The sequence below is a fragment of the Pseudomonas sp. MWU318 genome, from assembly GCF_016756945.1.
GTDB lineage: Bacteria > Pseudomonadota > Gammaproteobacteria > Pseudomonadales > Pseudomonadaceae > Aquipseudomonas > Aquipseudomonas putida_A.
In genome coordinates this window covers 807,401-864,261 of record NZ_JAESJL010000001.1, presented here as the reverse complement: position 1 = coordinate 864,261, position 56,861 = coordinate 807,401, and the positions used below count along the sequence as shown (strand labels likewise).

Genomic DNA, 56,861 nt, shown 5'->3' with positions numbered 1-56,861 from the left:
GCGCCTCGTTCAGTCGCAGCCACTTCTGGTACTGCAGCGGGCTCATACCGGTGAGCTGGCGGAAGTGGTGGTGAAAGGTCGGTGCGCTCATCTGCACCCGCGCCGCCAGCTCATCGATGCGCAGCGCCGCGCTGTAGTTGACCTTGAGCCAGTCGATGGCTTTGGCGATGCGATAACCCTGGCTATCGACGGCCGTGATCTGCCGCAGCCGCGCGCCTTGATCGGTATGGAGCAGCCGATAGTGGATTTCTCGCAGCACCAGTGGCGCCAACACCGGGATCGCCTCAGGCTCGTCGAGCAATGCCAGCAGGCGCTCAAACGCGCCTTCCAGAGCGGAAGACATGTTGCCGATGCCAGCGCCGGTGTTCATCGACGGCTGCCGCTTCGCAGGCAAGCCACCTTTGCTGAGGATCTCGGCGAGCATGCCGACATCCAGTCTCAGCACCAGCCCGACACAGGGCTGTTCGGGGCTGGCGAGCATCACTTCAGAGTTGGCGGGCAGATCCAGCGAGGTGACCAGAAACCGCGAAGGGTCGTAGCTGTAGCCCTCACCGCCGACCCACAAGCGCTTTTCCCCACGGCCCACCAGAATCAGGCTCGGCTCGATCATGCACACGGCCGGTGGCGCCGGCTGATCGCGACGAAACAGCGACAGGCCGGTTATCGACGTGGCGAAGTCACCCGGCACGCTCACGCGCGAGTCAATGTTCAACGCCAGAGGTGATTGGTGGCGCAGCGGGGTAGGGATCATGTCGGGCAACTCCTGTTGAACGAACTCTAATCCGCTGCACAGGCGATTCCTATACACCACCCTGCATCCTCAGAGGATCAGGCAAGCATTCAAGAGGAATGCACTAGGGCAGAGGTGAATCGACCGGGAGAATGTGTCAAACCATTACAGGAGAGCCGCGATTCGACAACGCGATCCTGACGCCTCTCGCAATACAGGTAGTTCCCATGACTTCCCTTTCTACAGAAAAACGCGGCTGGAGTGCGGTGTTGGCCATGTCGTTGGCCGCCTTCGCTTTGGTCGCTTCAGAATTCATGCCGGTCAGCCTGCTGACGCCGATTGCCGCCGAACTGCACATCACCGAGGGCCAGGCCGGGCAGGGGATTTCCGTGTCCGGTGCATTCGCCCTGATGACCAGCCTGGTGATTGCAGCGGTCGCTGCTCGCGTCGAGCGCAAGAAGCTGTTGCTGGGTCTGACCTTGCTGATGATCGTCTCGGGGACGGTGGTCGCATTCGCGCCGGGCTATCCGTCGTTCATGTTCGGGCGGGCCCTGATCGGCATCGCCATTGGCGGTTTCTGGTCGTTGTCGGCGGCAACCGCGATGCGTCTGGTGCCGCCTGATCAAGTATCCCGGGCACTGGCGATCGTCAACGGCGGAAACGCGCTGGCGACGGTAATCGCCGCTCCGGCGGGGAGTTTCCTCGGCGCGTTGATAGGCTGGCGCGGCGCGTTCTTCTGTGTGGTTCCGGTTGCCGCGCTGGCGGCCGTGTGGCTGCTGATCAGTCTGCCGTCCTTCAAGCTTGAGCGTCAGGCCGGTAGCGGCAACGCCCTGCGGCTGATGAAGCAATGGCCGGTCGCCTTGGGAATGGTCGCCGTCAGCGTATTTTTCATGGGGCAGTTCATGCTGTTCACCTACCTGCGGCCCTTTCTGGAGGGGGTCACCGGGGTCAGCGTTGCAACCCTGTCCTTGATGCTGCTGGGGCTGGGGCTTGCCGGTTTTATCGGGACCTTTGTGATCGAAAGATTCCTCGGCACCGGCCTGTACCGCACGCTGACAGTTATCCCGCTGATAATGGCGGTCATTGCACTGGCGCTGGTCAACTTCGGCGCATCGCCGCTGCTGACTGCGGTGCTGCTCGGATTGTGGGGGCTGGTCGCCACGGCGGCCCCCGTGGGCTGGTGGACCTGGCTGGCGCAGACGCTGCCGGAGGATGCCGAGGCCGGCGGAGGCTTGCTCGTGGCCATCGTGCAACTGGCAATCGCCGGAGGGGCCATCGTCGGTGGCCTGGCGTTTGATCTGAGCGGTTATAAAGCCACCTTCGAACTCAGCGCGGCGGTGTTGGTGATTGCGTCGGTGCTCGCCTGGTGCGCCGGTCGCAGTGCGACTGAAGTTCATCTGGTCGAGTCGAACGCGGCCGGCTGACGAGTTCAGCCGGCCGCCGGGGGCACGTTGTCATTTGAGCGTAACGACGACCTTGCCCTTGGCGCGCCCCTGCTCGACGTACTTCAACGCCTCTGCCGTCCAGGCAAACGAGAAGCTGCGGTCAATCACCGGTCGGATGATTGCCTCCTCGACCAGCGTGGCGATTTTTTGCAGTTGTGCACCATTGGCCCGCATGAAGACGAACGTGTAGTTGACCGCCTGCTTGCGCGCCTTGCGCCGGATACCGAAGCTCAACAGGCGCATGACCTGTTGCAATGGCCAGGACAAGCCTTGTTCTTGGGCGAACTGTGCAGTGGGCGGGCCCGAGATGGAAATGAGCTGGCCGCCGGGCTTCAGGACCTTGAGTGATTTTTGCAAAACGTCCGGGCCAAGGCTGTTCAACACCACGTCGTAGTCGTGCAGGGCGCTTTCGAAGTCTTGCTGTTTGTAGTCGATGACCAGATCGGCCCCCAGTGCCTTGACCCATTCGACATTCGCGGTGCTGGTGGTCGTGGCGACGAAGGCGCCGAGGTGTCTGGCCAACTGGATGGCAATGCTGCCAACCCCACCGGATCCCGCGTGAATCAGTACTTTCTGACCCTTTTTCAGTTGTGCGGTTTCGATCAGTACTTGCCACGCCGTCAACGCGACCAAGGGCAGGGATGCGGCTTGCGCCATGCTGGTATTGACGGGTTTTCGGGCGACCGCGTTTTCGTCCACGGCGATCCATTCGGCGAACGTTCCGATCCGCGTTTCCGGCGGGCGAGCGTAGACCTCGTCTCCCGGTTTGAACCGCGTCACCTGTGAGCCAACCTCAACCACGACACCCGCCAGATCATTGCCCAGTATCAGCGGTAATGCACAGGGCAGAATCAGCTTGAACTCGCCACTGCTGATCTTCGAATCCAGCACATTGACGCTGCTGGCGTGTACCTCGATCAAGACATCACGGGCACCCACCACAGGGGCAGGCGCTTCGCCAATGCGCCCGGTGTTCTTTCCATAGCGATCAATCAGAAATGCTTTCATCGTAGTGCGGCTCTTGGCGGTTGTAAGGAGGGTAGCTGGCGCGTTGCGGTGTTGCTGCGCCGTGTCGTCAGGCGTCGAGGAATGCCTGCGCCTTGGCGACAAAATCAACGTAGTGCTGGAAAATCCCGCCGTGCCCGGCATCCTCATAAATCACCAGTTGTGCGTTGGGAATACGCTTGGCCAGCGCCATCGAGTTGACGCTGGGCACCATGATGTCGCTGTCGCCGTTAACGATAAGCGTGGGTATGCGCAAGCGTCCGAGGTCTTGCGGCGGCTGTTGGCCCCACGCGGTGATCGCTTTCAACTGGCGCAGAAAAGCGCTCGGTGTCGGGCCTTTGTCGCGATTGTTTTTGCGTGCTTTCAGGCGTTGCAGATACTGCGCGGCAGATCGACGGCCATTGGCTGACGAGGTGAAGAACAGGTAGACCTTGGGATCGCGCAAGGTCAGCAAGCCTTTGAGGATCAATGGCCACGTCACCGAACCGACCTTGTCGATACCGCTGCCGCCGGCCGGACCGGTACCGGTCAGAATCAAGCGACGCACCCGATCAGGCGCCTTCAGGGCAATGTCCTGGGCAACGAAGCCGCCGAGCGAGAATCCCAGTACATCAACGGTTTCCAAGCCCAGCGCCCGGATCAACTGAATGGCATCGTCTGCCATTTCACCGACAGTCAGTGGCGCGGTTCCACCAGAGCCGCCAATACCGCGATAGTCAGTAGTGATTACGCGTCGGGTTTGTGCCAGTCCATCAATGATCGCGGGATCGAAGTTGTCCAGCACGGCGCCCCAATGGTTGAACAGCACCAGCGGCACGCCGATCGCGGGGCCGATGTCGCGGTAAGCGAAGCGCACGCCGTTGACCACGATCGACTGGTTCGCCGCGTTGCTGAATGGCGTCGACGCGCCAGTGTGGTTATTTGCCAGGATTTGATTCATTTCTGCTCCGGATCGCGGGCCGGATTCGATGCAGTGACTTGCGCCTGCATCGAATCCGCCGCGCGTGCTCGCTACCAGACAATCACTGTGGGTCCAGGTAGCGCTGGGCAACCGCAGACTGACGGATTTGCCCGATCAGGCCCTGACGCGCGCCTTGCAGATCATCCCAGCGTTGCGCTTCGTGCAGCGGCGGGATGGTCACCGGTTCGCGACGATCGAAACCGACCAGAGCGGCATCCACCAGATCGCCCACTTCCATGATGTCGCTCAAGGTGTTGATGTCGATGCCGGAGCGATCCCAGATTTCCGTACGGGTGGCGGCGGGGAGTACGGCTTGCACGTAGACGCCCTGAGGTGACAGTTCCAGGCTCAGTCCCTGGGACAGGAACAGGACGAAGGCCTTGGTCGCACCATAGACGGTCATGCCGAACTCCGGCGCCAGGCCCACCACCGAGCCGATGTTGATGATCGCGCCGTCACCGGCCTTGACCAGACGTGGAGCGATGGCGCTGGCCAGGCGCACCAGCGCGGTGGTGTTGAGGGCGACCAGTTGCGCAACGCTGTCGGTGCTTTGGTCGATGAAGTTACCGGAGAGGGCGGCGCCGGCATTATTGACGAGGATGCCGATACGGGCGTCGTCGCGCAGGCGGCTTTCAACGGTGCTCAGATCAGCGAGTTGTGTCAGGTCCGCCGGGATCACATCGACGGTGACCTCGTGTTCGCTGCGCAAGCGGGCTGCAAGTGCGTCCAGGCGTGCCTGGTCGCGGGCGACCAGTACCAGATCGTGGCCGCGTTGCGCGAAGCGCTCGGCGTAGACCGCGCCAATGCCGGTGGAGGCGCCAGTGATCAGAACAGTAGGGCGAGTGCTCATGGGGGATCTCTCTTTCAGGATGTGAGAAACAGAACGGGCTCAGTTGGCGCTGACGCTTGATTCAGCCAGCGTCGGGTAGTCGATGTAGCCTGCCGCACCGCCGCCATAGAGGGTGGCAGGATCGAACGCGGACAACGGCGCGCCCTGCTTGAGGCGCTCCACCAGATCCGGATTGCCAATGAACGGGCGACCGAAGGCGATCAGGTCGGCCTGGTCTTCGGCGAGCTTCGAGGTCGCCAGGTCCAGGTCATAGCCGTTATTGGCGATGTAGGTATTTTTGAAACGCTGGCGCAGCGCGCCGAAATCGAAGGGCGCCACGTCGCGCGGGCCACCGGTTGCGCCTTCGACCACGTGCAGATAAACCACCCCAAGGACATCGAGTTGCTCGGCGACGTAATCGAATTGCGCCTGCGGATCGCTGCTGGAGACGCCGTTGGCCGGCGACACCGGAGACAGGCGCACACCGGTGCGATTGGCGCCGATTTCATCAACGACGGCCGCCGTCACTTCAAGCAACAGACGCGCCCGGTTTGCAATCGAGCCGCCATACGCATCGGTTCGCAGATTGGCGCTGTCCCTGAGGAATTGATCGAGCAAATAGCCGTTCGCGCCGTGAATTTCCACACCATCAAACCCGGCGGCAATCGCGTTTGCCGCAGCCTGGCGAAAATCCGAGACGATCCCTGGCAGTTCGCTGGTCTCCAGCGCGCGCGGCGCCGAGACATCTTCAAAGCGATTGTTGACGAAGACTTTGGTGGCGGCGCGTAGCGCAGAAGGGGCCACGGGGGCGGCGCCGTTTTCTTGCAGGTCAACGTGCGACACGCGGCCGACATGCCACAGTTGCAGGAAGATTTTTCCGCCCTTGGCATGGACTGCATCGGTCACCTGGCGCCAGCCGTCGATCTGTTCTGGCGTGTAGATTCCCGGGGTGTCCTGATAGCCCTGACCTTGTCGGGAAATCTGCGTGGCTTCACTGATCAGCAAGCCTGCGCTGGCCCGTTGGCTGTAATAAGTGGCTGCGAACTCGCTGGGTACAAAGCCTGCGCCTGCACGGTTGCGAGTCAGCGGTGCGAGGACGACGCGGTTCGACAGCGTCAGGTCGCCAAGTGTGTAAGGGGTGAACAGAGTCTGGTTGCTCATCTGGTATTTCTTCCGTGCCCGTTGGAAAAGTCGCTGTGCCTGCAATTAGGATGATGATCGAAATCTAAACTGTCAACGGTTTTGATTATGACCAGCATCTATGTATGATTGGCGCAAGCATTCCCAATGAATACGAGGTACTGCACGTGCGAGTGACCAAGGCCCAGGCGCAGGCCAATCGAGAACACATCGTCGAGACCGCTTCCGAACTGTTCCGTGAGCGGGGCTTTGACGGCGTCGGTGTGGCGGATCTCATGGCGGCTGCCGGTTTCACCCATGGTGGTTTTTACAAGCATTTCGGCTCCAAGGCCGATCTGATGGCTGAAGCCGCGTCCTGCAGTCTTGCCAAGTCGCTGGCAGGTGCCGAAGCGCTCGACGTACCTGGCTTCATCGATGTGTATGTGACGAGAGAACATCGCGACGGACGTGGTAGCGGTTGCACCATGGCCGCGTTGTGTGGCGATGCAGCGCGTCAATCGGATGAGGTGAAAACGACGTTTGCCGAGGGGATCGAGCGCACCCTGCAGACCCTCGGAGACAAATATCCAACCGGGCCGGACGCCGTGGTGGGCGAGGGGAGAAAGAAAATGATCGACCTGCTGTCGCGGGCTGTCGGCGCGATTGTGCTGTCGCGTGCCTGTCCGGATGATTCCGCCCTGGCCGACGAGATCCTTGAGGTGTGCCGCGCGGAGATGCTGGCTTCGTTGCCGGTTGACGAGGAGACGGTCTGAAGGGACGCTGGATCGTCGTTTCGCTCAACAGCCGGTTGCGCTACATACCAGCGCTTATGAGCAGATGGACCTGAAGCGCAGTCTCAGCGGCAACGCAAAAGTCAGGAGTACCGTTTCAGACGCTCACTCCAGTTGCCACCGTGCGTGCGTTGGCATTCCTCCTCGGAGTCGAAACGCACGTTGCGCTCTGAAGGGAGCAGGTCGATATCGGCCTCCCTCAGCGCAGTGGCCGTCAGCTCAAGCAGGCGTGCCTTGGCATCAGTCAGAGCGAGGTTTTTGTCGGCTTCGGTGTCGAACACCCAAATGACATTCAGGGTCGCCGCCAATGCGTTCAGGTCAGCGGTGTGAGTCAGCCAGGTGAAGCCTTTGATCTCACCTTTTGCGGTTTCACATGCGTCGGTGAGCGTGGCAATCAAGCGCCGCTCGATCCGCGCCAGTTCACGTTTTCCAGGGGGCATTGCAGATCCTTTGACGACAGTGGTGGTGTGGTCTCAATGTAATTGCTGAGGTTCACAAATCCTCATGTCCAACCCGAATTCCCTGTGGGAGCGAGCTTGCTCGCGAAAGCGGTAGGTCTGTTATGTCAGTGTTGACTGACTTGGCGCCTTCGCGAGCAAGCTCGCTCCCACAAAGGTTGCTGTGAACCGGGATGCCCCTGTCCAGCACAAATCTTTGTGGGAATGTGGCGTCAGTCCAGATCGCTGGCCTGATGTCGCTCCGCAACCTGACTGGCCTCGTCACCCCAGGTGCGATTGACGCGCTGGCCACGCTTGACTGCCGGGCGCTCGGCGATTTCTTCTGCCCAGCGTTGTACGTGGGTGTACTCCTGCGCTGCGAGGAATTCGGCCGCCGAATACACGTTATTGCGCACCAGTTGCCCGTACCACGGCCAGACCGCGATGTCGGCAATGGTGTAGCTGTCGCCGGCCAGGTAGCGGCTTTCCTTGAGGCGTCGGTCGAGCACATCGAGCTGACGCTTGGCTTCCATGGTAAAGCGGTTGATCGGGTATTCGAGCTTCTCCGGCGCATACGCGTAGAAGTGCCCGAAGCCGCCGCCCAGATAAGGCGCGGCGCCCATCTGCCAGAACAGCCAGTTCAGGGTTTCCGTGCGGCCGGCGGGATCTTTCGGCAGGAAGGCGCCGAATTTCTCTGCCAGATACAGCAGGATCGAACCGGATTCGAATACCCGAATCGGCGGCTGTACGCTGTGGTCGAGCAGCGCCGGAATCTTCGAGTTCGGATTGATCTCGACAAAACCGCTGGAGAACTGATCGCCCTCGTTGATCCGGATCAGCCACGCGTCGTACTCGGCCTCGGTGTGCCCCAGTGCGAGCAATTCTTCCAGCAGGATGGTCACCTTGACGCCATTGGGCGTCGCCAGTGAATACAACTGCAGCGGGTGTTTGCCCACGGGCAGGGTCTTTTCATGCGTCGGTCCGGCAATCGGGCGGTTGATGCTGGCGAACTGGCCGCCGGACGGCGCTTCGTGTTTCCAGACTTTGGGCGGTACGTAGGGCGCTTTACTCATGAAATGGGCCTCATGGTGAACTTGCCGAGAATGAGCTGACGGGTATCAGACCAGACAGCATAAACGCTCTAGCTCAAGACTGCGCAACCCCCGGAATCATCAAACATGCCGCCAGCCCCATCAGCGCGATCCCGATGGCCTTGTCGAGGAGCCGCTGTTTTTCCAGCAGGCGCCGGCGTAGCCGTTCCGTGGAGAAAAACAGCGCGACCAGGCTGAACCACAGCCAATGAATGACTGACATGAACAGGCCATAGGCGAAGTTCATGGTCAGCGAACTGCTTGGCTCCACCACCTGACTGTACGCCGCTACCACGAACAACATGGTTTTCGGATTCAGTGCATTGGTCAGAAATCCCGAGCAGAACACCTTCCAGGCACGGGGTGCCGAAGCGCTCGCATCGGCAAATGTCAGTACAGATTTATTGGTGAAGGATTTGATGCCCAGATAGACCAGGTAGCCGGCACCCAGCAGTTTCATCATCCAGAACAACATGGGTGACTGAGTGATGATCAGCGCCACCCCGAACACCGTGTAGAACACATGAACCTGCACGCCACAGGCGATGCCCAGCGCAGCCAGCAAACCACTGCGCCGCCCGTAGGCATAACTGTTGCGAGTGACCATGGCAAAGTCCGGGCCGGGGCTGATCACGGCAAGGATGGTGATCGCGATCACCAAAAACAACTCGTTCATTCCTGCTCTCCATGACGATATTTGCGCTACTTTAATTCACAGATGTCGAGCCTCGATCTGTACCAACGACCAACAGTGGTTGATGGGAATCTGCTCTAGCGGCCTCGAGCGGCAACATGATGGAGAAGTGTCTTCGGCAAAAAAAACGATTTATAGTCGCGAAAATCTGTGAGAAATCATCGCCTATATGAACCTTCCTCCATTGGCTGCCTTTCGCTTCTTCAACACCGCCGCCCAGACCCAGAGTTTCGTCAAGGCTGCCGAGCTGCTGCACGTCACCCACGGCGCGGTCAGCCGCCAGGTGCGCTTGCTGGAGGAGGCGATCGGCGTGGAATTGTTCGAGCGGCGCAATCGGGCGATCTTTCTCAACCACGCCGGGCGCTTGCTGTTCAATGTCACCGCGCCGATGTTCGAGCAGTTGGAAAGCGCTGTTTATCGTCTGCAACGCGAAGTCCACGATGACGTACTGGTTGTGTCCTGCGAGCCAACCATCGCCATGAAGTGGTTGATCCCGCGTTTGCCTGACTTCCACAGCGCGCATCCACAGTTGCAGGTGCAATTGCTGACGGCCGGCGGGCCCATCGACTTCGCTCGTTCAGGGGTGGATCTGGCGATCCGGCGCGACGATTTTCATTGGGACGAGACCGTGCACGGCGTGACCATTTGCGAGGAGTGGATCGGCCCGGTCTGCGTGCCGTCCAGTCGTCCTGACGGCGATCATTTGCGCGGCGCCTGCCTGCTGCACAGCAAGACCCGCCCGCAGGCGTGGGACAACTGGGTGCGACTGGTTGGCATGAATGCGTCGGGTGTCAGTCGGGTCGATTACGAGCATTTCTACCTGTGCATTCAGGCTGCGCTGGCCGGGCTGGGCGTCGGTATGGCGTCGTTTCTGATGGTGCAGGACGAACTCAAATCCGGCCAGTTGATCGCGCCGTTCGGCTTCGTTCGCGACGGTTCGAGTTATTGCCTGCTGTCACCGCGACCCTTCGAACAGAGCGCCAATGCCATGCTTTTTCGCGAGTGGATTAGCCAGCAGATGAGTGCGTGCAGCCAATGGCTTGGGGGTGATCTGCAGCCTTGAAAGTGCAAGAGCTGCTGTGGATCAACCAGCTTTCACTGGCCAGCGCCTATTCAAGTGCTCCGTCAAATAATCCATGAAGGCTCTGACCTTCGGCGTCATCGCTGCTCGTTCCTGCACGCATGCATAGATGTCCATCGGTTCGACATGCCCGTGGGTTTCACCCGGAAGATCTTCGAACAGTTGCACCAGTTGACCGCTCTCGAGATAGGGCGCAGCGACGAATTCGGCCAGGCGCGTCACACCTGCGCCGTTGACTGCCATTTGCGCCAGGGCATCGATGTCGTCGCTGATGGCGGTGGCGTTGATCGGGGCGTCGTAGCGCTGACCGTCGCGGATCAGGCCCCAGCGCAGAAAGCGTCCATCCAGTGGATAGCGAAACGCGAGGCAGGCGTGGTGTTGCAGCTCTTGCGGTGATTGCGGCACCCCGGCGCGCGCAAGGTAGGCGGGAGCGGCGCAGAAGATGAACGGCAGGGAAACAATCCGGCGCGCGACGATGCCGTCTTCCAGTTGCGGCTTGATCCGCAGGCTCAGGTCGATGCCGTCCTGGATGTGATTGATCTTGCCGTTGGTGGTCGACAGCTCGACCAGCAGGCGCGGATGCAGCGCGGCAAAACTGGCGAGTAACGGCGCCAGGACGTGGCGGCCGAATGCGCTGGTGGAGGCGATGCTCAAACGCCCTTGCAGTTCGCTTTCATCGCCGACGATCGCACTTTGCGCCGACTCCAGATCAGCCGCAATACGCCGCACCTTTTCGTAATACAACGCGCCGTTTTCAGTCAGCGCCATGCTGCGTGTGGTGCGCTGCAGCAGGCGCACGCCGAGGTGCGTTTCGAGGCGACTGAGGGTCTGGCTGACCGCTGCCGCACTGACGCCCAGGGTCTTGGCGGCGCCGACGATCGAGCCGGCTTCAACCACTTTGATAAAACTGGCAATCGCCGCCAACAGATTCATCCGTGTCCCGCCGCGTGGGTTTGATTCGTAAGTTCTGCTTTATAAAGTACCTGTGGCGTGCCGTCTAGTTGAGGGCAGGGGGCTTTGCTAAGGTGCCGGCTCCCTGTCAATGGATGGAAAAGCCATATGAATCAAAGAACAGATACCGATGCCTTGTATCTCGGTCGACGCAAGCTTTCTGCACGGGCGACACCGTATGTCTTTGCGCTGTACATGGCGACGATCATGGCGTTCCTGATGTCGCTGGTGATCACTGCGGCCAACTCCGGGATTGATAACGACTACCTGAGTAATGCGCTGCACGCCTACAAGCTGGCGATGCCGGTGGCTTTCCTTTGCATCCTCGTGGTGCGGCCGATCGTGATCAAACTGGTGGCGATGACGGTGCATCCGCATTGTTGATGATCCCCGTGTAGGAGCTGCCGAAGGCTGCGATCTTTTGATCTGCAAAAACAACATCAAAAGATCGCAGCCTTCGGCAGCTCCTACAGGGAGCGGTTCGGCAATGCCGTCGGGTAAAAACAATCGAAACTTCGCGCGCGTCCCGACTGTCCAGACCCATGTACCGCCCGGCGGATATCTCGCCGGGCAGGCTTCATGCATCGGTGACAGGCGAGGAACGAGATGACGACGACAGTGGGAGATTTTCTGGTTGAGCGGCTCAGCCAATGGGGCGTCACGCGGATTTTTGGTTATCCGGGGGACGGCATCAATGGCGTGTTCGGTGCGCTCGCCCGAGCCAATGGCAAGATCGAATTCGTTCAGGCCCGGCACGAAGAAATGGCCGCGTTCATGGCATCGGCCCACGCCAAGTTCACGGGCGAGTTGGGCGTGTGCATTGCCACTTCCGGGCCCGGCGCTTCGCACTTGATCACTGGGTTGTACGACGCGCGCATGGATCACCAGCCGGTGCTGGCGATTGTCGGCCAGCAGGCGCGGACGGCGCTCGGCAGTCATTATCAGCAGGAGCTGGACCTGGTCTCGATGTTCAAGGATGTGGCCGGGGCGTTTGTGCAGCAGGCCTCGGCGCCGTCGCAAGTCCGGCATTTGCTTGATCGCGCCGTGCGTACGGCGGTTGGCGAGCGGCGGGTGACGGCGATCATCCTGCCCAATGATTTGCAGGATCTTGAGTATGAGCCACCGGCGCGGGCACACGGCACCGCGCATTCCGGCGTCGGTTACACCAAGCCGAAAGTGCTGCCCTACGAGGCCGATCTGCAACGCGCCGCCGACGTTTTGAACAGTGGCGAAAAAGTCGCGATTCTGGTGGGCGCTGGCGCGTTGCAGGCGACGGATGAAGTGATCGCCATCGCGGAAAAACTCGCTGCTGGCGTCGCCAAGGCGTTGCTTGGCAAGGCAGCTCTGCCGGACGATTTGCCGTGGGTCACCGGCAGCATCGGCCTGCTGGGCACCGAGCCGAGCTACAAGATGATGCACGAGTGCGACACCTTGCTGATGATCGGCTCGGGTTTCCCCTATGCCGAGTTTTTGCCCAAGGAAGGTCAGGCGCGTGGCGTGCAGATCGACCTGCAGCCGGACATGCTCAGCCTGCGTTATCCGATGGAGGTCAATCTGGTCGGCGATTCGGCGGAAACCCTCGCGGCACTGCTGCCGTTGCTCGAACAGAAAACTTCGCACAAGTGGCGCAAGAAAATCGAAGGCTGGCGCAGCACCTGGGAAAAGACCCTGGAAAAGCGCGCGATGTCCAAAGCCGATCCGATCAATCCGCAGCGGGTGGTTTATGAACTGTCACCGCGCCTGCCGGATCAGGCGATCATCACCAGTGACTCGGGTTCCTGTGCCAACTGGTACGCCCGTGACCTGAAAATCCGCCGGGGCATGCAGTGTTCGTTGTCCGGTGGCCTGGCCTCGATGGGCGCTGCCGTGCCGTACGCGATCGCCGCCAAGTTCGCCCACCCCGAGCGCGCGGTGATTGCGCTGGTGGGTGACGGCGCGATGCAGATGAACAACATGGCCGAGCTGATCACCGTCGCCAAATACTGGCGCCAGTGGGACAGTCCGAAGTGGATCTGTGCGGTGTTCAACAACGAGGACCTGAATCAGGTCACCTGGGAGCAGCGGGTGATGGAGGGCGATCCGAAGTTTGAAGCGTCGCAAAGCATTCCCGACGTGCCGTATCACCTGTTCGCCATTTCCATCGGCCTGAAAGGGATTTTCGTCGACCGCGAAGAAGACGTCGGCGCCGCCTGGGAACAGGCGCTGGCCTCGGACGTACCGGTGCTGATCGAGTTCAAGACCGATCCCAACGTGCCGCCGTTGCCGCCGCACATCAAGCTCGAACAGGCAAAAAAATTCGCCACCACTTTGCTCAAGGGTGACCCCGACGAAGCGGGGGTGATTGTGCAAGCCGCCAAGCAGGTGCTGGCCAGCGTCCTGCCCGGCAAAAAATAACCCCATGTAGGAGCTGCCGCAGGCTGCGATCTTTTGACTTTGATTTTTTAAAACAAGATCAAAAGATCGCAGCCTGCGGCAGCTCCTACAGAGGTTCGTGAGAAATATCCAATGAGCAAAACCGTCAGCGCCCAAGATCTGCACATTAGCCTTGATCCGTTAAGCGAGGAGGGGTTGTTCAAATGGCTGCTCGCCAGTTTCCTGATGGGCAAGCGTATTCAGGCCGGCATTGCTGCAGAGGCGTATCGAGTGATTGCCGAGCGGCATCAGCGCGACACGCCGCGCAAACTCGCCAACTGCACGCATCGGCAATTGGTCGGCATGCTCGGTGAGGCGCATTACGTGCGTTACGACGAAACCACGGCCACGCGTCTGCTGGCGCTGGCGGTGCGGCTCAATGATGAGTACGTCGGCAAGGTCGGCAACATCGTCAAGGCCAGCGCCGATCGTGCCGAGTTCGAGCAGCGCTTGATGGCGTTCGATGGGATTGGTCCGAAGACCGTAGAGATTTTCATGCGTGAAGCGGCGAAGGGGCTTTTTTGATGTTCATCGGTTGCGCAGGCTGGAGTCTGGGGCGTGAATATTGGCCAGAGTTTCCGGCCGAGGGCACGCACCTGCAGCGTTATGCGGCGCGGTTCGACTGCGTGGAAATCAACAGCTCGTTCTATCGCCCGCATCGGCGTCAGACCTATGCGCGCTGGGCGGATTCGGTACCGCCGGGCTTTCGTTTTTCGGTGAAGGTGCCGAAGCAGATTACTCATGAATTGCGTCTGCAAAACTGTGAGCAAGCGCTGGATGAGTTTCTCGGGCAGTGCGAAGGCCTGGCTGATCGGCTGGGGTGTTTGCTGGTGCAACTGCCGCCGTCGCTGGCTTTTGAACCGGCAAGTGCAGAGGCGTTTTTCGTGGCGTTGCGTCAACGCTTCGCCGGTGACGTGGTGCTTGAACCACGGCATGAGTCGTGGGTGGTGGCGGCGTCGATGCTGCAAGCGTATCGGATTGCCCAGGTCGTGGTCGATCCGTCGCGGATCAGTACCGACGGTTCGGCGCAGGGCTGGGCGGGTGTGCGCTATTGGCGACTGCATGGCGCGCCACGGATTTATCACAGTGCTTATGAGATGCCTTATCTGCAGCAGCTGGCGCAGGACATGCGGCTCTGCGCTGCTGAAGGCGCCAGCGTCTGGTGCATTTTCGACAACACCGCCAGTGGCGCCGCGCTGGGCAACGCGATGACGCTGGCGGCGCTGATCCGGGGCTGACTCAGGCTGCCAAGTGCTCGTACAAAATGGTCGTGCCGACGATCATCAGCACCATGCCACCGACGATTTCCGCACGCTTGCCGACGACCGCACCGAGCACCCGACCAAGCATCACGCCAATGGTCACCATGGTCATGGTCGCCAAGCCGATGGCCGCTGCCGCCACCCAGATATTCACGTCGACAAACGCCAGGCCGACGCCGACCGCGAGGGCGTCAATGCTGGTGGCGAACGCGGTGACCGCGAGAATCAGGAAAGAGTGCTGACCGGGTTTTTCTTCTTCCTCGTCTTCGTGCTTCAGGCCGTTATAGATCATGTGCAGGCCAAGGATCAGCAGCAGGGTGAAGGCGATCCAGTGGTCCCATTCGGCGACCCAGCGGGTGGCGGCCTGGCCCATCAGCCAGCCGATGATCGGGGTGATGGCTTCGATCACGCCAAAGATCAGGCCGGTGCGCAGGGCTTCGCTCAGACGCGGTTTGTGCAGGCTGGAGCCTTTGCCGATGGCCGCGGCGAACGCGTCCGTGGACATGGCCAGGGCGAGGAATATGAGGGAAACAGGATTCACGGGGGCACACTTCCAGTCGGGCTATGAGTCAACGACACAACCACACGCCCGACATTAGGCATGGATGTGTCGTCGGTCTCACCAACCAAAAGGTGTCCGTACCACGGCGTGTTGCCGAGAATGTTGATACGAACGCTTCCGAGGGACTCGGAAACAGGCTACTCCCCAACGAGGCTGCGGATCTTATGGGGGCAAACATGAAAATTTTGTCAAAAGCATCGAGACGTCAATAACCACAACACTCTGTGGCGAGGGAGCAAGCTCCCTCGCCACAATGCTCGTGCAGGGTTCGGGCGATGTTATTGACTCGAGAGCTCATTGATCCGCAACTGCGCACACAACCCGCCCTGCGGTCGGTTGTACAGCTGCAACGTGCTGCCGATCTTGCTGACGATCATTTGCACGATCGCCAGCCCCAGTCCGGCGCCGTTACTGTGGCCGTGGCTGTAAAAACGCTCGAACAGCCGCGCGTAGTCCAATTCGTTGATCCCGGGCCCGCTGTCCTCGACGCTGATGTACACCGCGCCGCCCGCCTGCGGTTGCACCAGGACTCGCACCTCGCTGCCCGGCGGGGCGAAATTCAGCGCGTTGGTCACCAGATTCTGCAAGGCGATGGCGAGGGCCACCGGGTCGGTGTCGACCGGGCAGTGGTGGTCGCTGTCGAGGATCAGTTCGACGTCTTTTTCCAGGGCCAGCGGTGCCAGTTCGGCGAGTTCTTCGCGCACCAGTTCGGTCAGCTCCACGCTGCGGGTTTCGGGATTGGCCAGGTGCGGTTCGATGCGCGCCATGGTCAACAATTGACTGGCGATACGCGTCGCCCGATCCACCGCGCTGACCAGATACTCCAGTGCCTCTTCGCGTTGTTGCGGGGTCGCCGCCAGTTGCGCGTTTTGCGCGTGGATCCGCAGAATCGCCAGCGGTGTGCGCAGCTCATGGGCAGCGTCGGCGATGAAGCGCCGCTCACGGGCCAGCAGATTGTCGATCTGCTGCAACAGGCGATTGAGCGCGGTTTGCATCGGCTCCAGATCGTGGGGCAGGGGACTGAGGTGCAGCGGTTTCAGGGTTTCGGTGTCACGGCCGCGAATGCTCTGCGCCATGGCGCGCAACGGTTGCAGGCCCCAGCCGATGGTCAGCCAGATCAACGCGGCCAGCAACGGTACGCCGATCAGGCTCGGCCAGACGGTGTGGCCGACGATGCGCTCGATCAGATCCTGGCGGATGTCGTCGCGCTCGCCGACCCAGATCAGCAGCCCTTGTTGCGAATCCTTGAGCAGAAACGCGCACCAGTCGCGGCCATTCTCCATCAGGTCATGCGAGCCGAGAGTGGTGGGCGGCGCCGCAAGCTCCGGCGCTTCGGCCGAGCGCACCAGCAATTGGCCGTCGCTGCGCCAGACCTGAAAGGTCAGACGGGTTTCGTAAGGGTGCGCGGCCTCGCCGTCGCCGACCCGGCTCATGGCTTCATCAAAGGCCTGATAGAGCCGGCTCCAGTCGTTGTCGCCGGGCGCGCGCTGGGCCAGCACGCCTTGCAGCAGGCGTGCGCTTTGTGCCAGTTGGGCATCGTAGACTTCTTCGATTTCATGGTGACTGTCGCGCAGCACCAGCCAACTGATCAGCAGGTCGCCGATCAATACCAGAATCAGCACCGGCACCAGAATCCGCGCGCGTATGGAAATCATGGTTTGAGCTCCACCACATAGCCGACACCGCGCACGGTGCGGATCAATTCGCTCGAGAGTTTTTTGCGCAGGTTGTGGATCAGCACTTCGAGGGTGTTGCTCTCGACCCGATCCTGCCAGCCATACAGCGCTCGCGACAGGCGCTCGCGGGTGACGACCTTGCCCGGGCGGGCCATCAGTTGGTGCAGCAGTTGATACTCCATTGGCGTCACCACCACGTCGGTACCGCGCCAGGTGACCTGCTGCGTGACCGGATCGAGACACACGCCGGCATGTTCAAGTACCGGTTGCGCACGGCCCTGACTGCGGCGCAGCAATGCGCGAATCCGCGCTTTCAGTTCATCGACGTCGAACGGTTTGATCAGGTAGTCGTCGGCGCCGGCATCCAGCCCGGCGATGCGTTCGGCGGTGCCGTCGCGGGCGGTGAGGATCAGCACCGGCAAATCCTGTTGCTCGCCGCGCAAGCGTTGCAGCAGCGCGAGGCCGTCGAGCCGTGGCAGGCCGAGGTCGAGCAGCAGCAAGTCGAAGCTCTCACTGCGCAGGGCGTGCAGGGCGCTGACCCCATCCTGCAACCAGTCGAGGGTGTAGCCTTCGCTGCCGAGGGCAACGCGAATGCCTTGACCGAGGGCGCGATCATCTTCGACCAGCAATAGGCGCATAACGGATTCTCTTGAGGAAACACGGCGGTTGACCGGCGGCATCATGCCGCTGTGCAGCCGGCTGTGGCAGCTGACCCGACGGGAAAGATGTAACGACTCGTTGCCAACTAAGCTTCGACTAAGGTTGCTTTTGCACAGTGAGGCCTTCCTCATCGAGCGAGAGTGTTTCCATGCGCAAACTTCTGCTGTTGTCCCTCATCGTTGCCAGCCCGCTGGCCGTCGCCGGCCCGCAATGCACCACCGCCGAACGCTCGCAATGGCAAGACCAGAAAGCCTTTCAGGAGCAGCTCAAGGCTCAGGGCTACGAGATCAGCAAGTTCAAGGTCACCGACGGCAACTGCTACGAGATCTACGGCTTCGACAAGGACAAGCGCAAGGTCGAGATCTACCACGACCCGGTCAGCGGCAAAGCGGTGAAAACCGAGATCAAGGGCTGATGCCGAGCACGTCCGTGCGCCTGTGGGACCCCGTGGTGCGGCTGTTTCATCTGTCCATCGCGGGCGTCTTCGTCGCCAATTACTTCTTCAATGAAGCCGGAGACGACTGGCATGTCTGGCTCGGCTATTACGCCATGGGCTGGCTGCTGGTGCGGCTGGTATGGGGCTTCGTCGGGCCGCGCAGTGCGCGTTGGGCGGATTTCTGGCCGACGCCGACGCGGCTGATCGCCCATGCGCGCTCGTTGATTGCCGGTCGGCCCGAGCATCGTCTTGGGCATTCGCCGATGGGTGCGCTGGTGATGCTGTTGATGTTGCTGGCGATGTTCATCGCCGGTTTGAGCGGCTGGGCCATGGAAGAGATCGACGCCTTGTGGGGCGCCGATTGGCCGTTGCAGGTGCACGAAACCGCTACCGACATCTTGCTGGTGCTGGTGTGTCTGCACATCGCCGCCGCGCTGTTCGAAAGTTTTCTGCTGCGCGACAACTTGCCGTTGTCGATGCTCACCGGACGCCGACGGCGCTTGCCGGACGATCCGCCGCGCTGACAGGGATGTTTTGCCAATTGCCCTCCATCCTGTTTTTGCCGTGAGTCCACTATGCGTGCGCTTCCCGATCGCTTGAAACTTATCCTCGGCGGACTGGCCGTGAGCCTGGTTTTCTGGGGCGCCTGGCGCAGTCATCCGACCCATGTGCTGGCACCATTTGCCGTGGCCGCGCCGCCCGTCGATGCTTCGCTGCAGGCACCGGAGCCGCTGTACAGCAGTCGCTTCGTCTCCTCGCAATTGAATGATTTCGTGCACTCCTCGTCGGTGACCGCACTGCCGGGCGGCGACCTGATGGCGGTGTGGTTCGCCGGTTCCCGCGAAGGCGCCGCCGACGTGCAGATCCGTACCGCCCGCTATGACGCCGACAGCGCGGAGTGGGGCGCCGAGCAGGTGTTGGCCACTCGCGAATCGACCCGCGACGGCACCCGCCGCTACATCCGCAAACTGGGCAATCCGGTGATCGCCCTCGCGCCGGATCAACGGTTGTGGATGTTTTATGTCTCGGTATCCGTGGGCGGCTGGGCCACCAGTGCGATCAACGTGATGGTCTCGGATGATTTCGGGCGCAACTGGTCGGTGCCGCGACAGCTGATCACCTCACCGTTTTTCAACATCAGTACGCTGGTGCGCGCCGCGCCGGTGTTCCATGCCGACGGCTCGATCGGCCTGCCGGTGTATCACGAGTTCATGGGCAAATTCGCCGAGTACCTGTACCTGAGCGCGGACGGCGCGGTGATCGACAAATTCCGTATCAGCCGTGGCAAGCATTCGTTGCAGCCGACCATTGTGCCGCTGGACGGAAAACGTGCCGTGGCCATGCTGCGTTATGCCGGCGACACCCATCATCGAGTGCTGGCCAGCCGCACCGAGGACGCCGGGCAGACGTGGAGCGAGCCGTATCCGCTGGAGCCGGCCAACCCCAATTCATCGCTCGCGGCAGTCGGCACCGGCGACAACGGTCTGCTGGTGGCGCTGAATGATCTGCAGGACGGGCGCTTCAAGCTCAGCCTCTACGGCACTGATGCCAGCCTGAACAACTGGCGCAATGTGATCGAGCTCGATCAGTCACCCGATCCGCTCGGCCAGCCGTTCGCCCCCGAAGCCTACAAAGCAATCATCGGCGAAGGCTTTCGCGCTTCCAGTGGTGCCCGGCGCTTGCCGCTGGAGCAACGCTTTCTGAGCAATCTGGATTACCGGGTGTGCAAGCCGCAGGGCTGTGATTTCGAGTACGAGTATCCGTACTTCAGTCGCGGCAGCGATGGCCTCTATCACCTGGTGTATTCGTGGAATAACACCTTCATCAAACATGTCAGCTTCAACGAAGCGTGGCTCGAGGAGCGCCTGTGATGCCGATTCTCTGGCAAGCCCATTTGACGTTCATCCTGCTTGGTTTTGTCCTGCTGGGTTCGTTGCAATGCACACAACGCTGGCGTCCGTGGCTGCTGCCACTGCTGGCAGTGGTCAGCTTCGTGCCGGTCAACGAGCTGCCCCTGGCGGCGTATGTGCGCAGTGTCACCGACGATCTGGCGATCACCACGCTGGTGCTGCTCGGCTGGGCCAGTCTGGTCCGACTGGGCGTGGTCGAGCGGCAGACATTGCCGGCACGGGTGCAGGTGCTGGTGCTGTTTACCGTGCTGGCCGCGCTGCTGTACCCGGCGACGATGGGCCTGACGTACTTCGATCCGTATCGCTGGGGCTTCAACCCACGGCCGATGATCGTCTGTATCGGCCTGCTGGCACTGGCGCTGTTGTGGCTGCGCAATACGCTGGCAGTGTCGATGCTTGCGCTGGGCACGCTGGCGTTCGCCTTGCGTCTCAAGGCTTCGGAAAACTATTGGGATTACCTGATCGATCCGCTGCTGCTGGGTTACTGCCTGATCGCCGCTGCAGCGCTGTGCATCCGTGAGGTCTGGCGTCTGCTGCGAGCCGCAACGGCAAGCGCGACATCTTCTATTTGAACCAATGACACTGAGGTCAATGATGGGCTGGTTGCAATCGCGACGCCTGCGCTACGGCGTGGGTGCGGCAGGTTTGGCGTTCTTGTTGTTTGCCGTGCTCAGGCTGGTGTTCGTGCTGGGGTTTTCCGGGATCGCGCCCAGCGAGTTCATCGGTAATCCGGCGCTGCGCGAAACCCTCGGGATCGGTTTGCGCTTCGACCTGCGCCTCGCCGTGTTGCTGATCCTGCCGTTGGCGTTGCTGGCCTGGGTGCCGCGCTGGAACCTCACGCGGTTGCCCTGGTTGCGCTGGGTCGCGCGGATTTACTGGCTGCTGGCGCTCGGCGTTATCGGCCTGCTGTACATCATCGATTTCGGTCATTACGCCTATCTTGGCGTGCGGATCAACGCCACGGTGCTGCGTTATCTGGAAGATGCGCAAATCTCACAACAGATGGTTTGGGAAACCTATCCGGTGCTGTGGATCGCGCTCGGCTGGTTGGCGGTGCTGGGCGTCTGGTTCTACGGACTTTTGAAGCTGGAACGGCTGACACTAGCCCGTGAAGCCAAGGTTATCCGGCGTCCGTCGCTGGCATTCGGCACCGGGCTAAGCGTGGTCGTGGTGCTGCTGGCGCTGCTCGGTCGGGTCGACAATCTCAACCTGGAAAACCCGGTGCCGCTGCGCTGGAGTGATGCGTTCTTTTCCGGTAACGCGCAGATCGCCGCAGTCGGTCTGAACCCGGTGCTGTTCCTGTACGACACGCTGAAAACCGGGCAGGCGCAATTCGATGAGGCGCAGGTGCGCGAGCACTATCCGTTGATTGCCCGCTATCTGGGCGTGGATCGACCGGACCCGCAGAGCCTGACGTTCGAGCGTCAGCAAGGCGTGCAACCGTATCGGCTGCAGGGCACGCCGAACGTGATGTTCATCATGCTCGAATCGCTGGGCACCAGCGCCGTCGGCGCCTACGGCAATCCGTTGAACCCGACGCCAAACCTCGATCAATTGGCGGCCCAAAGCTGGTTCTTCAAACACTTCTATGTGCCAGTCACCGGCACTGCGAAAACCGTGTGGGCGAGCATCACCGGTGTTCCCGACGTGACTCGCCGCGAGACCGCAACGCGCCATCCGCTGATCACCCGCCAGCACACGCTGATCAACGCGTTCACCGATTACCAGAAGCTCTACATGATCGGCGGTAACGCCGGCTGGGCCAACATCAATGCGCTGATCCAACAGAGCATCGACGGCGTGCGCCTGTATCAGGAAAGTGACTGGCGTTCGCCGCTGGTGGACGTGTGGGGCATTTCCGATCTGGATCTGTTCAAGGAGAGCGACCGCATCCTGCGCGACTTGCCGAAGAACCGACCGTTCTTCGCCTACGTGCAAACCTCGGGCAACCATCGGCCATTCACCATCCCCAAGGACAACGACGGCTTCGAAGTCAGCAACCTGTCGCTGGAGCAGGTGCAAGCCGCCGGGTCACGTAGCGTCGAGCAGTACAACGCGGTGCGCCTGCTGGATTTCAATATCGGCAAATTGATGGAATTGGCCAAGGCTGGCGGCTATTACGACAACACGATTTTTGTGTTCTTCGGCGACCACAACACGCGCATCAGCCAGATCCCGCACATGCCGCCGGCGTTCGAGCAACTGGGCCTGGAAAGCAATCATGTGCCGATGTTGATTCACGCCCCGGGGCTGCTGGCGCCGAAGGTCATCGAGGAAGCCGTGGGGCTGGTGGATCTGCTGCCGACGGTGGCCGGGATGGCCGGCGTGCCGTTCAGCAATGGCGCGATGGGCCGCGATGTCCAGCAACCGGCGCCGGAAGGTGAGCGCGTGGTGCCGCTGGTGCTGCGCGAGGGCACGTTTCCGGTGATTGGCGGGGTGACCAAGGATTTCCTCCTGCAGATGCAGCATGACGGCAGCTCGCCGACCCTGCATGACCTGGCGTCGAACACGCCGCTGGACAACGTCGCCGGGCAAAATCCCGAGGAATTCCAGCGCCTGGTGAAACTGACGCGGGGGCTGCACGAGAGCGCGCGGCTGATGCTGTATCGCAACGTGCGCTGACCGGGTGGGTGCCTGATCAGCGCAGCGTTTTTAGCGGTTGAGGAAAGCCAGCAAATCTTCGTTCAGCGCTTCGGTGTGCGTTACGGCAAAACCGTGGGGGGCGCCGGCATAGACTTTCAATTCAGCGCCTTTGATCAGCGCGGCGGCTTGTTTGCCGGTGGTTTCGAACGGCACGATCTGATCGCCGTCACCGTGGATCACCAGGGTCGGCACGTCGATCTTCGCCATGTCTGGACGGAAGTCGGTTTGCGAGAATGCGGTGACGCAATCCACGGTGCCTTTCAGCGAGGCGAGCAGGGCGACGTTCAGGGTTTGCGTGAGCACGCCGTCGGAGACTTTCTGGCCCTGATTGGTGCCGTAGAACGGCGCGGCGAAATCGGCGATGAACTGCGCGCGATCCTTGAGCAGGCCAGCCTTGATTCCGTCGAACACCGCCGTGTCGACGCCTTGCGGATAGTCGGCCTTCTTGCCGAACAGCGGCGTCACCGCGCCCAGCAACACCAGCCCGGCAACGCGCTCGCTGCCGTGGCGGGCGATGTAACGGCTGACGTCGCCGCCACCCATGGAGAAGCCCACCAGCGTGACATCGCGCAGGTCGAGGTGGTTGATCAGTTGCGCGATGTCATCGGCGAAGGTGTCGTAGTCGTAGCCGGTCCATGGTTGATCGGAGCGGCCGAAACCACGGCGGTCGAAGGCAATCGTGCGGTAGCCGCGACTGCTCAGGTATTCCATCTGGTATTCCCACATGTCGGCATCCAGCGGCCAGCCATGGCTGAACAACACAGGTTTGCCGCTGCCCCAGTCCTTGAAATAGATCTGTGTGCCGTCATCGGTAGTGAATGTGCTCATGGAAACTCCTTGCTGTGGGCAATCGTTCGGGAAGGCCGGATGCCGCAATGGCCGCCCATCACTATCGGCGCAAATCGCGGCGGTCACTTGTACGCAAGTGCTCAATTGCCATGGCGGGCGGCGAGGTTCTTTTCCAGCGTCACAGTTGTAAGATGCAACCACACGCTGGTTTGATGGAGAAACACCCTGTGAAGCGCAAAAGCCTGCACGGCAATGCCTGCCCGGTCGCCCGTACGCTGGATTTGATCGGCGACTGGTGGTCGCTGCTGATCATCCGCGATGCGCTGGAGGGCATCCGCCGTTTCAGCGATTTTCAGAAGAATCTGGATATCGCCAAGAACATGCTCAGCGCCCGGCTCAAGGCCCTGGTCGAGCAGGGGATTCTGCAAACCGTGCCGGCCGCCGATGGCGGTGCCTACAAGGAATACGTGCTGACTGAACGCGGCAAGGCCTTGCAGACGGTGATCGTTGCACTGTCGCAGTGGGGCGGTGAGCACCTGTATGCGCCGGGTGAGCCGGGTTCGGTGATGGTTGATGCGCAGCAGCGTCAGCCGATCAGCAAACTGGAATTGCGTTCAGCGGATGGCCGCCTGCTGGCACCGCAGGACGTGGCGACGAAGTTGGGCGTTGCGCACTGAACCAAGGATTAACCCCGGAAAACCGCAATCGCGTCGATTGTTCAATCCCTGTTACAAACCCGACAAACGGTCGATACGATAGTTTGACGTCAAAATGATGGCCATCTAATATCGCGCCACTATTTTGATGTCATTTTCCGTCTCGAGGGATCGAACATGTCCTCACCCGCCCTCGCGGCGAGGTTGTGCGTAGCATTGCTGTGCCTGTCTCCGCTCCAGATTGCCTTTGCTGCACCGACCCCCGGTGAGACCGACCTGATCCGCGAGCGCCAGAATCGCCTACTTGAAGAGCAGCAGCGGCGTCTGGAAGAACTCAAGGACCTGCCCGGCAAGGATGCCAGGCCAGCGCAACCGGCAGCGCCCATCGATACCCGCTGTTTCCCGATCAAGGACATCGAACTCAAGGGCGCCGACAGTCTGTCCGACAGCGACAAAACCCGCCTGCTCAAGCCTTACATCGACCAGTGCCTCGGAGTACCGCAGCTCAACGAACTGCTGAAAGTCATCACCGACCATTACATCGAAAAAGGTCTGGTCACCAGTCGCGCCTACCTGCCACAACAGGACTTGTCCGGCGGGCACCTGAAAGTGCTGGTGGTCGAGGGCAAACTCGAAGGCATGAAGGGCGCCGAGAACAGCCAGCTTTCACAGCGCGAACTGGCCATGGCATTTCCCGGCAAGTCCGGCGAACTGGTCAACCTGCGCGAGATCGAGCAGATGGTCGATCAGCTCAATCGCCTGCCGTCCAATCAGGCGAAGATGGAGCTGGCGCCGGGCAAGAACGTCGGCGGCAGTGAAGTGCTGGTCACCAATAACCCGCAGAAGCCATGGCGTGCCGGACTGTCGCGCAGCAACGACGGCCAGCGCAGCACCGGCGAACAGCAGTGGGGCACTACCTTCGATTGGGACAGCCCGCTGGGCCTGGCCGATCAGTTGAGCCTGCGCGGCGGTCACGATGCAATGACCGACCACCAGCACACCTCTAGCAACGCCATGCTCAATTACAACCTGCCGTGGGGCTGGTGGAACTTCAGCTACACCTACAGCCAGAGCGATTACCGCTCGCAGATCGCCGCCAACGGCTACAACTTCAAGCAGACCGGCGACAGCGAAAACCATCAGTTGCGCGCCGAGCGGGTGATCCATCGCGACTCGGTGAGCAAGACTTCGCTCAGCGCCGGGCTGTCCTACCTGCGCACCAACAACTTCATCGAAGACAGCAAGCTCAAGCTGAGCAGCAACCGCATCAGCGAAGCGCAGTTCGGCTTCAACCACGGTCGCCGCATCGGCAGCGCCTTCGTCAACTTCGACGCCGGCATGCAGGAAGGCATCGGCGCGTTCGATGCGCAGGGCAGCCACGATCCAGGCCCCGGCGAGCCCGACGCACGCTACCGCAAATACACCGCGACCCTGAGCTACCTGCAGCCGTTCAAGGTATGGGGCGAATCCTTCAGCTTCAGCAGCCTGATGACCGGCCAGCGCAGCGAGGATGTGCTGTTCAGTCCGCAGCGCACCAGCCTCGGTGGACTGTCGTCGATCCGTGGCTACAAGGATCAGTCGCTGTCCGGCGACAGCGGCGGTTACTGGCGCAACGACCTGCGCTGGAGCCGTCCGGTGACGGCCGAATGGCTGCGCCCGGTGTTCGCCGAATACGGCACCAGCCTCGGTTACGACCAGGGCGTGATTCGCGGCGACCGTTACAACGGTGATCAGCACGGACGCATGTCGAGCAACTCGCTGGAGCTGTTCGCCCGTGGCGAGCACGTGGCCGCCAGCGTGACCTTTGCTCACTCCCTCGAACGTCCGGACGTGCTGACCGAGCGCGAAGCGCCGATCTATTTCCGCATCGACTTTTTCATCTGATAACCACTTTTCGAGATCATCGACATGGATGTTCGCCAGTTCGCCTTCCTTGCAGGCCAGCCTTCTGCGGTCGTAAAAAAACGTGAGTCGTTCCTGGGCATGCCCAAGCGCGGGCTGGCGTTCCTGCTGGCGAACGTCATGTTCTGGCAGCCGATGTGGGCGCAGGCCGACGGCATAGTCGTGGCCAACCCCAACACCGCGCTGGATCGTGCCGGTAACGGTGTGCCGATCATCAACATCGCCACGCCCAACGGCAGCGGGCTGTCGCACAACCAGTTTCACGATTACAACGTCGGCACGCAGGGCGTCATCCTCAATAACGGCTCGGCGCAGACCTCGAACACCCAGTTGGCCGGCCACATCATCGGCAACCCGAACCTGAAAAACAGTGGCTCGGCGCAAGTGATTCTCAACGAAGTCATCAGCGGCAACCCGAGCCAGTTGCGCGGTTACACCGAAGTGGCGGGGCAGTCGGCGCGGGTGATCGTGGCCAACCCGTATGGCATCACCTGTAATGGTTGCGGCTTCATCAACGCGCCGCGCGTAACGCTGACCACCGGCAAACCGGTGCTGGATGGCGCGGGCCGGCTGGATCGTTTTCAGGTTGATCAAGGCGCTGTAGCGATCGAAGGCGCCGGCCTCAACGCCAACAACGTCGACCGTTTCGAAATCATCACCCGCAGCGCGAAGATCAACGCCGAAATCCAGGCGCAGAACCTGACGATTGTTGCCGGGCGCAACGACGTCAACGCGCAGACCTTGAACGCCACGGCCCGCGCCGATGATGGCAGCGCCAAACCGCAACTGGCAATCGACTCATCGGCACTCGGCGGGATGTACGCCGGGGCGATCAAACTGGTCGGCACCGAGGCCGGGGTCGGGGTGAAACTGGCGGGTAACCTGGCCGCCAGTGGTGGCGATATCCAGATCGATGCCAACGGCCAGTTGACCTTGGCGCAGACCTCGGCAGCCACTGCCGTGAACATTAAAGCCAACAGCCTTACTGCCCAAGGTCCGGTCTACGCCGGCACCGCACTGAGCGTGCAAACCCAAGGCGATCTGAGCAACCAGCAAAGCCTCGCTGCACGCGACAGCATCAGCCTCAGCGCCGGTGGAACCCTGAGCAACAACGGCATCATTGAAGCCGGGGTCAACGCCGACAACAGACGAAACAGCGCTGGCGACGTGAGCCTGAGTGTGCAGAATCTCAACAACAGCGGTAAAAGCGTGATCGCCAGTCGCAACCTGACGGCGACCGTCGCGCAAACCCTGAACAACCAGGGCGGTACGTTGAGCGCCCAGCAGAGCACGCGCCTCACAGCCACCACCCTGGACAATCAGAACAAGGGCAGCGTCCTCGGTAACTCGACGGTGCAGTTGAACGTCAGCAAGGTCATCAACACGCAGGGTGTGATCAGCAGCAACGGCAACCTCGGCGCCGATCTTGGTGACCTGAATAACCACGATGGCGAGATATCCAGCGCCGGCACCACCCGTATCAACGCCATCACGCTGGACAACAGCGACGGCCAGGTGACGGGTGACGTAGCGCTGAACATCGGCTTGATTGGCGCGCTGAACAACCGCAACGGTGTGTTGGGCTCGGGGGTGAATGTCAGCATCACCGCCGCCAGCCTCGACAACAGTCACGAAGGCAGTCTCGTCAGCGACGGCAGTCTGACCGCGCGCATCACTGGCTTGTTCGATAACCAGAACGGTGAGCTGAGCGCCAAAGGTGCAGTCGATGTCCAGAGTGGCAGCCTCGACAACCGTGGCGGCAGCGTGGTTGGCAAGGATCGCCTGACCCTGCGCAGCAATTCAGTGGACAATCGCGGCGGAAAAATCCGCGCGACCAAAGACCTGCAACTCAATGTTGGCGCGCTCGACAATCGCGATAAAGGTCTGCTCGATGGTCAGGCCGCCGTCAACTACAGCGGCACACAACTGGATAACCGTGGCGGCTTGCTCAGTGCGGCAGGGCCGATGATTCTCGGCGTGACGCGCATCGATAACAGCGCCGGACGCATCTCAAGCAAAGCCGATCTGAACGCCAACGTGACGCAATTGGTTAACCAGGGTGGTGAATTGGTCGCCCAAGGTTCGTTGTTGCTCAGTGGCCAGTCGCTCGACAACCGTAAGGCCGGTCTGGTCGGTACTACAAAAGCGCTGAAACTCACGGTCGGCGAGATCGACAATCGCGGTGGCGAAATCTCCAGCACCGTCGATGTGACCGTCATCGGTCAAAGCCTGAACAACAGTGACAGCGGCAAAGTCCTCGCCGGAACCACCCTTGGCCTGACTGTGGCCCGGGTCATCAATCAGACCCTCGGACAACTGTTCAGTGTTGGCACCTCGACGCTGATCGGGCAGAGCCTGGATAACAGCGGCGGTAGTTTCGTCACCCGGCAGGGCAATCTGGACATTCGTTTCGACAACGCCTTGAGCAATATCGAGGGTCTGATCAGCAGCGAAGGGACGCTGACCGTACACGCCGGCAGTCTCGATAATACGCGCGGTCACTTGACGAGCGCCGGCGCGCTGGCGCTGACCAGCACGGGCAGCCTGAACAATCAGACGGGTTCGATCGCCACTGACAGCGGGCTGATCCTTGCTTCAAAAAGTCTGGATAACAGTCAGGGCGGCTTGATCAGCGGCAAAAAAGCCACCGCGCTGACCACCGGCGTCTTCAACAATGCCTCCGGCGGCAGCCTGGTCAGCGGTGACACCCTTACGCTCAACGCCGGCGCAGTGAGCAACGGCATCGGCAGCCGGATCGCCAGCGAAAAAGCACTGACCGCAACGGTCACCGGCTTCGATCAGCAGGGCGGTCAACTGTTCAGCAAAACGTCCCTGAGCCTCGACCTCAATCACGGCCAGTTGAACAACCGCAATGGCCTGATCAATGCACCGTTGCTGGTGCTGAAAAATCTCCAGGACGTCGACAACCAGGGCGGTGAAATCTCCAGCGCCCAGGCCTTCACCCTGACCGCGCAAAACCTCGATAACAGCAACAACGGCAAATTGATCAGCAATCAGGGCCTGACCCTGCGCATCGAACAACTGCTGGCCAGCGTCAAGGGCCTGATTTCCGCGCAGAGCGTGGATGTCAAAAGCGCTCGCCTGGACAACAGCGGCGGCCTGATCACCAGCCGTGGCACCCTCGGGGTGACGGTGGACGGCCAACTGGTCAACCAGGGCGGTACGCTGATCGCTGATGATGAACTGAATCTGAAAGCCGACAGCGTCGACAACAGCGAAGGGCACATTGCCGGTAAAGCCGACGTTATCGCCAACGTCGCGACCCTCGATAACCGACACGGTGAACTGGTGGCAACCGACGGGCTGAAGCTCAACGGCAACAGCCTCGACAACCGTAACGGCGGTCTCGTCGGGGCGAATCAGGCGCTGCAACTGACGGTCGATGCCATCGACAACCGTGGCGGCGAGCTGTCCAGCCAGGCTGACGTGACGTTGGTCGGCAGTCGTCTGGACAACAGCAATGGCGGTAAGTTGATCGCACAAGGGGCTTTGAGCCTGACCGTTGATGAAGTGCTCAACCGTGCCAAGGGGCTGATCTCGGGCAAGACCGACCTGACCCTGACCGGCCGCAGCCTCGACAGCACTGCGGGTGCACTCCTGAGCCAGAGCAACCTGAAACTCGACCTGAGCGGCGACCTGAATAACAGTCAGGGCCTGATCAGCGCGGAAGGCAGCCTTGGCGTGACAGCGGCGAGTCTGACCAACAACCTCGGCAGCCTGTCGGTTGCCGGGCCGTTGACATTGACCACCAGCGGCGTGGTGCTCAACCGTGGTGGCCAGATCGTCACCGACGCCAGCCTCAACCTCACCAGTGCCAGCCTCGACAACAGCGACAATGGCAGCATCAGCGGCAAAGGTCCGGTGGTGGTGCATACCGCTACACTGGATAACAGCCACAACGGCCGTCTGAACAGTGGCGACACGCTGGAATTGAAAGCGACCCAAGTGACCAACCAGGACGGCGGTCGTATCGCCAGCGTTGCTGCGCTGACCGCGAACGTCACTGGCCTCGATCAGCAGGGCGGCCAGTTGTTCAGCAACACGTCGCTGGATCTGGACCTCAATCACGGTCAACTGAACAACCAGAGCGGCTTCATCAGCGCGCCGTTGCTGATGCTCAAGAACCTCCAGGACGTCAACAACACCGGCGGTGAAATCTCCAGCGCGCAGACGTTCACCGTGACGGCGCGCAGCCTCGACAACAGCAACGGCAAATTGCTCAGCAATCAGGCCGTGACGCTGCGCATCGACCAGGCGCTGACCAACATCAAAGGCCTGATTGCTGCGGCTGCGCTGGACGTCAAAGCGGCCAGCCTCGACAACAGCGGCGGCACACTGACCAGCCGTTCGAATCTGGACCTTAACCTCGACGGCCTGCTCACCAACCAGAACCTGGGGCTGATCAATGCCACCACCGGCCTGACCATCAACAGCAATGGCCTGAACAACCAGAACGGCTCGCTGCTGGGCAGTGCCATCGCCATTGATTTCGGCGCGGCCACTGCTGATCTGAACAACGACGGCGGCCTGATCACCACTGAAGGCCAGTTGAGCATTCAGCACCTGCGTGATGTGACCAACCACAGCGGCGAGATCTCCAGCAGCCAGAGCATCGACCTCAAAACCCGAGCCTTCGATAACAGCGGCGGCAAGCTGATCAGCAGCAACCTGCTGAGTCTCACGGGTACCCAACTGCACAACCAGAACGGTCTGATCTCCGGTTGGCAAGGGCTGGACGTCAATGCCGAGAGCCTCGACAACCGCAACAGCGGCACGCTCTCCAGCAAAAGCGGTAGCCTCAATGTGACACTGAGCGGGGACTTGCTCAACAGCGACGCCGGGGCACTGGTCAGCCAGAAAGCCCTGAACGTCAACGCCGCGAGCCTGGATAACAGCAACCAGGGCGTGGTTTCCAGTGGCGAGGCACAGACTCTTACGGTCAGTAGCCTGTTGAATAACGCCGCAGGTGGTTCGATCTACAGCGGTGCAATCCTGACGATGCAGGCGATGACACTGGGCAACGCCGGCGGCAGTGTCAGCGCCAAACAGGACCTGAGCTTTGTCGGCACCACACTGGATAACACCAGTGGTACGCTGGCCAGCGATGGCGCCGTGACCCTCGACCTGCTCGGCGTATTGACCAACACCAACGGCAAGCTCGCCAGCGGTGGCGCACTGCTGCTGCAACGCGCAACACAGATCAACAACCAGGGCGGCCAACTGGCCAGTCAGGGACTGATGACCCTGCGCAGCGGCGGCCTGGACAACCGCAATCGCGGCACCGTCGCGGCCAATGACTTGCTGACGATCACCACGCCAGGCGTCATCCAGAACAGCGCCGACGGATTGATCTACAGCCAGAATGGCGATGTACAGATCCAGGCGGCCAGTCTTGGCAACGCCAAGGGCACCCTGCAAAGCAAGGGCGTACTGGCCCTGACCACCAGTGGCGACATCGATAACCAGAGCGGCCGGATCATTGCCGATGCCGGTGATCTGACTCTCGACGCTGGCAATCTCGACAGTCGTGGCGGCGTCCTCGCCAGCCTGAAAGGTGCGTTCTCAGCGCGCCTGACAGGCGTGCTGAGGAATGGCTACGACCTGAATAACAATCGCCAGGGCGGTGTGATACAGGCTCAACGCGTGAATCTCATCGCGCCGGGTGGTATCGATAACTACGGTGGACGGGTTTCTGCGCAAAGCGGCGACGTGGTCATCACTACCGGCAACTTCGATAACCGCAACGGCGGGCTCTACGCCAAAGGCAAAATCAACGTCACCGGCAACAACTTCGACAACAGCGGCGACAACGACGGCCAGATCGCCGGCCAGCAGATCGACCTCAATCTGACCGGTGAACTGAACAACCGCCTGGGCATCATCGAAAGCGACAGCACCCTGACCATCAAGGCCGCCAGCCTCGATAACCAGACCGGCCAGTTGCGTGCTCTCGGCACCAGCGGCAAAACCAGCTTCCAGATTGGCGGCTTGTTCGACAACCGCAACGGCACACTGGAAACCGCCAACACCGACCTGACGCTCGACGCCGGCAGCTTCCTCAATACCGGTGGCAGCCTGTTGCACGTCGGTACCGGCACGTTCGACATCTCCACCAACAACGTCATCAACGCCGGCGGCACCCTCGTGACCCGCGGCGGCTTGACCATCAGCACCGATACCTGGACCAACAGCAACGTCATCCAGGCGGGGCGACTGACTGTTAATGTCAACAGCTTGACCCAAACGGCGACAGGGCAACTGCTGGCCTCAGACAGTTTCACCGGCACCGGCGTCAACTGGCGCAACGAAGGCTTGATCGCCAGTGACGGCAGCATGAATGTTGGCCTGAGTGGTGCGTACTGGGGAGGCGGGCGCCTCTCCAGCCTCGGAACGCTGGACCTGAGTGCCGCGCAGGTGAGCCTCAATAGCGAAAAATCCAGCATCGCCAGCGGTGGCGACATGCACCTGAATGTCGGTGGCCGACTGGACAATGGTGCGCGGCTGACGTCAGCCGCCAACATGATCATCAATGCGGGTCAAATCAACAACTGGGGAACGCTCGCTGCGGGTCAGAACCTGACCGCCACCACTGGATCACTGCTCAACAGTAATGCACTGATCACCAGCGGCGGCGACATGCGCCTGCAGGTTGCAAACTTCAACAACTCTTATGGCCAGCTCTACGGGCTGGGTAACGTCTACATCGGCGGTGACGCTGGCACTGGCAAAGCGAATCTGCTGGATAACGTCTCCGGGGATATTTATAGCGCGCGCGATCTGACCATCAATGCTCTGACTGTCAACAACGTTCGGGCGATCCTTGAATACACCAAACAAGAAAAAAGCTCTGTTTTCATCACACAACTCGATTGCAACCTGATTCCAATTGCCGGCTGTGACTTCCGCAGTGGCAGCCGCCGCAACGGGTTGTGGGAAATCGCCGAAACTGATCGCCTCAAGGTCAACGCCAGCAGCGCAGCGGCAAGCATGACCAGTGGTGGCAACATGTCGATCAATGCATCGACGCTGAACAACACCAGTAGCACGATTGCCTCTACTGGCAACATCGTCGTCAATGCCGACACCATCAATAACACCGGCCTGCAAGAGCAGGAGATCGTCACCAAGCGAACGTACTGGAACTACGTTGACCAGATTTTTGGCGTGATCGTGGCGGTCGATGCGTTCAACGCAAAAAATGGCGGTACACCGTCACCCACCGTTGAGGCTGACTTGAGCGCGGTGATCAAAATGATGGGCGGAGGCATAATTACCGGGCCGACGACTTCGGTAACGAGCTCGAGCAGTGCGTACGACGCCGTGATTCAAGCGGCTGGAAACATCACACTGAATGCCGGGCAGACCATCAGTAACAGCGTAGTGCGTCCGTTCTACGCCTATGTCACAGCGGGGCATACCAAGGCCGACACCAGCGCAGGCAGCGCTTACTCGACGCCGATCCATATCAATGCGCAACTTCCACCCGATCTGGCACAGCAGCAGGTGAACCCGCTGGCACTTCCAGGTTTCAGCCTGCCCACCGGGCAAAACGGCTTGTTCCGTCTGAGCGGGCAAGGCACTACTACGCCGACCGCCAGCGGTCCGGATAGCTGGACCATGGGGGGCGCATCCATCAGCCCGATCAACCGTCAACAAACGCTGACGGATACCCAGCCCCGAGACATCCAGCTGGCAAACGGCACTCAGGTTTCCTCCAGTGCCGTTGACTTGAATACGGCAAACCATCTGGCGCCTGAAACCGGAACGGGGGCCAGTGCTCTCGATGTCAGTGCGCCCGCTGCCGATGCCAACAGCGTCGGGCTGCCTGCTCGCTCAACGAGTTTCACGATCAATCGTGTGCAGGGTGTACCGGCTGATAACAGACCCTCCAATGCGCACAAATATCTGATCGAAACCAACCCTGTGCTCACGGACCTCAAGCAATTCATGGGGTCGGATTATCTGTTGTCCAACCTGGGTTATGACCCGGACAAAAGCGCCAAGCGGCTCGGTGATGGTCTCTATGAGCAACGCCTCATCCAGCAAGCGGTCGTGGCGCGTACCGGTCAGCGTTTCATCGATGGCCAGACCACCGATGAGAGCATGTTCAAGTACCTGATGGACAATGCCCTCACCAGCAAAAATCAGCTCAACCTGACGCTGGGCGTCACCCTGACATCCGAACAGGTCGCGGCACTGACTCACGATATCGTCTGGATGGAAAGTGTCGTCGTGAACGGCGAGCAAGTGCTCGTGCCGGTCCTTTATTTGGCTAACGCCAATAATCGGCTTGCACCGACCGGCGCGCTGATTGCCGGTAACGATGTCACGCTGATTGCGGGTGAGAATCTGGATAACGTTGGTACGTTGAAGGCAACGAATAATCTGTCGGCGACGGCGAGCAAGGATCTGGTCAACAGCGGTTTGATCGAAGCGGGTAATCGGCTGGATCTTCTGGCGACCAATAACATCGTCAATAAGTCGGGTGGGGTTATTACCGGCGGTGACGTCACCCTGACCACGCGCAAAGGCGACGTCATCAACGAGCGGACAATCACTTCGGCGGACAACGTCGATGGGCCTGGCAACCAGCACCGGGATTTTGCCGACAGCGCAGCCCGGATCGAGGCGGCCAATGACTTGACTGTCAAGGCGGCCAAGGACATCACCATCGTCGGTGGTGTCATGCAAAGTGGTCGGGATATGACGCTGAATGCCGGGCGCGATGTCAACGTGGCGTCCGTACAAGTAAAAAACAGCGTGTTCCAGGACGACAATCACAACAGCAGCAGCATCACCCAATTGGGTGCCGACATTGACGCTGGACGCGACTTCAAGGCTGATGCCAAGCGTGACATCAACGTCATCGCCAGCCAGATCGATGCCAAACGCGATGCCGTGATGACGGCAACCGACAACATCGTATTCACTTCAGCGGCCGATGAAGAACACTCTCTGTCCAAAAGCAAGAAGCTCACGATGCAGGAGGACCATGTCAGCCAGGTCATGTCCGGTATCACGGCGGGTGGCGACGTCAGGTTGGATGCGGGTAAAGACCTCAGCGTGATTTCCAGTCGGGTGACGGCGGGTGATGAAGCGTACCTGGTGGCCGGTGACAATCTGCAGATCCTTGCTTTGCAGGACACCGATTATTCGCTGTACGACATGAAGAAAAAGGGTGGCTTCGGCAAGCTGAAAATGCAGCACGACGAGGTCACCGACAACAAGTACATCGGCTCCGAGATCAAGTCGGGCGGCGATCTTACGCTCAAGAGCGGAGGCGATCAGCTTTATCAGGTCGCCAAGCTGGACAGTGGTAACAACATCACTCTGGACAGTGGCGGGGCGATTACGTTTGAAGGGGTTAAAGACCTCCATGACGAAAGCCATACCAAGACCAACAACAATGCTGCGTGGGTGTCGTCCAAAGGTCGCGGTAATACCGATGAAACGCTGCGTCAGACCCAGATGATTGCCAAGGGCAGCATCGTGATCAAGGCCGTGGATGGTCTGAAGATCGACATCAAGGATGTGAATCAGCAATCGGTCAGCCAGACCATCGACACGATGGTCAAGGCTGACCCGCAACTGGCGTGGCTGAAGGATGCTGAAGCGCGGGGTGATGTTGATTGGCGGCTCGTGAAGGAAATTCACGAGTCGTTCAAGTACGAAAACTCGGGACTGGGTCCAGCCTCTCAGATGATCGTCGCGATCGTCATGGCCGCTGTGGTTGGACCGGCAGCGCTGACAGCCTTGAGCGGGATGGGGACTTTCTGGGCCGCAACTTTTGCTGCTGTGGCGACTGGAGCCGCCACGAATGCAACCACTAGCTTCATCAATAACGGTGGAAATCTTGGGGCTGTGTTCGCGGACGTTACTTCGTCTGATGCACTGCAGGGTTATGTTATTTCCGGACTGACGGCCGGAATCACGGCGAACTATCTGAATAAACTGACCGGCGCGACATTCGATGCAAACGGGAAATATACCGGTCCATCCTTGGCGACGTGGAAAGGCGTCAGCACATTCGCGGGTAGTCAGATCCTGCAAGGTGGCACCTCTGCGGTCATCACTAAAGCGCTGGGGGGAAATGCGAACGTAAGTGACGTTCTCAAAGGCGCACTGTTCAATACGATGGCCGCTTTCAGCTTCAATCTCGTCGGTGATCTCACGGCCAATGTCGTTGATGATGGATCGGCAACTAAAGTCGCTGTACATGCCATGGTTGGCGGGTTGTTGGCCGAACTGACTGGGGGGGATTTTGCGACAGGTGCATTGGCTGCCGGTGCAAACGAAGCGCTCGTTGGGGATCTGAAAAAAATCGTCAACGGCGATCCGACGCTATTGCTGATGGCGTCTCAGATTGTTGGCGTTCTGGCCGCAACAGCTAACGGAAATGTTGACGCAACCAGTCTGCAAATGGCGGCATGGATCGCTAATAATGCGACCCAGTACAACTTCTTAAATCACGCTGAAAATACCGAGCGATTTGAAGCAGAGCAAGCCTGCAACGGTGGTGATGCAAGCGCATGCGCACGAAGAGATGAGCTGAACCAACTTGATGTTGAGCGAGATAAAGCTCTTTATTCTGCCTGTAAGGCGGACATGGCCAGTCCTGCTTGCAAAGTCTTACGCTTTGAATCCAAAAAAGCGGAATTCGATCTCCTGCTCCACAAAAATACTCCAGAATCGCGTGAGCAACTCAAGATTGCGATGCAAGATCCGGAGTTGATGCGTTACTCGATTGATGGGGAGCTATACAGCATTGGTTTGATGAATAACGAAGTCGATCGAATGTTGTCGGCTAATATTGCCAATAAACTAATGGATGTCTTGACCGATTACCTACCTTTTATTGGTTCGGGGAAAGGTTTTTATGAAGCGGAAAGTGTCTGGGATTATATTCTTGCAGCAGTGGGTGTTATTCCAGTCGAAAAGTACGCTTCAGACATTGTTCAAGGTGTGAAAAAAGTAAAAGAACTCGTCAAGGCTGGAAAGGCAAAAGAAGCAGACGCGTTGCTTAACGAAATTTTGAAAAGAACGTCGGATGGAAAAACGGGGACGATTACCAAAATTACGGATGAGATGAAGGCTGATCCGTACCACCCTGATTGGAAACAGTACTCGGGTACTGAACCTCGTAATTTGTCGTCAGGTGCGAGCGGAGTCAAGATAGTTTCAGGACTCGGCGACGTTGATAATTTCGTGGCGTCACAGATGACCAATATAAATAAAAAGCTGGGGGAGAAAATCGGCCAAGGGCGGTTGCCATATGAGCGGGGAAGAGCAGGTATCGAGCAAGCGAAGCTGGATATCAAGGCCACCCTTGAAAGCGCGACCGACATAAGTGCGCTGATTCCAAAGTCACAATTGCGAGGTGACTACGATTTGGTGCATGTGTATAGTTCGGTTACGGATCGTACAGTGAGTTTAAGGGTTTTGCCGGGTGGTAAATATGAGTTTGATACGTTGATTGGGGAAAAGTCTTATATATTTTGAGTGAGGTAGAAAATGTTTTTACATGATCGGTTTTGTGAGTTTCGGAGTCGTTCATTTTATTTGGATGGGGAGCGAGTCTGTGATGTTTTGGTGTTTTTCTTTCGGCTGGAAAGTTGTGGCTGGGTTTCCATGAGTATCGGAGAAGGTGTGGCCGTTTTTTCAACCGAATTGCCAAAGTCGGAGTTTCAGTTGAATGGTGTTGTTGGTGGGGATGTCGATTATCCAGTTTTAAATCTTGATATTTTGGATTCGTATGTTGGAAGGAAAATCATGAATATATATGAGTACCGAATTAAAGATGTGGCTGAAGGGTGTGTGGGTATGTACTTTGACTGTGGTGCCGGTGGGTTTAGTGTGTTGGAGTGCGATGGCTGTCTGTCATTTTTTAACGATGTACGTGATTTGGGGGTTGAAGTTTCATTGGTTAAGCTGTCGCTGTAAAAGGGTAAGTGGGGACAGACCACGTTTTATATAATTGGCTGAAACAATACGTAAAATTTTGCCGTCATTTGAGTCTTGCGGCGCGCTAAGCTTTCAGTTCGACCAATTGAAAGGACTCATTGATGCCGCGTAGATCCTGAGTTTTGATACCAGGCGTGCCACTGCACTTGATTCAACGAGGAAATAATAGATCCGTTGTTTTTTTCGAGGAAGACTACCTTTTTTACCTGGAGCTTTTGGCCGAACAGGCGCCTAAAAGTAATTGTGATATTCATGCGTGGTGCCTAATGACTAATCATGTTCATTTGTTAGTCAGTCCTCATCATGCCAACAGCGCAAGCCTGCTGATGAAAGGTGTTGGCCAGAGATACGTCCAATATATAAATCGTACGTATGGTCGCAGCGGAAATTTGTGGGGAGGCCGGTATCGTTCCTGCCTTGTTGAGGGTGAACGATATTTGTAGTGCTGTTATCGATACATCGAAATGAATCCCGTTAGAGCGAAAATGGTAATTCATTCGGCAGAATATCGCTGGTCAAGTTACCGTGTTAATACACAATCAGAACCCTCTCACATTGTTACCCCTCATGAACAGTATTTGACGCTTGGAGGCTGGGGCGGGCACCCGGCGGATGCTTATCGCGAACTGTTCAAAAATGACTTAGAGTCAGAATTGGTTGACCAGATTCGTGACGCGACCAATGGAACTAATGTTTCTGGCGGTTCAAAATTTGCTGTTGAGGTCGAGACAATGATCGGTCGCCGCGTGCAGCGGGGGAGCCCGGGACGGCCGAAAAAGTCGACCAGCTAGTGAAAACGTGGTCTGTCCCCGTTTTACCCCCAAAATCCGATTTAAGGTTGAGTAAATGAGCCTATCAAAAGTGGAATTTAAAGAAGTGAATCGGATAACGGCAGCGTTATCGAGGCACCTTGATTTGGAGAAAGATCTTCCTGCGATGGTCTTTCTTGATTCAGGGCTTGAGTATTATTTTTTTGAAAGGCCAATACTAAGTACTACTGATGTTCTCAGTGAATTGGTTTGCTTGAACTATGAAGTTTTCTCGACAGACGTATTCGCCTTGTTCAGCGCACCTCCTGGCTTGTGCTACCTTTTCGATGGGAGCAATGTCGATGAAGGTATCGAAGTCTTGAATTCTGGCTTCCGGGATTTTTTCAAAGGCACTGCGGATTATCCGATGATCGTCGGTAATCTGGGGTTTGATTGGCTATTGTTTGAAAGCGCTTACGAAGAGTTTGGTGTGCTGGCTCTGAGTAAGGCCAATGCCAAGTTAGAATTTTCTGAGGGCGTAGGGCGTAACTTGATTCGTTCCAAAGAGTTTCGAGCCCTTAAAGGTCGCGATGGAACTTTGGACACAATCATTGATGCGTTTCATGATTATTTCAATGATGAAGGTGGGCGGATCCCGTTCGAATAAAACATACCTGTGACCTCAGGTAGAGTTTCCAGTTTATTGAAGGTAAACGGGGACAGACCACGTTTAGAAAGCACTCCGAAAATGTGGTCTGTCCCCGTTAACCCTCCGGGTGCGGACCAGGCAAAAGCCAATTTGTTGGCGATGTCCCAGTTGATCGCCGTGCTTTCTGCAGTGGTTGCGGGCACCGACCCGAACATCGCAGCGAATATTGCTGCAACCGCAACCCAGTACAATTTCCTGTCTCACTCGGATCTTGAGCGAGCAGCGAAGGAGATGATCAACTGCGGAAGTGACTCTACCTGCGCAAACAAGGCTTATGGCGAGTACCACGAACTGAGCCAGAAGCAGGATATCGAGGCGGTTGCAAAGGGTGCGGCCGACCCTGGTCAGTGCGCCACGTTCTCCAGTCTGGTTGCGGAAGCAGAGGCTAAAAACCCAGAAACTCAAGGACCTGGCGGCCTCTGCATCGCCTGAAGCGGCGCATTTTTTTGATCTGTAGATTACCGAGAACAATGGCTTCCAGAACATGTTGGCCGGTATTACCGCTGGCCATACCGTCGCGGCCATTGCCGATACGCTAGTCCAGACACTTGGTATCAGTCACGAAATGGCGACGGCGGCCGTCGAAGGCTTAGCGATGAGCGTGTCCGCGATCGGGCCGACAATCAAGGTGCCTGGAGGGGGCAAAGGCGGGAAAGGAGGGACGAAGGACGGTGCTGCCGACACGAAGGAAGGGCCCGGTGCAAAAGGTAGCTCGATAGTTGATGCTGAGAAAGATGCACTAGACCGAATAGCGCAGAACCCCAAAGGCCCTGATTTAACAGGTAAGCAGCCCGGGGCAATTCTACAGCAGCAATCTGATAACCGAATTAGCGATCTTGCATTGCAGTACAATAATTCAAGTCTTCAACCAAAGGATTTTCAATTGAGTATAGGAGGAAGGACGCTCCAAGCTGACCCTTATCTCAGTGTTGGTGCGCCTGTTTATTCTGGCACTACGACATCAGATGTAATGAGCTATTTTAGACAGTTGACAGGAACTGAATATATGCCAGTCGTAAAGTCGATTCCCGGGAAAGGGGATGTTTATGCTGCAACGATTACTTCTGGAGCTAACGCAGGTAGCAAAATTACGTTGAGGAATTTCTCGAACTCAACTCAACAGTCAGGCGCAGCTTGGACCATAGATGTAATAAATCCGTCTATTAATGCTGGGAAACGAATCGAGATTAAATTCAAATGAATATAGATTTTTTGTACTCAGCTATTCTAAGTAGCTCCTTCGGTCTATCAATTGGATCGATTTGGCAGCACTTAAGTGTGGAAATTTCGCACTTGAAAATAAGTAATGAAGAAAGAGCGGAAATTTTTCTCGAATTACTGAGGCGTCTAATGCTCGAAGGGCATTTAAAGCTGGCGTCAGATGGAAATTATCTCTCTGGTAGTATTGATGAGCAAATTAGTATCATTGCACTCGCATGGCCTGTTCACCCTGAGGAGGATGAACTTGATGGTTTTGGATTTTGGTTTTTAACTACCGTTCCGGTTGGAGTAGTATGGTTTACCTCCGCTGGCCAGGAGATATGGACATAATTTATCTAGGTTAGTTGGTGCAAAAGGCGACGGTGGTGGCGGCACAAAAGGTGGGTAAATGGGGACAGACCACGTTTAGAAAGCACTCCGAAAATGTGGTCTGTCCCCGTTTTCCTTCCCCGTTTTCCTAAGAGTTTGATAAATGACCGTAAATGAAGTGATTTTTGACGATCTGTGGGACGGCGAAAAAAGTATCTGTTTTTTTGTTCATTCTGAAAAATGCTTCTGGGTTGTGGATGAAAAAGAGAATTTTACTTTGGATATGGATATCAGTCTCAGTGCCTCTCTGAAAAGTGGAGAAATTCAAAAGGAACAATATGAAAAGTTTCGCCAAAACTACAGGGGAGGGCTTGCGCAGTTGACTTCGGAGAATTTTCCGAAGTACCTTGATCTTTCGCGAGAGAAAATACTATCGTCGTTGGATTTGCAGGGCTTTGTTGGGGCGGATGAAACTGTCTTTGGGGCAATTGAGAGTTACTACCTGACAGGTAAAGGTTTGAGCGCCGATTTGTATAAATTGGCCAACGTTGTTAGTTCGCGCCTTCCAACTTTCTATATAAATTTTGATCGAAAGATATTTATGCATATGGATGAAGGTCGGTTTCACGAGGAATATGTTTATGCGGGTTGGACCTCTGAGTGCTATGATTTTAGTTTTCTGATTCCCGTCCGTGAGAGATACTGGATAGTGGATGGCAGGGACTATTGGAAGTTACGCTTTGTATGATCGTAGGCAGGTGGCTGTTGAGTTGCATGGCTACATACCTTGGAAAAGGGTAAATGCGGACAGCCTACGTTTGGAAAGCCCTCCGAAAATGTGGTCTGACCCCGTTAGCCACATTAACCCAGCCCCCGTTAACCCAAATTTTCGAGTGCGCAGGACGTTTGGGATCATATCGTTAAAAGAACTATCGATGCCTATTACAAGTAAATCAATAATCAACTGGCTATTCAAATACCGTGATGGGGTGGGGGTGGGTCTATTACTCGCAGCACTACTCAATGGCTACTTTCAGTTCAATGGCAACTGGGGGCGTTTTTTTACGATATTTGCTGTTCAGTTATGGTTTGCTCAAGGTGTTTATAATTATTTAAGAGGGGCAACGGTCGCCATTGCGCCCGGTGGATTAGGCCCGGATGCTGACCCCGCCGGGCGGGCGGTATTGGCAAGTTTTGCGTTCTTTTTATATGCGATATTTTTCTTTGCGGATTATCAATACTGAATTGTGGATTTCAAAATTTCTTTTGATATTCGAACTGTTTCGGAGATACCTATAAAAAAACCGGGCTGATGCCCGGTTTTTTACAAGTCAGCTCACCGAAACGCCGGCACCACATCCCTGATAAACAACTCCAGCGATTTCTTCTTCTCCGCATGCGGCAAGCTGTTGTCACACCAGAAACTGAACTCATCCACCCCCAGTTCCTGGTAATACTTGATCCGCGGAATAATCTCCTCCGGCGTACCAATCATCGCCGTCTTGTGCAGGCTCTCCAGCTCAAACTCCGGACGCCCGGCAAACTTCTCTTCCGGGCTCGGAGCGAGGAAGCCGTTGACCGGTGTTTCCTTGTTGCCGAACCACGCATCGAAGGTGCGGTAGAACCGTGAGATCGCTTTCGCGCCGATTTTCCAGCCGTCCGGATCGTCCGCCGAGTGCACGTGGGTGTGACGCAGCACCATCAGTTGCGGACGCGGCACATCCGGGTTTTTATCCAGCGCAGTCTGGAACTTGTTCTTCAGGTCGACGACTTCTTCGTCGCCCTTCATCAGCGGCGTGACCATCACGTTGCAGCCGTTGGCCACCGCGAAGTTGTGCGAATCCGGGTCGCGGGCGGCGATCCACATTGGTGGGTTCGGCTTTTGGATCGGTTTTGGCACGCTGGTCGAGGTGGGGAATTTCCAGATGTCGCCGTCGTGGGCGTAGTCGCCTTGCCACAGGGCGCGGACTACCGGAACCATTTCGCGCAGGGCCTGGCCGCCGCTGGAGGCGGGCATGCCGCCGGCCATGCGATCGAATTCAACCTGATAGGCGCCACGGGCCAGGCCGACTTCCATGCGTCCGTTGCTGATGACGTCGAGCAGGGCGCATTCACCGGCCACCCGCAGCGGGTGCCAGAACGGTGCGATGATGGTGCCGGCGCCGAGGTGGATGGTGGTGGTTTTGGCGGCGAGGTAGGCCAGCAGTGGCATCGGGCTCGGCGAGATCGTGTATTCCATCGCGTGGTGTTCGCCGATCCACACGGTGCTGAAACCGCCGGCCTCGGCCATCAGGGTCAGTTCGGTCAGGTCTTCGAACAGTTGGCGGTGGCTGACGCTTTCGTCCCAGCGTTCCATGTGGATGAACAGGGAAAATTTCATGACGCTTCCTCGGATCTTTTGTTATTGAGGCTACAAAACCTGTAGGAGTGAGCCTGCTCGCGATAGCGGTGTGTCAGCAAACACATCGACATCTGATAAACCGCTATCGCGAGCAGGCTCACTCCTACAGTAATTCCGTTCAGGCCAGAACGGGCAGGGCGCCCATCTTGCCGTGGCAATACACCAGCGGCCCGGTGTGCTGCTCCGGGACGATCAGGTTCTTCACCGCGCCGACCATGATCGCGTGGTCACCACCTTCGTATTCGCGCCACAACTCACACTCGATGATAGCTGTCGCATTGGCCAGGATCGGGTTGCCCAACTCGCTCAACGTCCATTCGATGCCCTGCGCCTTGTCCTTGCCTTTGCGGGCGAAGGCGTAAGCCTCGCTCTGTTGGCCGCCGGACAGAACGTGGATCGCGAAACGCTTGTTCTTGATCAGCACAGGGTAGGAGTCGGAGCTGTAGTTGGGGCAGAACAGCACCAGCGCCGGATCCATCGACAGTGAGCTGAAGGCGCTGGCAGTGAGGCCAACGATCTGGCCGTCATCGTCCAGCGTGGTGATGACAGTGACGCCGGACGGAAACGAGCCCATGACTTGTTTGTAGATGGCAGCATCGATCATTGGACGGTCCTCGGGTGTTGTGACGCGATTTTTATGTGTTTGTTGGTCTGATGGTATACCAGTATTTTTTCTTTGCAAGGGCTTTTAGGCTGAACCGATAAACGTGGTGCTTTCGTCGGAAACTCAGCGTTTATTGGGCTTTCGGCTGGCCTGCAGGCCGCAGTATCAGTGAGGATGGTGGATCAGATAGCGCCGTAAACTAAGTATCAGTCTTGTGAAATGTTTGGAATACCATAATATGGTCTGCATCTGAGGGGCGACCCAGAGTTCCCCCGGTTTGGCTTCATACAAAGATAAGAACAGACAAACTCGAGTTCATGCATATGTCCCAGATGTCCCGGCAAGATCCGTTGATCGAGAATCACACGGTCGACTACGTCCCACTCGCGGAACGCCACGGGAAGGCCCGCGACCTTTTCACCTTATGGTTCAGCACCAACATCGCGCCACTGCCCATCGTCACCGGCGCCATGGTGGTTCAGGTGTTCCATCTCGACTTGCTCTGGGGCCTGCTGGCGATTGCGCTGGGGCACCTGATCGGCGGCGTGGTGATCGCACTGGCCTCGGCGCAGGGGCCGCGCATGGGCATTCCGCAAATGGTTCAGAGTCGTGGTCAGTTCGGGCGGTACGGCGCACTGCTGATCGTGTTTTTTGCGGCGCTGATCTACATCGGTTTCTTCATTTCCAACATCGTGCTGGCCGGTAAATCGATTGTCGGCATCGCACCGGCGGTACCGGCACCGTTGAGCATTCTGATCGGCGCACTGGCGGCCACGGCGATTGGCGTGATCGGCTACAACTTCATCCACACGCTGAACCGCATCGGCACCTGGGTGATGGGCAGCGCGCTGCTCGCCGGTTTCATCTACATCTTCGCCCACGACTTGCCGGCAGACTTCCTGACGCGTGGCAGCTTCAACTTGTCGGGCTGGCTGGCGACGGTGTCGCTGGGGATCATCTGGCAGATCAGCTTCTCGCCGTACGTGTCCGATTATTCGCGTTACCTGCCGGCGGATATCGGCATCGCCAAACCGTTCTGGGCCACTTATCTGGGCGCGACGCTGGGGACGATTCTGTCGTTCAGCTTTGGCGCGGTGGCGGTTCTGGCGACGCCGGAAGGCACCGAAGCGATGGCGGCGGTCAAGCAGTCCACCGGGTGGCTGGGGCCGATTCTGATGGTGCTGTTCTTGCTCAACATCATCAGCCACAACGCGTTGAATCTGTACGGCGCGGTGCTGTCGATCATCACCTCGATCCAGACCTTCGCCAGCCAGTGGACGCCAAGCATCAAGGTGCGCGTGCTGTTGTCGAGCGTGGTGCTGGCGGGTTGCTGCGTGGTGGCGCTGGGTGCTTCGGCGGATTTCATTTCGCAGTTCATCGGACTGATTCTGGCGTTGCTGCTGGTACTGGTGCCGTGGGCGTCGATCAATCTGATTGACTTCTACCTGATCAAGCGCGGCGCGTATGACATCAGCTCGATTTTCCGCGCGGACGGCGGTATTTACGGGCGCTTCAATCTGCACGCGATCATTGCCTACTTCATCGGGATCATTGTGCAACTGCCGTTCGCCAATACGTCGCTGTACGTCGGGCCGTACGCCAATCTGGTCGATGGCGCCGACCTGTCGTGGCTGTTCGGCCTGGTGGTGACGGTGCCGCTGTATTACTGCCTCGCCACACGTGGGCAGACGCAGAAGCAACGTGGCGAGGGGATTTATCCCCGATCGACTGCGAAGCAGTCGTGAAATCAGCGAGTGCGGCCCCCTTTGAGATATAAAGGGGGCCGCTTCGCGTCCCATCGGGGATAAATCCCCTCACCACAAGTGATGTTTGCCAAGCCCTTGTGCATTCCAGTGGTCATTCAAATTGGCCATTTCGATCCCCTTTTGGCCCATCACCCACTGTGCCGCGCCCCCGCGGTCGGCAAGAATCAAAGCCATAACTAAACGCTGGACTTTGCTTGCCCTTGGCTACCTTTACAGCCGCTGCCGTGTACAGAACATAAAAACCATCGATCTCACGTCGCATTCCGGGGAAACAACCATGGTCACGATGAAACGCATTCTGGGTGCCACCGTGTGTGGGCTGACGCTGCTGGCCAGCGCGGTACACGCCGAACAGCGCGAGCTGCGGGTCTACAACTGGGCGGATTACATCCTGCCGTCGGTGCCCAAGGATTTCGCCGCGAAGACCGGCATCAAAGTGACCTGGGACACTTTCGACACCAACGAATCGCTGGAGGCCAAGTTGCTCACCGGCAACTCCGGTTACGACCTGGTGGTGCCGTCGAACCAGTTCATCGACACCCAGATCAAGGCCGGTGTGTTCCAGAAACTCGACAAGTCGAAACTGCCGAACTGGAGCCATCAGGATCCGGCGCTGCTCAAGTTGCTCGACGCCAATGACCCTGGCAACCAGTACGGCGTGCCCTACATGTACGGCACGGTGTTGATCGGCTTCAACCCGGCCAAGGTCAAGGCCGCATTGGGCGACAATGCGCCGGTGGACAGTTGGGATCTGGTGTTCAAGCCCGAGAACATGGAGAAGCTCAAATCCTGCGGCGTGGCGATGCTCGACTCGCCGTCGGAAATTCTGCCGCTGGCCCTGCATTACCTCGGCCTCGACCCGAACAGCCAGAACCCGGCCGACTATGAAAAGGCCAAGGACCTGATGCTGAAGATTCGTCCGTACGTGACCTACTTCAACTCAGCCAAGTACATGACTGACATCGCCAACGGCGACATCTGCGTGGCCATCGGTTACTCCGGCAGCTTCTACCAGTTCGGCAACCGCGCGAAAGAGGCAGGCAACGGTGTGGTGGTCGACTGGCGTTTGCCGAAGGAGGGCGCGCCGATCTGGTTCGATACCTTTGCCATTCCGAAGAGCGCGAAGAATGTCGAAGAGGCGCATGAATTCCTCAACACCTTGCTCGATCCGAAAGTCATTGCGCCGATCAGCGACTTCCTCGGCTACCCGAACGTGAACAAGGATTCGATGCCGCTGGTGAACAAAGACATCACCGCCAACCCGAACCTGACGCCAACGCCTGAAGCCCTGAAAACCCTCTACGTGGTCCAGCCACTGCCGCAAAAACTCGAACGCGTACGCACGCGGGTGTGGACCAGCATCAAGTCCGACAAGTAACCCCCCCCTGTAGGAGCTGCCGAAGGCTGCGATCTTTTGATCTTGTTTTTCCAGGAGACAACGCCAAAAGATCGCAGCCTGCGGCAGCTCCTACAGAGATTGGGTTTGGTCTTCCTTGCGGGTGACGATCAGGCTCAACACCACCGACCCCAGAATCACCCCGCCCACCACCGCCAGCGACCATTCCACCGGCATGTGAAACCACGGCATCAGCGTCATCTTGCCGCCGATGAATACCAGCACGATCGCCAGTCCGTACTTGAGCAAATGAAAGCGGTCGGCCATGTCGGCCAGCAGGAAGTACAACGCCCGCAGGCCCATGATCGCGAAGATATTCGAGGTGAACACGATGAACGGATCGGTAGTGACCGCGAAGATCGCCGGGATGCTATCGACCGCAAACATCAGGTCGCTGGCCTCGATCAGCACCAGTACCAGAAACATCGGCGTGGCCCAGCGCACACCGTTCTGCAGCACGAAAAAGCGCTCGCCGTGAAAGCCCTGGGTGATCCGCATGTGCCCGCGCACCCAGCGCAGCAGCGGGTTTTTGTCGAGGTCCGGTTGCTGCTCGGCGAACATCAGCATCTTGATCCCGGTGATGATCAGGAACACCCCGAAGGCATACAACAGCCACTCGAACTGCGACACCAGCCACACCCCGGCAAAGATCATCGCCGCGCGCATCACGATCGCCCCGAGTACGCCGTACAGCAGCACCCGGCGCTGCAATTCCGGTGGCACGGCGAAGTAGCTGAAGATCATCACGAAGACGAACATGTTGTCGATCGACAGTGATTGCTCGATCAAATAACCGGTGAGGAATTCCAGGGTCTTGCGCTGGGCAATTTCGGCGCCGAACTGGCCATTCAGATACCACCAGAGCAATCCGGCGAAAGCCATGGCCAGTGCGCACCAGGCGATCACCCAACAGGACGCTTCCCGCACTGAAACGCGGTGCGCCTTGCGTCCGCCAAAGACGAACAGATCCAGTGCAAGCATGGCGAGAACGAAGACGATAAACGCGCCCCACATCCATGGTTCGCCGATATTGATATTGGTGGTTGGCATGGCTCGCTCCCTGGCTTTTATTGAATTAGGGTCAGGCAGGGCCATGCTAGCGGCGAGTTTGGTTGTAAGAAAAATCGCTTATTTCTTAGCGACAGTTCGGGAAAAGCGAAGTATCGCGATCAGAGAGGGGGAATAGCGGCGACGGGAATTGAGGCCTTTTGCGGCCTCAATCCCGTCCGTGTTCGTTTACTTGGCGGCAGTCAGCGCCGGAGTACGCGGCGGCACCTGACGCTTCGAACCGGCGGCTTCAAACGCCGAGGCCAGACGTAACAGGTTCGAGTCATCGTAGGCACGACCGGCGAAAGTCAGACCAACCGGCATGCCGATGTCGGCCATGATCCCCATCGGCACGGTGACAGTCGGCACGCCGAGGTGCCGGATCGCCAGATTGCCGTTGGCGACCCAGACACCATTGCTCCAGGCGATGTCTGCCGATTCCGGATTGATATCGGCATCCGCTGGGCCAACGTCGGCATTGGTCGGGAACAGCACCGCGTCGAGTTTCAGCGCATCCATCCAGTCTTCCAGATCAAGCTTGCGGGTCTTTTCCAGACCACGCAAGCCGTCGGGCAGGGTCGAAATCTGGTCCCACGGGGTGATGCCGCGTTGGGCCATGCGCACGTATTCGTCCATGCCGGCGGCCAGATCGCCTTCACGGTTGGGCAGGGTACCCGGGTCGTGCGGGAATATTTTCGGCCCGTCGACATCGGCCAGGCGATTGAGCTTCGGATCGTCGTTGGCGCGCAGGAAATCGTCGAAGGCCCAGGCCGACAGGTCCCACAGTTCGTGATGCAGGAATTCCTTGGAAACGATGCCGCGATTGAACACGGTCGGTGCTCCCGGACGGTCGCCTTCGCAGTTGGAGACCAGCGGGAAATCCACTTCGATGACTTCGGCGCCGGCCGTTTCCAGAGCAGCGCGGGCCTGTTTCCACAGGTCGATCACTGACGCACGAGTGTTGATGCGCTGCCCGGTCGGGCCGCCGATGCCAGGGGCTTCGCTGGTGCCGGCTTCGGGGTCGGCATTGATGTACATCTTCGGCACACCGAGGCGTTTGCCGGCCAGTGCATCGGACTTCACCGCCAGTTCGGCGTAGGACGCCGGGCGTACCGAGGCAACGCTCGGGATCGGCACCCACGGCTGCAGGCGCCACAGATCGCCACGGGTGTCGGTGTCTTCAGCAACCACTACGTCGAGCACTTCAAGCAGATCGGCCATGGTGCGGGCGTACGGCACCACCACGTCCATCGTCGGCGTCAGCGGCCAGTTGCCACGCACCGAAATCACCCCGCGCGACGGCGTATAGGCGCACAAACCATTGTTCGACGCCGGACCGCGACCGCTCGACCAGGTTTCTTCCGCCAGGCCGAACGCCGAAAAACTCGCGGCAGTGGCGGTGCCGGCACCGTTGGACGAGCCGGAGGCAAACGGCGCAGTCAGGTAGGCCGCGTTATACGGGCTTTCGGCGCGACCATAGACGCCACGCTGCATGCCGCCATTGGCCATCGGCGGCATGTTGGTCTTGCCCAGGCAAATGGCTCCGGCGGCACGCAGGCGTTCGATGGTGAAGGCGTCGCGATGCGCCACCAGATCGGCGAATGCCGGGCTGCCGGAAGCCGCGGTCAGACCCTTGACCAGATAGCTGTCCTTGGCGGTGTAAGGGATACCGTCGAGCGGGCCGAGGGTTTCGCCCTTGGCCCGGCGCGCGTCGGACGCCTGGGCTTCGGCCAGTGCTTGGGGATTACGCACCACCACGGCATTCAGTGCGGTGGCGGTGTTCGGGCCGTCATAGGCGTCGATCCGGGCCAGATAGGCCTGCACCAGTTCAACCGCGGTGGTCTGGCCGGCGTCGAGCGCCGCGCGTAATTGAGCAATGGAGACTTCAGTGACTTCGATCATGCTGTTACCGCCGACAGGTTCGCTAAAGGGGTGGGTCATTATGGTTATCGTCGAAACGTGTGAAGAATTACCGATGGTCGAAACTCTACCCTGAAGTTTGCCGAATGGCATGTGCTAATTCGATAAATATCGACAAAACTCAGCGAAAAAATTCCCCCGGTGTCTCGCCAAACTGTTGGCGGAAGGCTGCGATGAACGCCGAGGTCGAGTCATAACCGCAGGCCAGAGCCACGTCGGTGACGCGTTCGCCACGTTCCAGCGGGGTCAGTGCACCGAGCAATCGCAAGCGCTGACGCCAGGCACGGAAGGTCAGGCCGGTGTCGCGTAAAAACAGGCGGCTGAGGGTTTTTTCGGTGACGCCGAATTTTTCGCTCCAATGGTTCAGGGTGGTTTGCTGTTCCGGATGTTGCTCCAGGCTTTGATAGATCTGCCGCAGACGGCTGTCCTGCGGCAGCGGCAGCATCAGGTCGATCTGCGGCGCCTCGGCCAGTTGATCGAGGATCACCTGGGCCAACCGACCATGTGCGCCACCCTCGTCATATTCCACCGGGACCAGACTGAACGCGCGGATCAGTTCGCGCAGCAGATCGCTGACGCCCAACACATGACAACGTTCAAGCGCCCAGCCGGCCACGCTGCAATCGATGTACAGGCTGCGCATTTCCGTGTGCGGCGAGCTGAACACTCGGTGCGGCACGCCCGCCGGAATCCACACCGCGCGCTCCGGTGGCGCGACGAAACGCCCGGCGCCGGTCTGCACCTCAAGCACGCCTTGAATCGCGTACGACAATTGCACCCAGGGGTGACTGTGACGCCGGGTCAGTGCGCGATTGGGCAGCGATTCGGTGCGCCCGTACAGCGGACGGGGCAGGCTAGGCAACCCGGGAATGCTGCGCCGGAAGCTTTTCTCATGTCCTTTAGGCGGCATCTGTCGGCTCTTCGGCGTTAGTCGGTAATTTCTGCTCACGTTAGAGTCGCAGTCACGTACTGGCAACCCCCGGATGAACAAGCCCATGACTCGCCCAAGATTCCTGCCCGACAACTTCACCCTGACCCTGATCGGCGTCGTGCTGCTGGCCAGTTTTCTGCCGGCCAGCGGGCAGGTCGCGGTCGGGTTTGGCTGGCTGACCAATATCGCCATCGCGCTGCTGTTCTTCCTCCACGGCGCGAAACTGTCGCGTGAATCGATCATCGCCGGTGCCGGCCACTGGCGCCTGCATTTGTTGGTGTTCGGCCTGACCTTTGTGCTGTTCCCGATCCTCGGCCTGGCGCTGAAACCGCTGCTCTCACCGCTGATCGGCGACAAGCTATACATGGGCATGCTGTATCTCTGCGCGTTGCCGGCCACCGTGCAGTCGGCAATTGCCTTCACCTCGCTGGCCCGAGGCAATATCCCGGCGGCGATCTGCAGTGCGGCGGCGTCTAGCCTGTTCGGGATCTTTCTCACGCCATTGCTGGTGACGCTGCTGCTGAACGTGCACGGTGACGGCGGCTCGACCCTGGATGCGATCCTGAAGATCAGCGTGCAATTGCTGCTGCCGTTCATTGCCGGGCAGATCGCTCGGCGCTGGATTGGCGCGTGGGTCGGGCGCAACAAGAACTGGCTGAAGTTTGTCGATCAGGGTTCGATTCTGCTGGTGGTGTACGGCGCATTCAGCGAGGCGGTCAACGAAGGAATCTGGCATCAGATTCCGGTAGTCGATCTGCTGGGGCTGGTGGTGGTCTGCTGCATTCTGCTGGCGCTGGTGCTGCTGGCGTCGACCTTGCTGGGCAAGGCGTTCGGTTTCAGCCAGGAAGACCGCATCACCATTCTGTTCTGTGGTTCGAAGAAGAGCCTGGCCACTGGCGTACCGATGGCGCAGGTGTTGTTTGCCGGCAGCACGATTGGTGTGTTGATTCTGCCGCTGATGCTGTTCCATCAGATTCAATTGATGGTCTGCGCGGTGTTGGCGCAGCGCTATGCCAAACGGCCGGAATCGGTGCCGGAGCTGATGGCGCAGGTTGATCCGTAAACGCTGCATTCCCTGTAGGAGCTGCCGCAGGCTGCGATCTTTTGATCTTGAAAGTCAAAAGATCGCAGCCTGCGGCAGCTCCTACAGGGGGTTTTCTTTCAATCTTGAGTCACGTGTTTCGGCCCGGCCAGTGCCCAGGCAATCAGGCCAAACAACGGCACAAACACGATGGCGATAATCCACACGCCTTTGTTGCTGCCTTTGCCTGCGCTCTTGCGCACGCGGTTGATCGCCCACAATTCAACGATCACAAGAACGACGGCGAGTACGATCCAGACGGGTTCAATTTGCATGGGCTACCTCCTGATGGTCTTTCAGTTAGGTGACCCCAAGCGCGCAGGGTTCATTTAAATTGCGCCGCTGCCTCCCGAATATTTCACCGCAGCGGCCGCCCGCGACGGCACGTTCAGCGTGCGCAACAGCGACGACACATGGATGCGCACGGTGAACGGCGAAATATCCAGTTCCCGGGCGATTTCCTTGTTGGTCTTGCCTTGGGCGATCAGCCGCAACACATCCTGCTGACGCGGGGTGAGGGCGGTGCCGGTCTCCAGCGGCAGCAGCCCGGAAGGCGCGAACCTGACCAGCACTTCGCCTTCGCGGATCGCCAGAATCGCCTCGCCGATCTCATCCGGGGCGATGTTCTTGCCGATGAAACCGTCGATGCCGGCCGCCATCACTTCGCCGATCAATGCCTCGTCGTCGACCATCGACACCACGATCAGCGTGGTGCGCGGCAGTTTTCGGCGCAGTTCGGCGAGTTGGCTGATGCAGGTCAGGCCGGGGAAGCGCAGGTCGAGAATCAGTGTGTCCGGCTCGCTGCCGTCGGGCAGCAAGGCCAGCACGGCGTCGAGGTCGCCGGCCTCCTCGATAGTCGCCTCGGGCAGCAGGCGCTGCACGGTGCGCAGCATGGCCTCGCGAAACATCGGGTGATCGTCGGCTATGATGATGCGGCATGTCATGGCGTGACCCTCCCTGGATCAGCGTGGTTTACGGCATGCACCTTAGCACCGCAAGCGCAGATTGCCTGCCGACCGCTGCTGAATCTGACGACTGTCGCACAAGGACGTTGCCCATGAAGTTCGAAAAAAACACCGAGCTGGATCAGGCCAATCTGCGGATCATCATCGCCAGCATTGCCATGGTTTACATCTGCGTGCTCGGTGTTTTGCCGGGGCAGCGCTTCGATGTCTATCTGCCGGTGGTGATCTACATCGCGTTGTTTCTGCTGGCGTCGATTGTCTTGCGCCAGGCCATCGCGCGCTGGCCGGGGCATTACCCGGCGCGACGAATATTCGCGATGATCCACGATTACACCGGCACCTGTTTCGGCCTGGTGCTCGGCGGTGAAGCGGCGTTGCCGCTGTACGCGGTGATCATCTGGGTCAACCTGGGCAACGGCATGCGTTACGGCTCGCGCTATCTGGCGATTGCCACGGGGTTGGCGCTGCTGGCGTTGCTGGCGGTCTATCGGTTGACGCCGGTGTGGCAGGCGCAGCCGTACATGGTGCTGATGTTGATGCTCACCAGCACCGTGATTCCGTTCTACGCGCACTTGCTGCTGGAGCGCACGCGCAAGGCCTCCGAAGAGGCGGTCGCGGCCAATCTGGAGAAATCCCGGTTTCTCGCCCAGGCCAGTCACGATCTGCGTCAACCGATTCACTCCATCGGTCTGTTCACGGCGTGCCTGCGTGAGTCGCGGCTGGGCGAGCAGGAGCGGCAACTGGTCGACAACATCGACCGTTCGCTGCTCAACGTCTCGCAGTTGTTCCGTTCGATTCTTGACCTCTACACCCTCGACAACGGGCGCATTCTGCCGAGGCTGCAGGTGTTCAATCTCGGTGAGTGGCTGGCCGACCTGATCCGCCAGAACGCCGAGGCGGCACGCTGGGCCGGTGTGGAATTGCGTCTGCGCCGGTGCCAGCACTGGGTACAGAGCGATCCGGCGTTGCTCGCGACCATGGTGCAGAACGTGCTTTCCAATTGCTTCAAGTACGGCGCGCAACACCCGGTGCTGATCGGCGTGCGCAAACGCGGCACCGGGCTGGCCATCGTGATTTATGACCGTGGCAACGGCATTGCCGAGGAGCATCTGCCGAAGGTCTTCGAGGAGTTTTATCGAGTGCGTCAGGTGCGCGACAAGGACGTGGAAGGCGTCGGCCTCGGGCTGTCGATCGTCAAGCGTCTGGGGCAGTTGATCGGCGTCGATGTGGCCTTGCGCTCGCAGCTTGGGCGCGGCACGGCGGTCTCCCTGTATGGCTTGCCGGTGGCCGTGGCGCCGCAGTTGCCGGTCATGCGTGACGATGTGCGGCAGGCCGGCTTGTTGACCGGGTTGAAGGTGTGCCTGGTGGAGGATGATCGCAACGTCTTGCTGGCAACTTCGGCGCTGCTCGAGCGTTGGGGCTGCGTGGTGCAAGGCGAATTGAGCGGGCAGGGGCTGGTCACCGATTGCGACATCATCGTCGCCGATTACGATCTGGGTCCACATTCCACGGGCATCGAGTGCATTGACGAGGTGCGGCGCCAGCGTGGCTTTGCGTTGCCGGCGATGATCATCACCGGGCATGACATCGAGAAAATACAGGCGGCCTTGCACGACCGCCAAATTGCCATCCTGTCCAAACCAGTACGCCCGGCCGAGCTGCGCGCGACCTTGCGCAGCCTGCGCGACCGGCAAACCGAGCCGGCCGAGCAGGTTTGACTCAACGCTTGCAGAGGTAGTCCTGAGTGATGGTGGTTTGCAGGCAGTTGAACTGGCCCATGGTGCGGCAGATGTTTTTTTCTGAACCTGTCACCTCGGCGTTCTTGTAACCCCAGGTCTTGCAGCGCTCCATCGCCACAGTCAGGCCTTGCGCGGCGTTGGTCTGGCCGCTTTCAAACTGGCCCAATTCATAGGAGACCTGAACCACGCCGTCGTTCTTGCTGCCGCCGGTGGCTTCCCACTGTTTGGGCGTGGCGCAGCCGCTCAGGGCGAGGGCGGTGAGGGTGAGAGTTGCGATCAGGATTTTCATGATGGAACGTAGTCCTTTACCGGGGATGGGGGTTTACTGGAACGGAATCGGTGAGGCGCCTTTCGGCAGGCACGACAGCGGCGGGGTCATGATGCCCATGCTCGCCACGGCGATAATCGCGCCGCTGGGCAACTCGCAGTTGTACTCGCCGGCGGGGGTGTAGGCGGTGTAGTAGGTGAGGGTGCTGTCGCTGCGGATGTTGTCGATTTTCGACACCGGTTTACCGATGACCGTCTGGGCCCGTTCTTTCATGCTGGCTTCGGTAGGTTTGGCGGTCTGGCAGCCGCTGGCACCAAGCAGCAGAGCGCTGACGATGGCCACTTTGCACAAGTTGGAATGCAGTTTCATGGTGTTTCTTCCTTGGTGTTGTTCTGATTTCCAGGCACGACGATCCCGCGCACTGCACAGCGGCAATGTTGGGGAGCATCGGGGGTTGCGAGGGAATATAACGCCGGTGGGCGGGGCGGTCGATTAGCACAAATGTGCTAATGCAGCGGTGGGAGGGGCGACCCAACGGGTCGCCCCGCACCGATTACTGAGGGGAGTTGAACTGGTCGGAATAGCTGCCGGTCATCAGCGCCGAAGCGACGCGATCAGAACCGACGCCGACGCGTGAGTAGGCATAGCGATTGGCGCCGACCTTGTCGGTGCCGTCGGAAGCCAGTGCGCCTGCGCCGACGTGATCGGAGCCATCGGACGCCACTGCGCCAGCGCCGACATGATCAGAGCCATCGGACACCACTGCGCCTGCTCCGACATGATCGGAACCATCCGAGGCGACTGCGCCAGCCCCGACATGATCGGAACCATCCGAGGCGACTGCACCAGCCCCGACATGATCAGAACCGTCCGAGGCGACTGCGCCAGCGCCGACATGATCCGAACCGTCCGAGGCGACTGCTCCAGCACCGACATGATCAGAGCCATCGGACGCCACTGCACCAGCCCCCACATGATCCGAACCATCAGAGGCCACCGCTTGCGGCTGCGCAGCCCAAACCGTTGGCAACATCACGGTCGCCGCGACCGCAAGAATGGCGCCTGACAAAAGCGTGTGTTTCATGATTTTCTCCACGACCCATCAGCCACACAGCATTCGTTGGCCCGGGGTTGACCAAGTTGGCAATTGGCACGGGCGCGCTCGATGGGCGCACGGGTGTCGACGTTTTTGCATGAAACCGCGTTAGCGAACTGAAAAGTATAGATCGGCAAAATGCAGGCGCAGGTGCGACAACATGCAAGCGATAGTCGGTTAACTTCCTTGCACAGGGGCGCTTGAAGGAAATCAGTCTAAAAACACCGCCCGGGACTGGATGGCTTTTGCTAGCCTCAAAGGTGTAGGCGAAGACGCAGACTGATGCGCAAGCGGATAGCAAGGGGACGTGGGGCGCGTTCCGAAGGGTACACGGTTAGAAAGATCTCCGCGCTGAGATCCAGCCCTTATGCCGTGTGAGGCAGCAAAGCACCGCTCTTTTTCCATGGTTGCTTTTGTACTGTGAGAGGCCCGATAAACCTTGTAAGCCAGAGACCAGCACTGGCCGCCTACTCGAATAAACCAAAGCCCGCATTACTGCGGGCTTTGTCGTTGTTACGGCATCAGATTTTGGTCAGCGCGTACGCCAGATCAGCGCGCAGGTCTTCGAGATCTTCGACCCCCACCGACAGACGCACCAGGCCGTCGCCGATGCCCAGTTTGGCGCGGGTTTCAGC

Annotated in this window: 52 protein-coding genes and 1 riboswitch (2 of these 53 running past the window's edge); of the genes, 28 read left to right on the top strand and 24 right to left on the bottom strand. The window is 59.0% G+C overall.

The genetic code is table 11. From position 1 onward, the window contains the following. Nucleotides 1-751, bottom strand: partial view of an AraC family transcriptional regulator gene (locus JN524_RS03595; RefSeq protein ID WP_202368502.1) — the 5' portion only. It extends 182 nt beyond the left edge of the window; the window shows 751 of its 933 coding nt (coding positions 1-751); its start codon is at nt 749-751; the stop codon falls past the left edge of the window. A 206-nt stretch (nt 752-957) separates the two neighbouring features. Between JN524_RS03595 and JN524_RS03590 the strand changes: the two genes are divergently transcribed. Continuing rightward, nucleotides 958-2,154 (top strand): MFS transporter, encoded by a 1,197-nt coding sequence (locus JN524_RS03590; RefSeq protein ID WP_202368501.1) that lies wholly within the window; start codon nt 958-960, stop codon nt 2,152-2,154. Between the two features lie 30 nt (nt 2,155-2,184). Here the strand turns inward: JN524_RS03590 and JN524_RS03585 are convergent, their stop codons facing one another. From JN524_RS03585 to JN524_RS03570, 4 genes are all read right to left on the bottom strand, one after another. After that, nucleotides 2,185-3,183, bottom strand: a complete 999-nt coding sequence (locus tag JN524_RS03585) for an NADP-dependent oxidoreductase (protein WP_202368580.1) — start codon at nt 3,181-3,183, stop codon at nt 2,185-2,187. A gap of 67 nt (nt 3,184-3,250) precedes the next feature. Beyond that, nucleotides 3,251-4,120, bottom strand: coding sequence for an alpha/beta fold hydrolase (locus JN524_RS03580; protein ID WP_202368500.1), 870 nt, complete (start codon nt 4,118-4,120; stop codon nt 3,251-3,253). Between the two features lie 82 nt (nt 4,121-4,202). Further along, nucleotides 4,203-4,991 (bottom strand): SDR family NAD(P)-dependent oxidoreductase, encoded by a 789-nt coding sequence (locus JN524_RS03575; protein WP_202368499.1) that lies wholly within the window; start codon nt 4,989-4,991, stop codon nt 4,203-4,205. Nucleotides 4,992-5,030: 39 nt separating this feature from the next. Next, nucleotides 5,031-6,131 (bottom strand): alkene reductase, encoded by a 1,101-nt coding sequence (locus JN524_RS03570; protein WP_202368498.1) that lies wholly within the window; start codon nt 6,129-6,131, stop codon nt 5,031-5,033. 104 nt (nt 6,132-6,235) lie between these two features. Between JN524_RS03570 and JN524_RS03565 the strand changes: the two genes are divergently transcribed. Beyond that, the gene (locus JN524_RS03565) at nt 6,236-6,862 is read left to right on the top strand and encodes a TetR/AcrR family transcriptional regulator (protein ID WP_237402923.1); all 627 of its coding nucleotides are present in this window, start codon (nt 6,236-6,238) and stop codon (nt 6,860-6,862) included. Nucleotides 6,863-6,963: 101 nt separating this feature from the next. Here the strand turns inward: JN524_RS03565 and JN524_RS03560 are convergent, their stop codons facing one another. The 3 genes from JN524_RS03560 to JN524_RS03550 all read right to left on the bottom strand — a co-directional run bounded on the left by JN524_RS03560 (nt 6,964) and on the right by JN524_RS03550 (nt 9,084). Continuing rightward, complete coding sequence (locus JN524_RS03560; RefSeq protein ID WP_202368497.1) at nt 6,964-7,320, bottom strand: hypothetical protein; 357 nt, start codon at nt 7,318-7,320, stop codon at nt 6,964-6,966. Between the two features lie 230 nt (nt 7,321-7,550). Further along, on the bottom strand, nt 7,551-8,390 hold the full coding sequence (yghU, locus tag JN524_RS03555; RefSeq protein ID WP_202368496.1) for a glutathione-dependent disulfide-bond oxidoreductase: 840 nt from the start codon (nt 8,388-8,390) through the stop codon (nt 7,551-7,553). Between the two features lie 73 nt (nt 8,391-8,463). Beyond that, the gene (locus tag JN524_RS03550) at nt 8,464-9,084 is read right to left on the bottom strand and encodes a LysE family translocator (RefSeq protein WP_202368495.1); all 621 of its coding nucleotides are present in this window, start codon (nt 9,082-9,084) and stop codon (nt 8,464-8,466) included. 187 nt (nt 9,085-9,271) lie between these two features. On the opposite strand from JN524_RS03550, the gene JN524_RS03545 reads away from it, so the two are divergent. Then, nucleotides 9,272-10,165 carry a LysR substrate-binding domain-containing protein gene (locus JN524_RS03545; RefSeq protein WP_202368494.1) on the top strand — a complete coding sequence of 298 codons (894 nt, stop codon included), beginning with the start codon at nt 9,272-9,274 and terminating at the stop codon, nt 10,163-10,165. A gap of 21 nt (nt 10,166-10,186) precedes the next feature. Here the strand turns inward: JN524_RS03545 and JN524_RS03540 are convergent, their stop codons facing one another. Continuing rightward, nucleotides 10,187-11,116, bottom strand: a complete 930-nt coding sequence (locus JN524_RS03540; protein ID WP_202368493.1) for a LysR family transcriptional regulator — start codon at nt 11,114-11,116, stop codon at nt 10,187-10,189. A 126-nt stretch (nt 11,117-11,242) separates the two neighbouring features. Here JN524_RS03540 and JN524_RS03535 point away from each other — a divergent pair, with 126 nt between their 5' ends. The 4 genes from JN524_RS03535 to JN524_RS03520 all read left to right on the top strand — a co-directional run bounded on the left by JN524_RS03535 (nt 11,243) and on the right by JN524_RS03520 (nt 14,784). Beyond that, nucleotides 11,243-11,518 carry a DUF2798 domain-containing protein gene (locus tag JN524_RS03535; protein WP_202368492.1) on the top strand — a complete coding sequence of 92 codons (276 nt, stop codon included), beginning with the start codon at nt 11,243-11,245 and terminating at the stop codon, nt 11,516-11,518. Between the two features lie 222 nt (nt 11,519-11,740). Then, nucleotides 11,741-13,528, top strand: a complete 1,788-nt coding sequence (locus JN524_RS03530; RefSeq protein WP_202368491.1) for a thiamine pyrophosphate-requiring protein — start codon at nt 11,741-11,743, stop codon at nt 13,526-13,528. A gap of 111 nt (nt 13,529-13,639) precedes the next feature. Further along, the gene (locus tag JN524_RS03525) at nt 13,640-14,071 is read left to right on the top strand and encodes a DNA methylase (RefSeq protein WP_202368490.1); all 432 of its coding nucleotides are present in this window, start codon (nt 13,640-13,642) and stop codon (nt 14,069-14,071) included. Continuing rightward, nucleotides 14,071-14,784, top strand: coding sequence for a DUF72 domain-containing protein (locus JN524_RS03520; protein WP_202368489.1), 714 nt, complete (start codon nt 14,071-14,073; stop codon nt 14,782-14,784). The genes JN524_RS03525 and JN524_RS03520 overlap by 1 nt, the downstream gene beginning before the upstream one ends. Nucleotide 14,785: 1 nt before the next feature. Here JN524_RS03520 and mntP read toward each other — a convergent pair whose 3' ends face one another. The 3 genes from mntP to JN524_RS03505 form a co-directional block, all read right to left on the bottom strand. Continuing rightward, nucleotides 14,786-15,349: a manganese efflux pump MntP gene (mntP, locus tag JN524_RS03515; protein WP_202368488.1), complete on the bottom strand. Its 564-nt coding sequence runs from the start codon at nt 15,347-15,349 to the stop codon at nt 14,786-14,788. Between the two features lie 8 nt (nt 15,350-15,357). Next, a riboswitch (yybP-ykoY riboswitch) is annotated at nt 15,358-15,529 on the bottom strand. Between the two features lie 119 nt (nt 15,530-15,648). Beyond that, nucleotides 15,649-17,025, bottom strand: coding sequence for an ATP-binding protein (locus JN524_RS03510; RefSeq protein WP_202368487.1), 1,377 nt, complete (start codon nt 17,023-17,025; stop codon nt 15,649-15,651). Next, nucleotides 17,022-17,684 carry a response regulator gene (locus tag JN524_RS03505; protein WP_202368486.1) on the bottom strand — a complete coding sequence of 221 codons (663 nt, stop codon included), beginning with the start codon at nt 17,682-17,684 and terminating at the stop codon, nt 17,022-17,024. Before JN524_RS03505 ends, JN524_RS03510 begins: the two co-directional genes overlap by 4 nt. 170 nt (nt 17,685-17,854) lie before the next feature. Between JN524_RS03505 and JN524_RS03500 the strand changes: the two genes are divergently transcribed. Genes JN524_RS03500 through JN524_RS03480 form a run of 5 tightly spaced genes read left to right on the top strand, consistent with a single transcriptional unit; the run spans nt 17,855 to nt 22,674 of the window. Next, nucleotides 17,855-18,121, top strand: a complete 267-nt coding sequence (locus JN524_RS03500) for a PepSY domain-containing protein (protein ID WP_007960465.1) — start codon at nt 17,855-17,857, stop codon at nt 18,119-18,121. Further along, nucleotides 18,121-18,666, top strand: coding sequence for a cytochrome b/b6 domain-containing protein (locus tag JN524_RS03495; RefSeq protein WP_202368485.1), 546 nt, complete (start codon nt 18,121-18,123; stop codon nt 18,664-18,666). Before JN524_RS03500 ends, JN524_RS03495 begins: the two co-directional genes overlap by 1 nt. Before the next feature lie 51 nt (nt 18,667-18,717). Beyond that, nucleotides 18,718-20,013 (top strand): sialidase family protein, encoded by a 1,296-nt coding sequence (locus JN524_RS03490; protein WP_202368484.1) that lies wholly within the window; start codon nt 18,718-18,720, stop codon nt 20,011-20,013. Then, nucleotides 20,013-20,624, top strand: coding sequence for a hypothetical protein (locus tag JN524_RS03485; RefSeq protein ID WP_202368483.1), 612 nt, complete (start codon nt 20,013-20,015; stop codon nt 20,622-20,624). Before JN524_RS03490 ends, JN524_RS03485 begins: the two co-directional genes overlap by 1 nt. A 22-nt stretch (nt 20,625-20,646) precedes the next feature. After that, nucleotides 20,647-22,674, top strand: coding sequence for an LTA synthase family protein (locus tag JN524_RS03480; RefSeq protein ID WP_202368482.1), 2,028 nt, complete (start codon nt 20,647-20,649; stop codon nt 22,672-22,674). A gap of 30 nt (nt 22,675-22,704) precedes the next feature. On the opposite strand, the gene JN524_RS03475 is transcribed toward JN524_RS03480, so the two are convergent. Then, on the bottom strand, nt 22,705-23,523 hold the full coding sequence (locus JN524_RS03475) for an alpha/beta fold hydrolase (protein WP_202368481.1): 819 nt from the start codon (nt 23,521-23,523) through the stop codon (nt 22,705-22,707). A 188-nt stretch (nt 23,524-23,711) separates the two neighbouring features. Between JN524_RS03475 and JN524_RS03470 the strand changes: the two genes are divergently transcribed. The 12 genes from JN524_RS03470 (at nt 23,712) to JN524_RS03420 (ending at nt 42,256) form a co-directional block, all read left to right on the top strand. Further along, nucleotides 23,712-24,161: a winged helix-turn-helix transcriptional regulator gene (locus JN524_RS03470; RefSeq protein ID WP_007960459.1), complete on the top strand. Its 450-nt coding sequence runs from the start codon at nt 23,712-23,714 to the stop codon at nt 24,159-24,161. A 156-nt stretch (nt 24,162-24,317) separates the two neighbouring features. Continuing rightward, on the top strand, nt 24,318-26,024 hold the full coding sequence (locus JN524_RS03465; RefSeq protein WP_202368480.1) for a ShlB/FhaC/HecB family hemolysin secretion/activation protein: 1,707 nt from the start codon (nt 24,318-24,320) through the stop codon (nt 26,022-26,024). A gap of 24 nt (nt 26,025-26,048) precedes the next feature. Next, nucleotides 26,049-37,562 (top strand): two-partner secretion domain-containing protein, encoded by an 11,514-nt coding sequence (locus JN524_RS03460; protein ID WP_202368479.1) that lies wholly within the window; start codon nt 26,049-26,051, stop codon nt 37,560-37,562. A gap of 12 nt (nt 37,563-37,574) precedes the next feature. Then, the gene (locus JN524_RS03455; protein WP_202368478.1) at nt 37,575-38,003 is read left to right on the top strand and encodes a hypothetical protein; all 429 of its coding nucleotides are present in this window, start codon (nt 37,575-37,577) and stop codon (nt 38,001-38,003) included. 155 nt (nt 38,004-38,158) lie between these two features. After that, on the top strand, nt 38,159-38,467 hold the full coding sequence (locus JN524_RS27235; protein WP_337248645.1) for a transposase: 309 nt from the start codon (nt 38,159-38,161) through the stop codon (nt 38,465-38,467). Nucleotides 38,468-38,488: 21 nt separating this feature from the next. Continuing rightward, nucleotides 38,489-38,815 (top strand): hypothetical protein, encoded by a 327-nt coding sequence (locus tag JN524_RS27230; RefSeq protein ID WP_237402921.1) that lies wholly within the window; start codon nt 38,489-38,491, stop codon nt 38,813-38,815. 55 nt (nt 38,816-38,870) lie between these two features. After that, nucleotides 38,871-39,440, top strand: coding sequence for a hypothetical protein (locus JN524_RS03445; RefSeq protein WP_202368477.1), 570 nt, complete (start codon nt 38,871-38,873; stop codon nt 39,438-39,440). A gap of 81 nt (nt 39,441-39,521) precedes the next feature. After that, on the top strand, nt 39,522-39,914 hold the full coding sequence (locus JN524_RS03440; protein WP_272929671.1) for a VENN motif pre-toxin domain-containing protein: 393 nt from the start codon (nt 39,522-39,524) through the stop codon (nt 39,912-39,914). 52 nt (nt 39,915-39,966) lie between these two features. Continuing rightward, a complete protein-coding gene (locus JN524_RS03435) occupies nt 39,967-40,683 on the top strand; it encodes a hypothetical protein (RefSeq protein WP_202368475.1) in 717 nt (238 codons plus the stop codon). Further along, nucleotides 40,680-41,033, top strand: coding sequence for a DUF596 domain-containing protein (locus JN524_RS03430; protein ID WP_202368474.1), 354 nt, complete (start codon nt 40,680-40,682; stop codon nt 41,031-41,033). Before JN524_RS03435 ends, JN524_RS03430 begins: the two co-directional genes overlap by 4 nt. A gap of 142 nt (nt 41,034-41,175) precedes the next feature. Then, on the top strand, nt 41,176-41,760 hold the full coding sequence (locus JN524_RS03425) for a hypothetical protein (RefSeq protein ID WP_202368473.1): 585 nt from the start codon (nt 41,176-41,178) through the stop codon (nt 41,758-41,760). A gap of 187 nt (nt 41,761-41,947) precedes the next feature. Continuing rightward, complete coding sequence (locus tag JN524_RS03420) at nt 41,948-42,256, top strand: hypothetical protein (protein ID WP_202368472.1); 309 nt, start codon at nt 41,948-41,950, stop codon at nt 42,254-42,256. A 92-nt stretch (nt 42,257-42,348) separates the two neighbouring features. On the opposite strand, the gene JN524_RS03415 is transcribed toward JN524_RS03420, so the two are convergent. Both JN524_RS03415 and JN524_RS03410 read right to left on the bottom strand, forming a co-directional pair. Continuing rightward, on the bottom strand, nt 42,349-43,392 hold the full coding sequence (locus JN524_RS03415) for an LLM class flavin-dependent oxidoreductase (protein WP_202368471.1): 1,044 nt from the start codon (nt 43,390-43,392) through the stop codon (nt 42,349-42,351). 139 nt (nt 43,393-43,531) lie between these two features. Beyond that, nucleotides 43,532-44,017, bottom strand: a complete 486-nt coding sequence (locus JN524_RS03410) for a flavin reductase family protein (protein WP_003225754.1) — start codon at nt 44,015-44,017, stop codon at nt 43,532-43,534. Between the two features lie 323 nt (nt 44,018-44,340). On the opposite strand from JN524_RS03410, the gene JN524_RS03405 reads away from it, so the two are divergent. Further along, a complete protein-coding gene (locus JN524_RS03405; protein WP_202368470.1) occupies nt 44,341-45,762 on the top strand; it encodes a purine-cytosine permease family protein in 1,422 nt (473 codons plus the stop codon). A gap of 298 nt (nt 45,763-46,060) precedes the next feature. Then, nucleotides 46,061-47,161: a polyamine ABC transporter substrate-binding protein gene (locus JN524_RS03400; RefSeq protein ID WP_007960451.1), complete on the top strand. Its 1,101-nt coding sequence runs from the start codon at nt 46,061-46,063 to the stop codon at nt 47,159-47,161. A gap of 90 nt (nt 47,162-47,251) precedes the next feature. Here JN524_RS03400 and JN524_RS03395 read toward each other — a convergent pair whose 3' ends face one another. The 3 genes from JN524_RS03395 to JN524_RS03385 all read right to left on the bottom strand — a co-directional run bounded on the left by JN524_RS03395 (nt 47,252) and on the right by JN524_RS03385 (nt 51,056). Beyond that, nucleotides 47,252-48,229: a TerC family protein gene (locus tag JN524_RS03395; RefSeq protein WP_202368469.1), complete on the bottom strand. Its 978-nt coding sequence runs from the start codon at nt 48,227-48,229 to the stop codon at nt 47,252-47,254. 186 nt (nt 48,230-48,415) lie between these two features. Beyond that, nucleotides 48,416-50,128: an amidase gene (locus JN524_RS03390; RefSeq protein WP_202368579.1), complete on the bottom strand. Its 1,713-nt coding sequence runs from the start codon at nt 50,126-50,128 to the stop codon at nt 48,416-48,418. Between the two features lie 139 nt (nt 50,129-50,267). After that, nucleotides 50,268-51,056, bottom strand: coding sequence for an AraC family transcriptional regulator (locus tag JN524_RS03385; protein WP_202368468.1), 789 nt, complete (start codon nt 51,054-51,056; stop codon nt 50,268-50,270). A gap of 85 nt (nt 51,057-51,141) precedes the next feature. On the opposite strand from JN524_RS03385, the gene JN524_RS03380 reads away from it, so the two are divergent. Beyond that, nucleotides 51,142-52,140 carry a bile acid:sodium symporter family protein gene (locus JN524_RS03380; RefSeq protein ID WP_115989575.1) on the top strand — a complete coding sequence of 333 codons (999 nt, stop codon included), beginning with the start codon at nt 51,142-51,144 and terminating at the stop codon, nt 52,138-52,140. A gap of 98 nt (nt 52,141-52,238) precedes the next feature. On the opposite strand, the gene JN524_RS03375 is transcribed toward JN524_RS03380, so the two are convergent. Together JN524_RS03375 and JN524_RS03370 are read right to left on the bottom strand one after the other, a co-directional pair. Beyond that, a complete protein-coding gene (locus JN524_RS03375; protein ID WP_027613057.1) occupies nt 52,239-52,433 on the bottom strand; it encodes a PLD nuclease N-terminal domain-containing protein in 195 nt (64 codons plus the stop codon). 54 nt (nt 52,434-52,487) lie between these two features. Further along, entirely contained in the window at nt 52,488-53,102 is a 615-nt protein-coding gene (locus JN524_RS03370) for a LuxR C-terminal-related transcriptional regulator (RefSeq protein WP_202368467.1), read from the bottom strand. A gap of 113 nt (nt 53,103-53,215) precedes the next feature. On the opposite strand from JN524_RS03370, the gene JN524_RS03365 reads away from it, so the two are divergent. Then, a complete protein-coding gene (locus tag JN524_RS03365; protein ID WP_202368466.1) occupies nt 53,216-54,841 on the top strand; it encodes an ATP-binding response regulator in 1,626 nt (541 codons plus the stop codon). 1 nt (nt 54,842) lies between these two features. Here the strand turns inward: JN524_RS03365 and yecR are convergent, their stop codons facing one another. The 4 genes from yecR to JN524_RS03345 form a co-directional block, all read right to left on the bottom strand. Continuing rightward, on the bottom strand, nt 54,843-55,151 hold the full coding sequence (yecR, locus tag JN524_RS03360; RefSeq protein WP_202368465.1) for a YecR family lipoprotein: 309 nt from the start codon (nt 55,149-55,151) through the stop codon (nt 54,843-54,845). Nucleotides 55,152-55,184: 33 nt separating this feature from the next. After that, nucleotides 55,185-55,499 carry a hypothetical protein gene (locus JN524_RS03355; protein ID WP_027613061.1) on the bottom strand — a complete coding sequence of 105 codons (315 nt, stop codon included), beginning with the start codon at nt 55,497-55,499 and terminating at the stop codon, nt 55,185-55,187. A gap of 184 nt (nt 55,500-55,683) precedes the next feature. Further along, the gene (locus JN524_RS03350; protein WP_202368464.1) at nt 55,684-56,214 is read right to left on the bottom strand and encodes a phage infection protein; all 531 of its coding nucleotides are present in this window, start codon (nt 56,212-56,214) and stop codon (nt 55,684-55,686) included. Between the two features lie 533 nt (nt 56,215-56,747). Continuing rightward, a protein-coding gene (locus JN524_RS03345) for a cystathionine gamma-synthase (protein ID WP_202368463.1) crosses the window boundary here: on the bottom strand, nt 56,748-56,861 show its end. Its footprint extends 1,059 nt past the window's final position; only the last 114 of its 1,173 coding nucleotides appear in the window; its start codon lies off the right edge, out of view; its stop codon occupies nt 56,748-56,750.

Bases quoted from the DNA above. Each gene is read 5' to 3' on its own strand.
- JN524_RS03385 (WP_202368468.1), bottom strand. From the start codon at position 51,056: ATGCCGCCTAAAGGACATGAGAAAAGCTTCCGGCGCAGCATTCCCGGG.
- yghU (WP_202368496.1), bottom strand. From the start codon at position 8,390: ATGAGTAAAGCGCCCTACGTACCGCCCAAAGTCTGGAAACACGAAGCG.
- JN524_RS03575 (WP_202368499.1), bottom strand. From the start codon at position 4,991: ATGAGCACTCGCCCTACTGTTCTGATCACTGGCGCCTCCACCGGCATT.
- JN524_RS03400 (WP_007960451.1), top strand. From the start codon at position 46,061: ATGGTCACGATGAAACGCATTCTGGGTGCCACCGTGTGTGGGCTGACG.
- JN524_RS03370 (WP_202368467.1), bottom strand. From the start codon at position 53,102: ATGACATGCCGCATCATCATAGCCGACGATCACCCGATGTTTCGCGAG.
- JN524_RS03550 (WP_202368495.1), bottom strand. From the start codon at position 9,084: ATGAACGAGTTGTTTTTGGTGATCGCGATCACCATCCTTGCCGTGATC.
- JN524_RS03570 (WP_202368498.1), bottom strand. From the start codon at position 6,131: ATGAGCAACCAGACTCTGTTCACCCCTTACACACTTGGCGACCTGACG.
- JN524_RS03350 (WP_202368464.1), bottom strand. From the start codon at position 56,214: ATGAAACACACGCTTTTGTCAGGCGCCATTCTTGCGGTCGCGGCGACC.
- JN524_RS03510 (WP_202368487.1), bottom strand. From the start codon at position 17,025: ATGATTTCCATACGCGCGCGGATTCTGGTGCCGGTGCTGATTCTGGTA.
- JN524_RS03375 (WP_027613057.1), bottom strand. From the start codon at position 52,433: ATGCAAATTGAACCCGTCTGGATCGTACTCGCCGTCGTTCTTGTGATC.
- JN524_RS03455 (WP_202368478.1), top strand. From the start codon at position 37,575: ATGTTTTTACATGATCGGTTTTGTGAGTTTCGGAGTCGTTCATTTTAT.
- JN524_RS03530 (WP_202368491.1), top strand. From the start codon at position 11,741: ATGACGACGACAGTGGGAGATTTTCTGGTTGAGCGGCTCAGCCAATGG.
- JN524_RS03535 (WP_202368492.1), top strand. From the start codon at position 11,243: ATGAATCAAAGAACAGATACCGATGCCTTGTATCTCGGTCGACGCAAG.
- JN524_RS03475 (WP_202368481.1), bottom strand. From the start codon at position 23,523: ATGAGCACATTCACTACCGATGACGGCACACAGATCTATTTCAAGGAC.
- JN524_RS03560 (WP_202368497.1), bottom strand. From the start codon at position 7,320: ATGCCCCCTGGAAAACGTGAACTGGCGCGGATCGAGCGGCGCTTGATT.
- JN524_RS03430 (WP_202368474.1), top strand. From the start codon at position 40,680: ATGAATATAGATTTTTTGTACTCAGCTATTCTAAGTAGCTCCTTCGGT.
- JN524_RS03580 (WP_202368500.1), bottom strand. From the start codon at position 4,120: ATGAATCAAATCCTGGCAAATAACCACACTGGCGCGTCGACGCCATTC.
- yecR (WP_202368465.1), bottom strand. From the start codon at position 55,151: ATGAAAATCCTGATCGCAACTCTCACCCTCACCGCCCTCGCCCTGAGC.
- JN524_RS03420 (WP_202368472.1), top strand. From the start codon at position 41,948: ATGCCTATTACAAGTAAATCAATAATCAACTGGCTATTCAAATACCGT.
- JN524_RS03440 (WP_272929671.1), top strand. From the start codon at position 39,522: ATGTGGTCTGTCCCCGTTAACCCTCCGGGTGCGGACCAGGCAAAAGCC.
- JN524_RS03495 (WP_202368485.1), top strand. From the start codon at position 18,121: ATGCCGAGCACGTCCGTGCGCCTGTGGGACCCCGTGGTGCGGCTGTTT.
- JN524_RS03365 (WP_202368466.1), top strand. From the start codon at position 53,216: ATGAAGTTCGAAAAAAACACCGAGCTGGATCAGGCCAATCTGCGGATC.
- JN524_RS27230 (WP_237402921.1), top strand. From the start codon at position 38,489: ATGAATCCCGTTAGAGCGAAAATGGTAATTCATTCGGCAGAATATCGC.
- JN524_RS03565 (WP_237402923.1), top strand. From the start codon at position 6,236: ATGATTGGCGCAAGCATTCCCAATGAATACGAGGTACTGCACGTGCGA.
- JN524_RS03390 (WP_202368579.1), bottom strand. From the start codon at position 50,128: ATGATCGAAGTCACTGAAGTCTCCATTGCTCAATTACGCGCGGCGCTC.
- JN524_RS03525 (WP_202368490.1), top strand. From the start codon at position 13,640: ATGAGCAAAACCGTCAGCGCCCAAGATCTGCACATTAGCCTTGATCCG.
- JN524_RS03585 (WP_202368580.1), bottom strand. From the start codon at position 3,183: ATGAAAGCATTTCTGATTGATCGCTATGGAAAGAACACCGGGCGCATT.
- JN524_RS03480 (WP_202368482.1), top strand. From the start codon at position 20,647: ATGGGCTGGTTGCAATCGCGACGCCTGCGCTACGGCGTGGGTGCGGCA.
- JN524_RS03485 (WP_202368483.1), top strand. From the start codon at position 20,013: ATGCCGATTCTCTGGCAAGCCCATTTGACGTTCATCCTGCTTGGTTTT.
- JN524_RS03355 (WP_027613061.1), bottom strand. From the start codon at position 55,499: ATGAAACTGCATTCCAACTTGTGCAAAGTGGCCATCGTCAGCGCTCTG.
- JN524_RS03410 (WP_003225754.1), bottom strand. From the start codon at position 44,017: ATGATCGATGCTGCCATCTACAAACAAGTCATGGGCTCGTTTCCGTCC.
- JN524_RS03465 (WP_202368480.1), top strand. From the start codon at position 24,318: ATGTCCTCACCCGCCCTCGCGGCGAGGTTGTGCGTAGCATTGCTGTGC.
- JN524_RS03505 (WP_202368486.1), bottom strand. From the start codon at position 17,684: ATGCGCCTATTGCTGGTCGAAGATGATCGCGCCCTCGGTCAAGGCATT.
- JN524_RS03395 (WP_202368469.1), bottom strand. From the start codon at position 48,229: ATGCCAACCACCAATATCAATATCGGCGAACCATGGATGTGGGGCGCG.
- JN524_RS03460 (WP_202368479.1), top strand. From the start codon at position 26,049: ATGGATGTTCGCCAGTTCGCCTTCCTTGCAGGCCAGCCTTCTGCGGTC.
- JN524_RS03425 (WP_202368473.1), top strand. From the start codon at position 41,176: ATGACCGTAAATGAAGTGATTTTTGACGATCTGTGGGACGGCGAAAAA.
- JN524_RS03540 (WP_202368493.1), bottom strand. From the start codon at position 11,116: ATGAATCTGTTGGCGGCGATTGCCAGTTTTATCAAAGTGGTTGAAGCC.
- JN524_RS03435 (WP_202368475.1), top strand. From the start codon at position 39,967: ATGTTGGCCGGTATTACCGCTGGCCATACCGTCGCGGCCATTGCCGAT.
- JN524_RS03590 (WP_202368501.1), top strand. From the start codon at position 958: ATGACTTCCCTTTCTACAGAAAAACGCGGCTGGAGTGCGGTGTTGGCC.
- JN524_RS03520 (WP_202368489.1), top strand. From the start codon at position 14,071: ATGTTCATCGGTTGCGCAGGCTGGAGTCTGGGGCGTGAATATTGGCCA.
- JN524_RS03545 (WP_202368494.1), top strand. From the start codon at position 9,272: ATGAACCTTCCTCCATTGGCTGCCTTTCGCTTCTTCAACACCGCCGCC.
- JN524_RS03405 (WP_202368470.1), top strand. From the start codon at position 44,341: ATGTCCCAGATGTCCCGGCAAGATCCGTTGATCGAGAATCACACGGTC.
- JN524_RS03380 (WP_115989575.1), top strand. From the start codon at position 51,142: ATGACTCGCCCAAGATTCCTGCCCGACAACTTCACCCTGACCCTGATC.
- JN524_RS03445 (WP_202368477.1), top strand. From the start codon at position 38,871: ATGAGCCTATCAAAAGTGGAATTTAAAGAAGTGAATCGGATAACGGCA.
- JN524_RS03415 (WP_202368471.1), bottom strand. From the start codon at position 43,392: ATGAAATTTTCCCTGTTCATCCACATGGAACGCTGGGACGAAAGCGTC.
- JN524_RS03490 (WP_202368484.1), top strand. From the start codon at position 18,718: ATGCGTGCGCTTCCCGATCGCTTGAAACTTATCCTCGGCGGACTGGCC.
- JN524_RS03500 (WP_007960465.1), top strand. From the start codon at position 17,855: ATGCGCAAACTTCTGCTGTTGTCCCTCATCGTTGCCAGCCCGCTGGCC.